This is a genomic window from Paraburkholderia terricola (assembly GCF_900142195.1).
Taxonomy (GTDB): Bacteria; Pseudomonadota; Gammaproteobacteria; order Burkholderiales; family Burkholderiaceae; genus Paraburkholderia; species Paraburkholderia terricola.
Genome location: NZ_FRAB01000016.1, coordinates 1 through 57671 on the forward strand (window position 1 = coordinate 1; position 57671 = coordinate 57671).

The 57671-nt window shown below is 63.1% G+C and carries 48 protein-coding genes and 2 pseudogenes (1 of these 50 running past the window's edge); 20 read left to right on the forward strand and 30 right to left on the reverse strand.

All coding sequences use genetic code 11. The features are described 5' to 3' along the window. Positions 1–91: 91 nt before the first annotated feature. Positions 92–295, reverse strand: coding sequence for a hypothetical protein (locus tag BUE39_RS15725; RefSeq protein WP_073429596.1), 204 nt, complete (start codon positions 293–295; stop codon positions 92–94). A 56-nt stretch (positions 296–351) separates the two neighbouring features. Between BUE39_RS15725 and BUE39_RS34215 the strand changes: the two genes are divergently transcribed. After that, the gene (locus BUE39_RS34215; protein WP_143031937.1) at positions 352–594 is read left to right on the forward strand and encodes a hypothetical protein; all 243 of its coding nucleotides are present in this window, start codon (positions 352–354) and stop codon (positions 592–594) included. Positions 595–804: 210 nt separating this feature from the next. Here the strand turns inward: BUE39_RS34215 and BUE39_RS15730 are convergent, their stop codons facing one another. Together BUE39_RS15730 and BUE39_RS15735 are read right to left on the reverse strand one after the other, a co-directional pair. Further along, the gene (locus BUE39_RS15730) at positions 805–1065 is read right to left on the reverse strand and encodes a YgdI/YgdR family lipoprotein (RefSeq protein WP_073429732.1); all 261 of its coding nucleotides are present in this window, start codon (positions 1063–1065) and stop codon (positions 805–807) included. Between the two features lie 87 nt (positions 1066–1152). Further along, positions 1153–2625 carry a sigma-54 interaction domain-containing protein gene (locus BUE39_RS15735; protein ID WP_073429597.1) on the reverse strand — a complete coding sequence of 491 codons (1473 nt, stop codon included), beginning with the start codon at positions 2623–2625 and terminating at the stop codon, positions 1153–1155. 310 nt (positions 2626–2935) lie between these two features. On the opposite strand from BUE39_RS15735, the gene BUE39_RS15740 reads away from it, so the two are divergent. The 9 genes from BUE39_RS15740 (at position 2936) to BUE39_RS15780 (ending at position 13263) form a co-directional block, all read left to right on the forward strand. Then, on the forward strand, positions 2936–4336 hold the full coding sequence (locus BUE39_RS15740; protein ID WP_073429598.1) for a GntP family permease: 1401 nt from the start codon (positions 2936–2938) through the stop codon (positions 4334–4336). A gap of 107 nt (positions 4337–4443) precedes the next feature. Further along, a complete protein-coding gene (locus tag BUE39_RS15745; RefSeq protein WP_073429599.1) occupies positions 4444–4845 on the forward strand; it encodes a RidA family protein in 402 nt (133 codons plus the stop codon). A 166-nt stretch (positions 4846–5011) separates the two neighbouring features. Beyond that, a complete protein-coding gene (locus tag BUE39_RS15750; RefSeq protein ID WP_073429600.1) occupies positions 5012–6688 on the forward strand; it encodes a methyl-accepting chemotaxis protein in 1677 nt (558 codons plus the stop codon). A 366-nt stretch (positions 6689–7054) separates the two neighbouring features. Then, the gene (locus BUE39_RS15755; protein ID WP_073429601.1) at positions 7055–7636 is read left to right on the forward strand and encodes a DinB family protein; all 582 of its coding nucleotides are present in this window, start codon (positions 7055–7057) and stop codon (positions 7634–7636) included. A gap of 333 nt (positions 7637–7969) precedes the next feature. After that, entirely contained in the window at positions 7970–8221 is a 252-nt protein-coding gene (locus BUE39_RS15760; RefSeq protein WP_035560791.1) for a hypothetical protein, read from the forward strand. A 375-nt stretch (positions 8222–8596) separates the two neighbouring features. Further along, positions 8597–9589 (forward strand): DedA family protein/thiosulfate sulfurtransferase GlpE, encoded by a 993-nt coding sequence (locus tag BUE39_RS15765; RefSeq protein WP_073429602.1) that lies wholly within the window; start codon positions 8597–8599, stop codon positions 9587–9589. 92 nt (positions 9590–9681) lie between these two features. Next, entirely contained in the window at positions 9682–11397 is a 1716-nt protein-coding gene (locus tag BUE39_RS15770; RefSeq protein ID WP_073429603.1) for an FAD-dependent oxidoreductase, read from the forward strand. A 187-nt stretch (positions 11398–11584) separates the two neighbouring features. Beyond that, a complete protein-coding gene (locus BUE39_RS15775; protein ID WP_073429604.1) occupies positions 11585–11890 on the forward strand; it encodes a hypothetical protein in 306 nt (101 codons plus the stop codon). 149 nt (positions 11891–12039) lie between these two features. Next, positions 12040–13263, forward strand: coding sequence for a winged helix-turn-helix domain-containing protein (locus BUE39_RS15780; RefSeq protein WP_073429605.1), 1224 nt, complete (start codon positions 12040–12042; stop codon positions 13261–13263). A 21-nt stretch (positions 13264–13284) separates the two neighbouring features. On the opposite strand, the gene BUE39_RS15785 is transcribed toward BUE39_RS15780, so the two are convergent. The 8 genes from BUE39_RS15785 to BUE39_RS15820 form a co-directional block, all read right to left on the reverse strand. Continuing rightward, positions 13285–13884: a LysE family translocator gene (locus BUE39_RS15785; protein ID WP_073429606.1), complete on the reverse strand. Its 600-nt coding sequence runs from the start codon at positions 13882–13884 to the stop codon at positions 13285–13287. Positions 13885–14006: 122 nt separating this feature from the next. Then, positions 14007–14264: a hypothetical protein gene (locus BUE39_RS15790; protein WP_073429607.1), complete on the reverse strand. Its 258-nt coding sequence runs from the start codon at positions 14262–14264 to the stop codon at positions 14007–14009. A 110-nt stretch (positions 14265–14374) separates the two neighbouring features. Beyond that, positions 14375–16558 carry an NHL repeat-containing protein gene (locus BUE39_RS15795; protein WP_073429608.1) on the reverse strand — a complete coding sequence of 728 codons (2184 nt, stop codon included), beginning with the start codon at positions 16556–16558 and terminating at the stop codon, positions 14375–14377. A 477-nt stretch (positions 16559–17035) separates the two neighbouring features. Then, a complete protein-coding gene (locus BUE39_RS15800) occupies positions 17036–18241 on the reverse strand; it encodes an osmoprotectant ABC transporter ATP-binding protein OsmV (RefSeq protein ID WP_073429609.1) in 1206 nt (401 codons plus the stop codon). Beyond that, positions 18238–18891: an ABC transporter permease gene (locus BUE39_RS15805; protein ID WP_073429610.1), complete on the reverse strand. Its 654-nt coding sequence runs from the start codon at positions 18889–18891 to the stop codon at positions 18238–18240. Before BUE39_RS15805 ends, BUE39_RS15800 begins: the two co-directional genes overlap by 4 nt. A 13-nt stretch (positions 18892–18904) precedes the next feature. Beyond that, the gene (locus BUE39_RS15810) at positions 18905–19801 is read right to left on the reverse strand and encodes a glycine betaine ABC transporter substrate-binding protein (RefSeq protein ID WP_084561420.1); all 897 of its coding nucleotides are present in this window, start codon (positions 19799–19801) and stop codon (positions 18905–18907) included. Continuing rightward, positions 19798–20514, reverse strand: a complete 717-nt coding sequence (locus BUE39_RS15815; protein ID WP_073429612.1) for an ABC transporter permease — start codon at positions 20512–20514, stop codon at positions 19798–19800. Before BUE39_RS15815 ends, BUE39_RS15810 begins: the two co-directional genes overlap by 4 nt. A gap of 494 nt (positions 20515–21008) precedes the next feature. After that, positions 21009–21908, reverse strand: coding sequence for a DMT family transporter (locus BUE39_RS15820; protein WP_073429613.1), 900 nt, complete (start codon positions 21906–21908; stop codon positions 21009–21011). A 198-nt stretch (positions 21909–22106) separates the two neighbouring features. Here BUE39_RS15820 and BUE39_RS15825 point away from each other — a divergent pair, with 198 nt between their 5' ends. Then, entirely contained in the window at positions 22107–22982 is an 876-nt protein-coding gene (locus tag BUE39_RS15825; RefSeq protein WP_073429614.1) for a helix-turn-helix domain-containing protein, read from the forward strand. 24 nt (positions 22983–23006) lie between these two features. Here the strand turns inward: BUE39_RS15825 and BUE39_RS15830 are convergent, their stop codons facing one another. From BUE39_RS15830 to BUE39_RS15845, 4 genes are all read right to left on the reverse strand, one after another. Then, positions 23007–26057 carry an FAD-binding and (Fe-S)-binding domain-containing protein gene (locus BUE39_RS15830; RefSeq protein ID WP_073429615.1) on the reverse strand — a complete coding sequence of 1017 codons (3051 nt, stop codon included), beginning with the start codon at positions 26055–26057 and terminating at the stop codon, positions 23007–23009. Between the two features lie 23 nt (positions 26058–26080). Beyond that, positions 26081–26830 carry a 2-keto-4-pentenoate hydratase gene (locus BUE39_RS15835; protein WP_073429616.1) on the reverse strand — a complete coding sequence of 250 codons (750 nt, stop codon included), beginning with the start codon at positions 26828–26830 and terminating at the stop codon, positions 26081–26083. Positions 26831–26865: 35 nt separating this feature from the next. Beyond that, entirely contained in the window at positions 26866–28152 is a 1287-nt protein-coding gene (locus BUE39_RS15840; RefSeq protein WP_073429617.1) for an MFS transporter, read from the reverse strand. A 261-nt stretch (positions 28153–28413) separates the two neighbouring features. Further along, the gene (locus BUE39_RS15845) at positions 28414–29634 is read right to left on the reverse strand and encodes a pyridoxal-phosphate-dependent aminotransferase family protein (RefSeq protein WP_073429618.1); all 1221 of its coding nucleotides are present in this window, start codon (positions 29632–29634) and stop codon (positions 28414–28416) included. 162 nt (positions 29635–29796) lie between these two features. Here BUE39_RS15845 and BUE39_RS15850 point away from each other — a divergent pair, with 162 nt between their 5' ends. Beyond that, on the forward strand, positions 29797–30522 hold the full coding sequence (locus tag BUE39_RS15850; protein ID WP_073429619.1) for a GntR family transcriptional regulator: 726 nt from the start codon (positions 29797–29799) through the stop codon (positions 30520–30522). Between the two features lie 453 nt (positions 30523–30975). Here BUE39_RS15850 and BUE39_RS15855 read toward each other — a convergent pair whose 3' ends face one another. The 4 genes from BUE39_RS15855 to BUE39_RS15870 form a co-directional block, all read right to left on the reverse strand. Further along, complete coding sequence (locus BUE39_RS15855) at positions 30976–32307, reverse strand: MFS transporter (RefSeq protein ID WP_073429620.1); 1332 nt, start codon at positions 32305–32307, stop codon at positions 30976–30978. Between the two features lie 58 nt (positions 32308–32365). Then, entirely contained in the window at positions 32366–33340 is a 975-nt protein-coding gene (locus BUE39_RS15860) for a hydroxymethylglutaryl-CoA lyase (RefSeq protein WP_073429621.1), read from the reverse strand. Continuing rightward, positions 33337–34530, reverse strand: a complete 1194-nt coding sequence (locus BUE39_RS15865) for a CaiB/BaiF CoA transferase family protein (protein ID WP_073429622.1) — start codon at positions 34528–34530, stop codon at positions 33337–33339. Before BUE39_RS15865 ends, BUE39_RS15860 begins: the two co-directional genes overlap by 4 nt. Positions 34531–34635: 105 nt before the next feature. Further along, positions 34636–35586: a LysR family transcriptional regulator gene (locus tag BUE39_RS15870; RefSeq protein WP_073429623.1), complete on the reverse strand. Its 951-nt coding sequence runs from the start codon at positions 35584–35586 to the stop codon at positions 34636–34638. A gap of 204 nt (positions 35587–35790) precedes the next feature. Between BUE39_RS15870 and BUE39_RS15875 the strand changes: the two genes are divergently transcribed. After that, positions 35791–36549 (forward strand): SDR family oxidoreductase, encoded by a 759-nt coding sequence (locus tag BUE39_RS15875; protein WP_073429624.1) that lies wholly within the window; start codon positions 35791–35793, stop codon positions 36547–36549. 632 nt (positions 36550–37181) lie between these two features. Here BUE39_RS15875 and BUE39_RS15880 read toward each other — a convergent pair. Genes BUE39_RS15880 through BUE39_RS15895 form a run of 4 tightly spaced genes read right to left on the reverse strand, consistent with a single transcriptional unit; the run spans position 37182 to position 41283 of the window. Beyond that, complete coding sequence (locus tag BUE39_RS15880) at positions 37182–37547, reverse strand: response regulator (RefSeq protein WP_073429625.1); 366 nt, start codon at positions 37545–37547, stop codon at positions 37182–37184. Between the two features lie 20 nt (positions 37548–37567). Continuing rightward, the gene (locus tag BUE39_RS15885) at positions 37568–38116 is read right to left on the reverse strand and encodes a hypothetical protein (protein ID WP_073429626.1); all 549 of its coding nucleotides are present in this window, start codon (positions 38114–38116) and stop codon (positions 37568–37570) included. 8 nt (positions 38117–38124) lie between these two features. After that, positions 38125–38847, reverse strand: coding sequence for a methyl-accepting chemotaxis protein (locus BUE39_RS15890; protein ID WP_073429627.1), 723 nt, complete (start codon positions 38845–38847; stop codon positions 38125–38127). A gap of 45 nt (positions 38848–38892) precedes the next feature. Further along, the gene (locus BUE39_RS15895; RefSeq protein ID WP_073429628.1) at positions 38893–41283 is read right to left on the reverse strand and encodes a HAMP domain-containing protein; all 2391 of its coding nucleotides are present in this window, start codon (positions 41281–41283) and stop codon (positions 38893–38895) included. Between the two features lie 277 nt (positions 41284–41560). Between BUE39_RS15895 and BUE39_RS15900 the strand changes: the two genes are divergently transcribed. Then, the gene (locus tag BUE39_RS15900; RefSeq protein WP_073429733.1) at positions 41561–43333 is read left to right on the forward strand and encodes a phospholipase D-like domain-containing protein; all 1773 of its coding nucleotides are present in this window, start codon (positions 41561–41563) and stop codon (positions 43331–43333) included. A gap of 21 nt (positions 43334–43354) precedes the next feature. Here the strand turns inward: BUE39_RS15900 and BUE39_RS15905 are convergent, their stop codons facing one another. Then, positions 43355–44050 (reverse strand): DNA alkylation repair protein, encoded by a 696-nt coding sequence (locus BUE39_RS15905; protein ID WP_073429629.1) that lies wholly within the window; start codon positions 44048–44050, stop codon positions 43355–43357. 1015 nt (positions 44051–45065) lie between these two features. On the opposite strand from BUE39_RS15905, the pseudogene BUE39_RS15915 reads away from it, so the two are divergent. Then, positions 45066–45537, forward strand: a pseudogene (locus BUE39_RS15915) (BCCT family transporter); the annotation flags it as partial. Positions 45538–45661: 124 nt separating this feature from the next. Here the strand turns inward: BUE39_RS15915 and BUE39_RS15920 are convergent. The 3 genes and pseudogenes from BUE39_RS15920 to BUE39_RS15930 form a co-directional block, all read right to left on the reverse strand. Continuing rightward, entirely contained in the window at positions 45662–46180 is a 519-nt protein-coding gene (locus BUE39_RS15920; RefSeq protein ID WP_073429631.1) for a hypothetical protein, read from the reverse strand. 225 nt (positions 46181–46405) lie between these two features. Continuing rightward, the gene (locus tag BUE39_RS15925; protein WP_073429632.1) at positions 46406–46885 is read right to left on the reverse strand and encodes a nuclear transport factor 2 family protein; all 480 of its coding nucleotides are present in this window, start codon (positions 46883–46885) and stop codon (positions 46406–46408) included. 16 nt (positions 46886–46901) lie between these two features. Then, positions 46902–47575: pseudogene (locus BUE39_RS15930) on the reverse strand (TetR/AcrR family transcriptional regulator); the annotation flags it as partial. A 114-nt stretch (positions 47576–47689) separates the two neighbouring features. Between BUE39_RS15930 and BUE39_RS15935 the strand changes: the two are divergent. Next, the gene (locus BUE39_RS15935) at positions 47690–48340 is read left to right on the forward strand and encodes a YceI family protein (RefSeq protein ID WP_073429633.1); all 651 of its coding nucleotides are present in this window, start codon (positions 47690–47692) and stop codon (positions 48338–48340) included. Between the two features lie 46 nt (positions 48341–48386). On the opposite strand, the gene tdh is transcribed toward BUE39_RS15935, so the two are convergent. Both tdh and BUE39_RS15945 read right to left on the reverse strand, forming a co-directional pair. Further along, complete coding sequence (gene tdh, locus BUE39_RS15940) at positions 48387–49418, reverse strand: L-threonine 3-dehydrogenase (RefSeq protein WP_073429634.1); 1032 nt, start codon at positions 49416–49418, stop codon at positions 48387–48389. A gap of 13 nt (positions 49419–49431) precedes the next feature. Beyond that, positions 49432–50631, reverse strand: a complete 1200-nt coding sequence (locus BUE39_RS15945; RefSeq protein ID WP_073429635.1) for a glycine C-acetyltransferase — start codon at positions 50629–50631, stop codon at positions 49432–49434. Between the two features lie 146 nt (positions 50632–50777). Here BUE39_RS15945 and BUE39_RS15950 point away from each other — a divergent pair, with 146 nt between their 5' ends. From BUE39_RS15950 to BUE39_RS15960, 3 genes are all read left to right on the forward strand, one after another. Further along, positions 50778–51416, forward strand: coding sequence for a helix-turn-helix domain-containing protein (locus BUE39_RS15950; RefSeq protein WP_073429636.1), 639 nt, complete (start codon positions 50778–50780; stop codon positions 51414–51416). Positions 51417–51505: 89 nt separating this feature from the next. Further along, the gene (locus BUE39_RS15955) at positions 51506–51904 is read left to right on the forward strand and encodes a DUF2471 family protein (RefSeq protein WP_073429637.1); all 399 of its coding nucleotides are present in this window, start codon (positions 51506–51508) and stop codon (positions 51902–51904) included. 55 nt (positions 51905–51959) lie between these two features. Further along, entirely contained in the window at positions 51960–53042 is a 1083-nt protein-coding gene (locus BUE39_RS15960; protein ID WP_073429638.1) for a tyrosine-type recombinase/integrase, read from the forward strand. A gap of 70 nt (positions 53043–53112) precedes the next feature. Here BUE39_RS15960 and BUE39_RS15965 read toward each other — a convergent pair whose 3' ends face one another. Beyond that, on the reverse strand, positions 53113–54318 hold the full coding sequence (locus BUE39_RS15965; RefSeq protein ID WP_073429639.1) for a DNA-binding protein: 1206 nt from the start codon (positions 54316–54318) through the stop codon (positions 53113–53115). Positions 54319–56413: 2095 nt separating this feature from the next. Here BUE39_RS15965 and BUE39_RS15970 point away from each other — a divergent pair. Further along, positions 56414–57671, forward strand: partial view of a replication initiation protein gene (locus BUE39_RS15970; protein WP_073429640.1) — the 5' portion only. Its footprint extends 89 nt past the window's final position; the window shows 1258 of its 1347 coding nt (coding positions 1–1258); it begins with the start codon at positions 56414–56416; its stop codon lies beyond the right edge, outside the window.

Sequence of the window (57671 nt, forward strand, 5' to 3'; positions counted from 1 at the left end):
GCGCATGATCTCCAAGGGGCAAGTGGGGGTCTTCCATCAACGCTTCAGGGGCCTTCAGCGATGACATTACCGCCGATACTTCAGCAGCCTGCTAGGCTTTTTGCCGCGCCTCCAGCGCCGAAAGGGCGGCGTTCAGACGCTTGAGCCGGCTGGCCTGCGCCGGCACGCGAACCGCGCCGGAAACCGAGTCGATCCGGTTACGCCAATACGAAAGCGGGATGCGGTCTTCAGCCGAAAGATGCGAGATGACATGCTCAAGGTGTTCAATATCTTTTTCGAGTTGGTGGTGATTCATTGCTTTCCCCGGGATTCAGATCGAACTGATACAAAGCGTGAATCGGAGCATAAACCATGCCGCTGGTTATTTCGGCGACACGAAAATATTTCTTAAATGCTATTTGCGGCGATGCTCAATCGGCAAATCTGTCCGACGCTAAAATCGCGAGCCGGCTGAAACAGAATACAGCGGCTAATCGCACGCTTCCGTTGGCTGCCGCACCGACTTGCGCACGGCCCATTCGAGCGTGCACGCAGGCGCCGGAGGAAAGAAGGATAAACGAAAAGTTCTACTTTGAAATAATGCCCACTGCATGAATTGCCCGTCGACGGCATACATTGGCGTCCGTTTTATGACGGCCGCGCGTTTATGCCTGAAACAGAATTCATACCTTGCTCCAAACAGGGACAACATTTGTTTGGTTGAGAATAATCTCGGCAATGGAAATGCCGCCGTCGCGGCTAGGCCGCGAACCAACGAAAGGCAATCTGCGAAAGCCGCCGTGCCGGCATGAAGCCGGCGTGCAGTCATTTCGCGCGACAGGCGTAAATCAGGCTAAGCGTGCCATTCTCGGTGGATTGACGCACGACGTCGAATGCGCCGCCGCAACTGGCGGTGGCCTGCTGCGCGCACGAGTCGGAGCGGGCCGGACATTGAACCAGCGTGGTGGCGCGGCCATCGGACAAAAACAGCGGCGTGGGGCTGCTGCAACCGTTCAGCGCGGCGAGCGCGCTCACTGCCAACGTCGCGCAGGCCAGGCGCGCGAATGAGGAAGGACTGCGTTTCATTGGAAACCCCGAAACATCTTGTTTTTCGATCACGCGATTGTGCCATGTGGCCATTACGCTGCGCTGACTCGATGTCGCGGGACTTCGTCACACCTCGATGCCGTATGCCGCGATCTTCTTGTAGAGGGTCGCGCGGCCCATGCCGATCTGCGTTGCCGTGTTGATCACGCGTCCGCCGTTGGCGCGCAAGGCTTCGCTCAGGAAGCGTTTCTCGAACGCCGCCATTGCGTCGCTCCACGACGCCGGTTCGGGCGCGCCCGTGGCCTCGTTCGCGGCGCGTGCAACAGAGACCGCCTCGGGCACGTAAGGACGGTGGCCGCCGCCCTGCGCGGAACCGACAAACGGCGCGAGCGCGCGCGCGTCGATCCGCTCGCTGTCGGCAAGCATCACGGCTCGCTCCAGCGTATTGCGCAATTCGCGCACGTTGCCGGGCCATGCGTACGAACACAGCAGCCGCAGCGCATCGTCCTGCAATTCGAAGTGACGGCCGCCGCGCGCCTGCGTCGACAGCTCTTCGAGCATCGCGTAAGCCAGCGCCTCAATATCGGCGAGACGCTCGCGCAATGCGGGCGCGTGGATCGTCAGCACATTGAGCCGGTAGAACAGGTCCGCGCGAAAGCGCCCCGCCGCGACCAACGCCAGCAGATCAGCCGACGTCGCGGCGATGATTCGCACGTCCGCGCGCACGATCCGGTTCGAGCCGAGCGGCTCGAACTCCTTGTCCTGCAACACGCGCAACAGCTTGCCCTGCAAAGGCAGGGGCATGTCGCCGATCTCGTCGAGAAACAGCGTGCCGCCGTTCGCCAGCTCGAACTTGCCGACGCGCCCTTTACGGTCCGCGCCGGTGTAGGCGCCGGGCGCGGCGCCGAAGAATTCGACTTCGAGCAGGCTATCCGGAATCGCCGCGACGTTGACGGTCACGAGCGGCTGATTGGCCCGCGCCGAGCCGCCGTGAATCGCATGCGCGAGCAACTCCTTGCCGGTGCCGGTTTCGCCCAGCAGCAGCACGGGCGATTCGAGTTGCGCCGCGCGGCGCGCCTGGCGCTTCACTTCGAGGCTCGCCGGGCTCGTGCCGACGAAACTGCCGAACGTATATTTGGCGCGCCGCGCCTGCGCGAGCGACTGACGCGTCGCGATCAGTTCCTGCTGCACGCGCGAGTAGTGGGAAAAGAGCGGTGTCAGCGCCTTGAGTTCGTCGAACAGCGCGAAGCCGACCGCGCCGACGGTTTGTCCCGCATCGTCCTTCAGCGGCAGACGCGTGACGACGAGCGGCTCGCGGTCGGTTTCGAGAATATCGAGCAGGATCGGCTTGCCGGTGGTCACGACTTCGCGCATCAGGCTGTTCGGAATCACCGCTTCGCAATCGCGGCCAATGGCCTGCTCGGGGTCCGCAAAACCGAAGCGCGCCGCATAGCGCTTGTTGATCCAGACCACGCGCGCGTCCGCATCAACGATGAACGTGCCTTCGCTGAAATTTTCGAACGTGCGGAACAGCGAATCCATCGCGCGGCGCAGTACGTCGCCATAGGCGGCGGGAAGGCCCGCCCAGTCGTTCATCATCGTGTCGCTGTCTCCAGGTATCGTTCTATTGTGGCTGTCTCAATTCGGAGACGAGCTTATCTCATCCACGAGATCGTCAGCAAGCTTCCTGCATAAGGGTTTAACCTGTAACGCGCGTATGTTCAGCTGATTTACGTCCCGATTTGGAGACGTTTGGGTACAATCGCCCGCAGCGCGTTTCGAACTTCGGCCGGCGGAATCAGCAGGCGGCCCGCTGCGGCGTGTGTGGCATGGAACCTGCGTTCCCACGCCGCCATGCCGTCGCCATCGGGACGGCGTACACGTAGAACAACCAAGCTTTGGAGACTCAATGTCCTTTGTTATCGTCCTCGCCGCGCTGGCGTTTCTGATGTTTGCCGCCTATCGCGGCTACAGCGTCATTCTGTTCGCGCCGGTCGCCGCGCTCGGCGCCGTTCTGCTGACCGACCCTTCCGCCGTCGCTCCGGTGTTCTCCGGCATCTTCATGGAGAAAATGGTCGGCTTCGTGAAGCTGTACTTCCCCGTGTTTCTGTTGGGCGCCGTGTTCGGCAAGGTCATCGAACTGTCGGGGTTCTCGGAGTCGATCGTGGCCGCCGCGATCCGCTATATCGGCCGCTCGCGCGCCAATGCGGTGATCGTCGCGGTGTGCGCGCTGCTCACCTACGGCGGCGTCTCGCTGTTCGTGGTGGTGTTCGCGGTGTATCCGTTCGCCGCCGAACTCTACCGTCAGAGCAACATTCCGAAGCGCCTGATGCCTGGCGCGATCGCGCTCGGCGCGTTCTCGTTCACGATGGATTCGCTGCCGGGCACGCCGCAGATCCAGAACATCATCCCGACCACGTTCTTCAAGACCACCTCGTGGGCCGCGCCCGCGCTCGGCGTGATCGGTTCGCTGTTCATCATCGTGGTGGGCCTTTCGTATCTGGAGTGGCGCCGCCGCGCGGCGATGGCGGCCGGCGAAGGTTACGGCACGGAACTCGTCAACGAGCCGGAGCGCGTCGAATCGAAGCAATTGCCGCATCCGTTGCTGGCGCTCGCGCCGCTGGTGCTGGTCGGCGTCGCGAACTTCCTGCTGACCCGCTGGATTCCGAACTGGTACGGCGCGTCGTACACGGTTCCGCCGGAAATCCTGCCGGGCGTGCATGCACCCATCACGACGACGATCAAGAGCGTGGTCGCGATCTGGGCCGTCGAAGGCGCGCTGCTGCTCGGCATCGTCATGGTCGTGGCGACGGCGTTCGGCCGCGTGCGCGAGCGTTTCGCGATCGGCACCAAGGCCGCGGTGGCGGGCGCGCTGCTGGCTTCGTTGAATACCGCGTCGGAGTACGGCTTCGGCGGGGTGATCGCGGCCTTGCCGGGCTTTCTGGTGGTCAGCGACGCATTGAAGAGCATTCCCAATCCGCTCGTCAACGCAGCGGTGTCGGTGAGTTCGCTGGCGGGTATCACGGGTTCGGCGTCAGGCGGCATGAGCATCGCGCTCGCGGCCATGTCCGACGTGTTCATCAAGGGCGCGGAAGCCGCGCATATCCCGATGGAAGTGCTGCACCGGGTCGTCGCAATGGCGAGCGGCGGCATGGACACGCTGCCGCACAACGGCGCGGTCATCACGCTGCTGGCGGTGACGGGCTTGACGCACCGTCAGTCGTATCGCGACATCTTCGCGGTGACGGTGATCAAGACGCTGGCGGTGTTCTTCGTGATCGCGGTTTATTACCTGACCGGACTGGTTTGAGCGGACATGCGTGGCCGCGGCGTGAAGGCGGGGCAAAGTAACGGCGTCAGGAGTTTTGATCGGTTACTTTGTCACCCTGCTTTCTCAACCCAACCGGCGCGCATTGCATGAGCTCAACCCCCGCTTTCTGGATGATCCCCGCGGCACCGGCTCCGGTCGGTCCGTTTTCCCATGCCACCGAAGCCGACGGCTGGGTATTCCTCACCGGCCAGATGCCGACCTGGCCGACCGACGACACCGCCCCGCTGCCCGAGGGCGTCGTCGCCCAGACCCGGCGCGTGATGGACAACCTCGTGCTGGTCCTCGAAGGACTCGGCCTCGGTCTGCCGAACGTGGTTGCCGCGCGCATCTTTCTGACCGAGTTCAAGCGCGACTACGCGGCCATGAACGACACCTACCGCGCCTATTTCCCCGCCGACGCGCTGCCCGCGCGAACCTGCATCGGCGTCACGGCGTTGGCGCGCGACGCGCTGGTCGAGATCGACTTCATCGCCAGGCGACCGGCGTGATCGACCATTCGTCCCGCATAAAACAACCCTGCGTTAACGGCGCACGGCGGTATAAACCTGAGTGGTTTACTGGGAAACCCTCAAGCGCGCGAGGTTAATTGTCGTTATTGCTGGCAAGACGTAAGCACCACGCTCACCTCCTCGGTGAGCACCAGCAAGGAAAGCCATGCGCAATAACCAGCCTGTCACCGGGCACGAGTACGAATACCCCTCGTCGCAAATGCTCGTTTCCGCGACCGACCTCACCGGCCGCATCCAGTATTGCAATCCCGCCTTCATGGCCGTCTCGGGCTTCACGCGCGACGAGCTGATCGGTCAACCGCATAACCTGATCCGTCATCCGGACATGCCGCGCGAAGCCTTCGCCGACCTGTGGACGACGATCCGCGACGGCCGTCCGTGGACCGCCCTCGTCAAGAACCGCCGCAAGAACGGCGACCATTACTGGGTCAAGGCAAACGTCACGCCGGTCGTGGAGAAAGGCGCCGTGGTCGGCTATCTCAGCGTGCGCGTGAAGCCGGAGCGCGACGCGGTGCGCGCCGCCGAGGCGCTGTATGCGCGCATGCGCGGCGGCGAGTCGCGTGGCGTGAAGTTGCGTCGCGGCGTGGTGGTGCGCACCGGCCTGGCCGGACGTTTACAGGCGCTGATGCGTCTGCCGGTCGCCACGCGCGCGGCGGCCGGCTATGCGGTCACGCCGCTGGCGCTGCTGCTGACCGGCCTCGCGGCCTGGCAAGGCGCGCCGCCCGCGCCGTTCTGGCTCGCGTTCGGCGTCACGACGGCGCTCAGTATCGTGTCGTGGCGGTTGCTGGACCGGCAACTCGCCGCGCCGATCCGCGACGTGTCCGGTTTCGCGACCCGTATCGCCGCCGGCGATCTGACGGCCGATCTGGAGATCGAGCGTCATGACGACCTCGGCGAGGTGATGCAGGCCTTGAACCAGTTGAAGGCGAATCTCGCGGCGATCGTCTACGACGTGCGCGCGCAGATCACCGGCATGCTCGAGAACGCGCGCGAGATTTCCAGCGGCAATGTCGATCTCGCGCGCCGCACCGAATTGCAGGCGGCCTCGCTGGAGGAAACCGCCGCCACCATGGAAGAGTTGACCACCACCGTGCAGGCCAATGCCGACGCCAGCGTGCGCGCGCTCGATCTGGCAAAGGAGGCGCAAGCGGCGGCCGCCGTCGGCGGCAAGATCGCGGGCCAGGTCGAGCAGACGATGGCCGGCATCACCGCGGCGTCGAGGCGCATTGCGGACATCACGGGCGTAATCGACGGCATCGCGTTCCAGACTAATATTCTGGCGCTGAATGCTGCCGTCGAAGCCGCGCGCGCGGGCGAGGCGGGCCGCTCGTTCGCGGTCGTCGCGGGCGAGGTGCGCACGCTCGCGCAACGTTGCGCGGCGTCGTCGAAGGAAATCAAATCGGTGGTCGAGGCAAGCGCGACCGAAATGGCGGCGGGCACCGAACTGGTTGCTCGCACCACGTCGCAAATGCGTGTGATCGACGAGGCGGTAAGCCGCGTGTCGTCGATCATCGTGGAAGTGGCGAATGCGAGTAGCGAACAGGCTGAGGGCATTCGCCAGGTGAATCAGGCGGTCTCGCATCTGGACGGCGCCACGCAGCAGAATGCGGCGCTCGTCGAGCAGGCCGCGGCCACCGCGCAGCGCCTCGCGGAACAGGCCGACGTGCTCGATGAAGCGGTGCGTCTATTCACCGTCGCCGAGGCAGCGCCCGCGCAACGCGCCGCCACGCCGAAGCGTCAAGCGCTCGCGTCGAACGGGACACACAAGCCCGCGCCCGGAATCGCACGCGATGCGGAGCGAGCCGAAGCCACATTGGTCTGATAGATCGGCATTAGTCCCATCTCGACAGGGGGGTAGCGACGCCTCAGGATTGACCCGTCAGCGCCCAATTTGCAACGGGCCGGCTGACCCGAGTAACAACGGCGTTTAACGGCCCGTCCCATTCCGGACGGGCTATTTTTTTGCCACGTCGCGGCGCCTGCCGTAATCGTTGAAGTTCGGCTTTGCCGGCAGGCCAGGCGGCGAGGCTAGTGGTGAGGGAATACGGGAGCCGTCGGCCGCGGATCGCCGCGCGATGCTACGCTACGCAGGCAGCGCTTCGAGCCACCTTCGAGCCACATGCGCCACGCGCGCACAGGGTTGCACGGAGCGCGAACCTTCCACCGATCCCCGTAACAGGAGGCCGACGTGCCCCCATCCGACGCTCCGGCAACCAACCTGCTGTCCGCGCACTTCGCCGACATGGCGCGCAACAACGCGTGGTCGAATTTGCGCCTTTACCGCGCTTGTCTCACCTTGACCGACCAGGCGTTCGCCGAACACCGGGTGAGTTTCTTCCCGTCGCTGCAACTCACGTTGAATCACATTCTTCTGGTGGACCGGTATTACTTCGATGCGCTCGTCGACGGCGGCGAGGGCCTCACCATTTTCGACAACGAACTGCCCTATCCTCGCGCAGCCGAGCTGTGGGATGCACAAGCGCGAAGCGACCAGCAACTGCTGGCTTTTTGCGAATCGCTTCGCGACGAGGATTTGCACCGCGAAGTGCGCATCGATCGCGGACCAGCGGTCGGCGTGCAGCGCGAGAAAATCGGCGGCGTGCTGCCGCATGTTTTCGTCCACCAGATTCATCATCGCGGGCAAGTCCACGCGATGTTGAGCGGCACGACGGCCGCGCCGCCGCAACTCGACGAGTTTTTCCTCGCTGCCGACGCGCCGTTGCGCGTCGCCGAATTGCGCGATCTGAACAGCATGCGTGAGTCTGCATGAGTCGCAACGCATACCCCGATAGACCCGCCTGCGCCTAACCGAAGCGCGCGTCATGCGCATGACAGCCGGGCAGAACGATTGCACCGCCGAGGGGCACGAAAAATGCGTCCGCCTCTCGCGGGAGTCGCGTTAAACTGGTTGTCACAGCCGCATGTCACCTCTCCCGCTGCCCGGCGAGCCGCGCCAGCCAACGCGCTGCGCACGGCGCAAGGGCGGCGTCACGGCAAGCGGCAAATGAACGGGCGCACGAGCAAGCGTGAACATGGCGCGACAGACGGCGCGCTATCCTGCCCGTACAATGATTCGATCAACAACGGAACAAGGACAACTTCGATGCGCACTACCGGGTCCTCCGGGTCAATGGCCCTGCTCACCGAATACGACGACGCAACGGCGCGCGAACTCCGCTCGCTGCGCCTCGAATCGACAGAAGACGGCAAAGGCATTCTTCTGGTCGAAGTCGACGAGCGCAAGCCTGGCATTCATCGTGAAGTGCGCTATGAAATCACGCCCGCCGAGTTGATTGCCGCGATTCGCGCGCATGGCGCCGAATTACCCGGCGAACAGCATAATCATCGTCAATGAGTTTGGGAGCGCGCGGCGTTCGCGCGCGAGCGCCTCATGGCCTGATGCCGTATGTCGTGCGTTGCAGGCAGTACGCCGCATGCGGCATGAGTGTCGCCGCCCGAGTCGAGCGCGGTAACAAGTCGTCAACGCACTCGTGCTTTTATTTCCGCCACTTGCATCGCGCGCCGGCGTCAATCCTTTTACTTGTTTTGCTCGCGCTTCGAATCCACGCTTCTAGTTGCTTCGGCAACACCGCGATAGCGCTTTCACCCCACGAATAACGGGCATCGTTTCAGAGCGTTTGCACGCCTTGAAAATGCGTCCATAATTCCTGAATTCTCCCTTTGCATTCCCTACCTGCGCCGCTCCCGAAAGGGCTGCGGATGTAAGCCGATGCTACATGACCTCGTCGAGCAATACGGGCCGGCGCTCATTTTCGTCAACGTGCTGGCCGCCTCCCTCGGGTTGCCGGTGCCGGCGATGCCGTCGCTCGTGCTGTTCGGCGCGATGGCGGCCATGCATCCCGGCTCGGTGGGCACGCAGTTGATGCCGGTCCTCATCCTGTCGATCTTCGCCACGCTGATCGGCGACAGCGCGTGGTATCTCGCCGGCCGCGTGTACGGCGGCAACACGCTGAAGGCGATCTGCCGCCTGTCGCTCTCGCGTGACACCTGCGTGAAGAAGACCGAGCGCTTTTTCGGCCGCTGGGGTGTGCGCGTGCTGGCCGTGGCGAAGTTCGTCCCCGGCCTCGCGATCGTGTCGATTCCGATGGCCGGCGCAATGGGCACCCGCTATCGCACGTTTCTCACTTACGACAGCATCGGCGCCGCGCTGTGGTCCGGCACGGGTCTGATCATCGGCGCATTGTTCGCCGAGCAGATCGACATGCTGTTCGCCGCCGCCGGGCGCCTCGGCCGAACGGCGGGCCTCGTGGCCGTCGCGTTGCTGCTGCTGTACGGGACTTATCGGTGGGTGCGCCGGCGTCAGTTGATTTCGAAGCTCGCGTCCGCACGCATGGAAATCGACGAGCTGGCCTCGCTGGTTGCGGCGGGCAACACGCCGGTGCTGTTCGACATCCGTTCGCACGAAAAGCGCAAACTCGATCCGTTCGTGATTCCGGGCTCGCAATTCGCCGACGAACGGCAGCTCGAAGCGATCATCGCGGCCTATCCGCGCGATCAGAAGATGGTGATCTACTGTTCGTGCCCGAACGAGATTTCTGCGGCATGGATGGCCAAGCAGTTGAACGGAGCCGGCTTCTCCGACGTGCTGCCGCTGCGCGGCGGCATGGAAGCCTGGCGCGACTCGGGCAAGCCGGTTGAAGCGCTGGCCCACGTGCCGCCGCCCGAAGTGGCGGTCGAGGACGTCGCGCCCAAGGCCGTGTAGCGCGGCGGCGCATCCGCATTTTCGCGCGCTCGGCGCGCCGCGCCGCTTGATCCCGTTCGACCAATCAAATGAACTCCCGTAGGAGCGGTTCAATGCTTTCGACTCAAGAAGCTGAAGGGCAACAGCAGGCGGTCGTCGCCGATGCGCCGTTTTCGTCGCTCTCCACCCGCACGCACCAGATGTATCCCACGCTCACGGCCGCGGAAATCGATCGCCTGCGCCGGTTCGGCGAAGTGGGTCACTGGGAAACCGGTGAACTGCTGTTCGAAACGGGCCGGCCCGGTCCCGGCATGTTCGTGCTGCTGGAAGGACGCGTGAAGATCTATCAGCGCGACGGCATCGGGCGCGAACTGCTGATCGGCGAGCATGGCGCCGGGCGTTTTCTTGCCGAGGTCGGCCAGTTGTCGGGGCGGCCCGCGCTGGTCAACGCCATGGCGCTTTCCGCGGTGGACGCGCTGCTGATTCCGCCGGAAGGGCTGCGCGCGCTGATCGTCGCCGAAGCGGAACTCGGCGAGCGCATCATGCGCGCGCTGATCCTGCGGCGCGTGGGGCTGATCGAAAAAGGCGCGGGCGGCCCGATCCTGATCGGCAACAGCACCGACCCGCGGCTCGTCATGCTGCAAGGCTTCCTGTCGCGCAACGGGCATCCCCATTCCGTCATCGACGAGCGCGATGAAGACGCGCTGCATCTGATCGAGCAATTCGCCGCGCGCAAGGAAGACATGCCGCTGGCGATTTGCCCGGACGGCTCGGTGCTGCATCATCCGAGCATGCCGGAACTCGCCACCTGCCTGGGCTTGCTGCCCGATCTCGACGATTCTCACGTGTACGACGTCGCGATCGTCGGCGCCGGACCGGCCGGCCTCGCCACCGCCGTGTACGCCGCGTCCGAGGGACTGTCGGTGATCGTGCTAGACAGCCGCGCGCCGGGCGGCCAGGCGGGCGCCAGTTCGCGGATCGAAAACTACCTCGGCTTTCCGACCGGCATCTCCGGCCAGGCGTTGGCGGGCCGCGCGTTCGTGCAGGCGCAGAAGTTCGGCGCGCATGTCGCGATTCCGGTTCACGTGAAGGCGCTGCGCTGCGAGCAGTCGCCGTATCAGCTCGAACTGAAGTGCGGCGGCCATATCACGGCCCGCGCCATCGTGATCGCAAGCGGCGCGGTCTATCGGCGGCCCACGCTCGAGGGGCTCGACCGCTTCGAAGGGCGCGGCGTCTATTACTGGGCGTCGCCGGTCGAAGCCAAGCTGTGCAAGCGCCAGGACGTCGTGCTGGTGGGCGGCGGCAATTCGGCCGGCCAGGCGATCGTCTATCTGGCGACGCACGCGGCCAATGTGCACGTGCTGATTCGCCGGAGCGGCTTTGAGGCCACCATGTCGCGCTATCTGATCGACCGCATCCGCTCGCTGCCGAATGTGTTCGTGCATCCGAACTCGGAGATCGGCCGGCTGGCGGCGGACGACAGCGGGCTCGCGTCGGTGAGTCTGAAACGGCCTTTGCCGGACGGCACCGATCATTTCGACACGCGGCATCTGTTCCTCTTCACCGGCGCGGACCCGAATACCGACTGGCTGCGCACCTGCGGCGTGAAGCTGGATGAAAAGGGCTTCGTGATCACGGGCACCGGCCGGGACGGCGCGTCCGTCTGCGATCTCGCCACGACGGTCGACGGTGTGTACGCGATCGGCGACGCGCGCGCGGGGTCGACGAAGCGTGTGGCGGCCGCCGTCGGAGAAGGGGCGGCCGTGGTTGCGCAGATCCATCAGATGCTGGCGGCGTCGGCCGGGGAAGCGGTGGCCTTGGGGGCCTGAGCGGCACGCCGCGGGTAAGGCAATGAACTGGCGGGTAACGGCCCGGTTATCGACGGGGTTACTGCCTGGGTTACTGCCTGTTACACACGCGTTCAACTGGTAGCACCTGCTTCTCTTTCTGCTTCGTAAGATTGTCGTTAGCCATTCGACAGCGAATGGCCCGCTCTTTCGGAACAGGAGACAAGCCATGCTCAAACGCGCAATCGTATTTGCCGCCCTCGGCCTCGCGGCCGCCGGCGCGTCGACTGCCGCCCTGGCCGGCGTGGACGTGGGCGTGTTCGTCAATACGCCCGGACCCATGTATGCGCCGCCGCCGGTGATCTACGCGCCGCCGCCGCCGGTGGTCTACTCGCCGCCCGTCGTCTACGCGCCTCAGCCGGTTTATAGCTACGGCGACGGCCACGGGTATCGGGGCGATTACTACCGCGAGCGCCGCTGGCATCATGACCACGGTCATCATCGCGGCTGGGATAAGCATGGGCGGGGCTGGTAACGCGTCTATCGCGTTGCCCCGCGGTTGGCCGGGTTTGCTTGATCCTCGCGCCGGTTCATCTGCGGTAATTCACGCTAAAGTAGCGGCTGCCGACCCATGCCGGACCCTGTGTCCGCTCCCCTCGCCGTCACTCACTGACCACAATCCGCGTGAAGATGCTTCCGCTATCCGCAGCACGCACCCTGCATCTGGCCGCGCAAGGCTTGCTGACGCCGCCGCGCCGCAAGGCCGCCAAGGCCGATGTGCTCGACGCCATCCGCCGCATGACGCAACTGCAGATCGACACGATTCACGTCGTCGCGCGCAGTCCCTACCTCGTGCTGTTCAGCCGGCTCGGCGCGTATCCGCAGCAATGGCTCGACGAGCATCTCGCCGAGGGCAAGCTGTTCGAATACTGGTCGCACGAAGCCTGTTTCGTGCCGGTCGAGGATTACGGCCTGCTGCGTCACCGCATGCTCGACCCGAGCGGCATGGGCTGGAAATACGCGGCCGAGTGGCACAAGAAGCATCGCAAGGACATCGAGAAGCTGCTCGCGCATATCCGCGCGACCGGTCCCGTGCGTTCGGCGGATTTCGCCCGCGAAGCCGGCAAGAGCAACGGCTGGTGGGACTGGAAACCGGAAAAGCGTCACCTGGAAGTGCTGTTCGCGATCGGACAATTGATGGTCGCGGAGCGGCGCAATTTTCATCGCGTCTACGATCTGACCGAGCGCGTGTTGCCGGACTGGGACGACGCGCGCGATCTGCCGCCGGCGCACACCGTGACCGAGGAAGCGCTACGCCGCACCTGCCGCGCGCTCGGCGTCGCGCGCGCCGATTGGGTCGCCGATTACTACCGGCTGCCGCGCCGCCCGTATCGGGACGAACTGCATGCGCTCGCCGACGCCGGCGAGTTGATCCCGGTGAAAGTGGACGGCTGGAAGCAGGACACGTTCGTCCATCACGAGTTCGCCGCGATGCTCGACGATGCCGCGAGCGGCAAGCTCGCTTCCACGGTCACCACGGTGCTGTCGCCCTTCGATCCGGTGGTGTGGGACCGCAAGCGCGCCGCCGCGCTGTTCGACTTCGACTACGCGATCGAATGCTATACGCCCGCCGCGAAGCGCAAATACGGTTACTTCGTATTGCCGCTGCTGAGCCGGGGACGCCTGGTCGGCCGCGTGGATGCGAAGGCGCATCGCACGCAAGGCGTGTTCGAACTGAAGTCGCTGCACCTCGAACCGGGCGTGCGCGCGAGTGCGCGTCTCGCCGCCGATCTGCGCCGCGCGTTGCAGCGTTGCGCCGACTGGCACGGCACGCCGCAACTTCGAATCACGTCCGCGCCGCCGGAGTGGCTAGCGGCGCTAAGCGCGGACAGCGGCGTGCCAGCCTGAGCGGACGGCAACGGCACGCGCTCAATGCAGCGCCGTCCACGCGAGCGACAAGGAAAACACGCCCAGCACGATCGACGCGCCGCGCTGCATCTTCACCGGATTGAGCCAGCCGAGCTTGCCGCTGCCGAGCGCCGCGCCGAACGCGATCCAGGCGAGCGCGATCGGCACCAGCAGGCACGCAAACATCAGCATCGAGAAGACATAAGCCGGCAGATGCGCGAAGGCGATCGCCGGAAAGATCGTGCCGGCGAACAGCAGGCCTTTCGGATTCAGCAGCGTCGCGACGAATAGCGTGCGCATGCCGTTCGCCCGCTGCGTGGAGTCGGGCAAGGCGACCGCCGCGCGCCACATGTCGACGGCAAGATAGGCGACGTACAGGCCGGCCGCCACGCGCAGCAGCGAGGGCAACCAGGGCAGCGCGTGCGCGGCTTGCGCGAGAAACCGCCCCCACACGGAGATCGACACGAAATAGCCACCCAGCTCGGCGGCGATCAGCGGCAACGAGCGCCGCACGCCCTGGCGCAAGCCGGCCGCGGCAAGCAGCGTGTTGGTGGGCCCCGGCGTCATCAGCACGACGACGATACCGATGGCCAGCAATGCGATAGCGGAGGCGGAAAGCATAGAAAAAAGGCGCAATGTTGGAAACAGTGCGCCTTTTTATCACACGGAGCGAGTGCGCCGAAATTCAGCGCTCATGCCCGCTCCTGAACCCGGGAACCGCGAGTCGCCGACAGGCGCCGCGTTCAGCGATCGAGCTTCGCGCGTAATTCGCGAGCGGCTTCCAGCAGCCCTTCATAGCCGGAACGCGCATGCTCCGGCAGATCGGGATCGCCGACCAACGTGCCGAGCGTCTCGATCAGGCTATACAGAATGCCTCTTGCAGCACCCGAAGCAATGCCGCCTGACGATACCTGCTGATTCACGTGGCTCAGCGCTGCGTCGAGGTGTTCCAGGTCGGGCCGGTCGTCCGGGGGCGGCTTAGGCGATACGTCTTGCGTCATGATGAAACATCTCTCCTGTTGAAGCATCGATGAACCCGTCATCCTTTCACGTTGTTATATACCGATCGTGCGTTGCCGTCCATTCGTGATGGGCATGAGCGCGATCCACGTCAAGGCGTCCATCGATACATCAGGATTTTTGCGCGGGCGTCGTCTTCGAGCAGCACGACGTACTCGCCGTTGCCGCGCTGCACGGCGCTGATGCCGAGATACACGTCCACCCAGCCGCTGGTGTTGCCGACACTCGCGCCCGGCGTCATGTAGCCGACCGCCTGGCCGGTACGCGCGTCGTACACGTCCACCTTTGCCGTGTACAACTCCGCGACGAAAATGTAATTGCCCGCCACCGCGACGCCCACCGTAGTCGTCTGCGGCGTGCTCTGCGTGTTCCACGGCAGCGAAACCGTGTACTGCTGCGACGGCGTGCCGGAACTCCAGTTGTCGTAACGCGCGAGCACCGGACCGGCCTCCTTCCAGTGCGTCGAATCCCACGGGATCGCGCTCGTGAAGCCGGAGATGTACATGGTGTCGGTCTCCGCGATGTAGACCATTCGCGCGATCCGCGTGAACGGCTGCGGCATCGCGAACATCTTCGAACTCGCATACGTGTAGATCGGATTGCCGGCGGAATCGAGACCTTGCAACGGCATCTCGCGGATGCCGCTCGTCGGCGTGGCGAGCCACACGTTGCCCGGCGTATCGACCCACCAGAAGCCGTTGCCGACCGTGCTGCCCGTCGACGGATTGCTGCTGATCTCGCTGGCGTCGACCGTGCCGTTGCCATTGCCGTCGCGCCACAACCATTCGCCATACGTCGGCTGCCCCGAGGGCCACGTGCCCGGCAGCGGATTCTGCGCGAGCAGACCGGAGGGAATCGCCATCTCCCCATGCGCGGAGTCGAACCGGTAGACGTTCAGATAATGCGCGCCCGGATCGAGCGTATAGAGAAACGGCTGCCCGTTGATTCGCCGCACCATCGGCTCGCCGCGCACGCCGCGCGGCTGGTGAAACGTGGGGTCGCCGGGATAATCGAAGCGATTGAGCGTAAATGCCGCATACGACCATTCGCGGCCGGGCGGCTGACTGTAGTCGAGCGTGAAACGCTTGGAGCCGGTGTACACCGAGCCGGGGTTGGCCGGATCGAAGGCTGCGCTATCGAGGAAGGTCAGGCCGTACAGACGCCAGTTGAGCGTGCGCGAACTCGACACATAGCTTTCGAGCACCGCGCCCTGACCGACCGACGCCGAGCCGATCGGCCTCGGCCCTTCGCCGTTCTGCGCCACATAGAGATTGCCCGCCGGATCGACGCCGATGCCCGTCACGCCATTGAAGCGCCCGTTGCCGGGCACGCCCTTGATCACATGGAAGATGCCATTGCGAGTGCCGAGCGGCGCGGCGGCTTGCGGCTTGCCGTTGGCGTCCTTGGTGAAGACGAGAATCTGCTGCGATGGCCCGATGTCGGCCACGAGAATCTGCCCGGACGGCGTGACCGTGATGTCGGCCGGCACCGCGCCCGCCGGCAACGTCAAGGTGCCTGAAAGCGGAGCGCCGTTGGCGGCGTAGTGCGAAATGACCGGCGTTCCCGATGAAACGCCGCCGATCACCCAGAGCGTCGAATCGGTGTCCACCGCGATACGTCCCGGCGAGTTCGCGCTCCACGAGCGCAAGCGCTGCATCGAGACCGCATCGAATACGACGATCCGGTTCGCGTAGGTATCCGCCACGTACAACTCGCTCTCGGTGGCGGCCAGGCCGCGAATGCCGGCGTCGGTGCCGGTCGTCACCGTGTCGAGCAGCAGAAAACTGTTCTTCGTCGCATTGGCGCTGTTGCCGATGCCGCCGGTGAACGGCGCGCCGACCGCGATATTGCCCAGCGTGCGGCGCGTGATGCCGAACCATGTCTGTCCCGCCGGCGGATAGTCGGCGCCGACCAGCCTGTTGTTTTCGCTGCCGATCGACATCGCCGCGTACAGGTACGTACGATTCACCGCGACCGCATCGCCGCCCGCGGCGCCCCAGCCATGCGTCGAGCCGGCCACGGCGATCTTGTCGCCGGCGCGATAAGCGGCGATTTCACTGCCGCTTTCGTCCCACGGCGCATTGGTGTAAACGGTGCCGTCGGCACCCACGCTAATGGCCTGAATATCCTGCTGCACCCATTTGCCGTCGCCAAAGCCGAAACTATTGCCGATCCATGAAGTGGTGTAATTCAGTTGCGATTGGGCAAATGCACCAAGGGGAAGCAGGCCGAGTAAAAAAAAGACAACTCCGCCTAAGCGAGTGAATAATTTCACGACGATATTCCTTGCGAAGTGCGAAAGCGCACAGCCAGCGTATCCGGCGCGCTTTCGCGTGTATGCGGATAGCTTGGCGTGTCGCAACTATCGTGCACGGTAGACGTTGGCGTTGATCGTCGCATAGAAAACGCGGAAATTTATTGGTAAAAAAATTCGGGTAATTTTTTAAGCGGCCGAATGGGTATTTGATCGGCATACCACTTGTGCGGCAATTCGGCGCGGCAATTCGAGCGTTATTGGCTTTTCAATTAGCGTGAGCGAATTCCTCGGCCGCCGCCGCAATCAGCACTTGCCTACGCGTGGTCTGGTAGCGATCAGCGGGCTCAACGAGCCGATGGCGGTGTGGCGGACGGCCGCGCTGGCCTGCGTGATGTATGCGAGCGCGGCGGAGGCTGGCCGCGTTCGCGGCCCTCGCTCCACTCCATTGCGCGGCGAAAACCGCGGTGCGGCTCGACGCTCGCGCCGCCGCGAACTTCAGGCTTGAACGGCAACCGCGGCTTGCGCGGCAGCGGCACTTTCCGCAGCCGTGACGGCCGGCGACACGATCGCCGGCTGCCCCGTCTGCCGGCGCGAACGGCCTGAACTCAGATAATCGGCAATCGAATCCTGCGTGACTTCGCCGACGTAACGTCCGTCGCCGTCCATTACCGGCATCCATGACGAGTTGAACTGGTACATCTTCGATAGCACGATGCGCAAATGCTCGTCGGCGCTGACCGTCGCCTTGAACGCGCTCAGATGATCGCCGCACACGCCCTGCCCCGCGCGCGCCGCGCGGCGCGTCACATAACCCAATGCCTGGCGGTTTTGGTCGACGATGGTCAGATAGCGGCTGTCGCTGTCGTCCATCATCTGGAACGCGCGCGCGATCGGCGTATCCGCACGCGCGGTTTCCGGTTGCGTGGCCGCGTCGCCGGCCTTCACCAGCAAGAGACGCTTCAACGTGCTGTCCTGCCCGACGAACGCGCCGACGAATTCGTCGCGCGGGTGCGCGAGCAGCGTATCGGGATGATCGTATTGCACCAGTTGACCACGACGGAACACGGCCACGCGATCGCCCAACTTGATCGCCTCGTCGATATCGTGGCTCACCATGATCACCGTCTTGTTCAACTGACGTTGCATCTGGAAGAACTCGTTCTGGATCGACTCGCGATTGATCGGATCGACCGCGCCGAACGGCTCGTCCATCAGCAACACCGGCGGGTCGGCGGCCAATGCGCGGATCACGCCGATACGCTGTTGCTGGCCGCCCGACAACTCGCGCGGATAGCGCTTCAAATACTGCTTCGGATCGAGTGCGACCATCGACATCAACTCCGTTGCGCGCTCGCGGCAACGCTTCTTGTCCCAGCCGAGCAGACGCGGCACGACCGTGATGTTCTCCTCGATCGTCATGTTCGGGAACAGGCCGATCTGCTGGATCACATAGCCGATGTGACGCCGCAGTTCGACTTCGTTCAGGCCCGACGTGTCCTCGCCGTCGATCAGCACGCGGCCCGAAGTCGGCGTGATCAGGCGATTGATCATCTTCAGCGTGGTGGTTTTGCCGCAGCCCGAGGGGCCGAGAAACACGCAGATTTCGCCCGCGCCCACCGTGAGGCTCACCGAGTCGACGGCGCGTACCTGCTGGCCGTCCTTCTGCGTAAACGTCTTGGTCAGTTTGTCGAGTTCGATCATGTCTTTTGCACTCCCTTCGGTGTCAGCAAGCGTTGCAGCGCTTGCAGCAGCAGGTCGGCTACGATCGCGAGCACGCTCACGAGCACCGCGCCCACCAACAGTTTCATCATGTTGCTCTGGCCGATCGCGCGAACGATCAGCGTACCGAGGCCGCCCGCGCCGATCACCGCGGCAATCGTCATCACGCCGATGTTCATCACCACCGCGGTACGCACGCCGCCCAGAATCACGGGCACCGCGAGCGGCAAGTCGACGAGGCGCAGCCGTTGCCAGATCGTCATGCCGATACCGATGCCGGCTTCCTTGATGCCGGCGTCGACGTTGCGCAGCGCGAGGTAGGTGTTGCGCATGATCGGCAGCAGCGAATAGAGAAACACGGCGGTGATCGCGGGCACCGAGCCGATGCCCTGGCCGAAGCGCGAGAACACCGGGATCATCAAACCGAACAGCGCGATGGACGGCAAGGTCAGCACCACCGTCGCAATGCTCAATAGCGGCGCGGCAAGCCACTCGTGGCGGTTGATCACGATACCCAAGGGCACGCCGACGACGATCGCGCAGCCCACGGCGATCCCCACCAGCCACACGTGCTGGGCGGTGAGTTGCAGCAGTTCAGGCCAGTTGGCCGACAGATAGTCGAATACAGTCATAAAAGGTCTCCGCTCAGGGCAACTCGTGCGTGCGCAGGAATTGCGCCGCGACTTCGCGCACCGGCTTGCCGTCGATGTCGACCTGCTTGTTCATGTCGAGCATGGTGTCGTTGTTCAGCGCGTCGGAGAGTGCGTTCAATTGCGTCGCGAGTTGCGGGTTCTGGTCGAGCGTCGACTTGCGCACCACCGGCGTCGCGTTGTATGCGGGGAAGTAGTGGCGGTCGTCTTCGAGCGGCACGATGTTGAAGCCCTTCACGCGGCCGTCCGTCGTGTAGATCAGACCGATCGGCACCTGGTTGTTATGCAGCGCGGTGTAGACGAGCCCCGGATCCATCTGACGCGTTTCCGCGCGGCTGAACGCCATGCCGTACGCCGCTTCGAGCGGCTTCAAACCATCGGGACGATTGGCGAACTCCGCGTCCATCGCGAACACGTGCTTCTTTTTCGGCTCCGCCGCGATCTTCGCCGCGAGCTGCGAAATCGTGCGGATGCCGGTCTGCTGCGCCAGTTGCTGCGGCAAGCCGAGTGCGTACGTATTATTCAGCGGCGACGCATGCAGCCATACGAGACCGCGCTTCGCATCGAGCGCTTTCACGCGTTCGTACATCGTCTTCGGGTCGAGCTTCTCGGCGATCTTGTTGTAGACGATGGCCGCGGTGCCGGTGTATTCCCACACCACGTCGACCTGGCCGTTCTCCTGCGCGCTGCGCAACAGCGTGCTGCCGAGGCCGGTGCGTGCGTCGATCGTGTAGCCCTTCGAGCGCAGATATTGCGACGTGATTTCCGTCAGCACGTATTGCTCGGTGAAGTTCTTGCCGCCGAGCACGAGCGTCGCCGCGCCCGCGTGCAGACTCGCTAGAAGCAATGCGCCGGCTGCGATCCAGCGGCTGCGTTTGAACCGATTCATCATGCCGTCACCCCGCGTCGCGCGAGCAGATAGCGGCTGCCGGCGGAAACGATGCCGTCGAGCACCAGCGCGAGCATCGCGGTAGCCGCCGCGCCAAGCAGAAGCTGCTGCTGATTGTCCAGGTAGATGCCGGGGAAAATCAGCGTGCCGAGGCTGTCCGCGCCGATCAGATAGGCGAGCGGCGCGCTGCCCACGTTGATCGCGAGCGCGGTACGCACGCCGCCGATGATGATCGGCATCGCGTTGGGCAACTCGGCGCGCACCAGCGACTGCCAGGGCGTCATGCCGAGACCGCGCGCCGCTTCGCGCAGCGCGGGCGAGACGTTTTTCATGCCTTCGTAGGCATTGCGCGTGATCGGCAGCAACGACGCAAGAAACAGCGCGACGAGCGCCGGAATGTCGCCGATACCGAAGATGCCGAGCGCGATCGCCAGCACGGCCAGCGACGGAATCGTATTGCCGATGTTGAAGATCTGCATGAAGCGTTCGGCATGCCGCGCGAACGACGGGCGGCTCAGCAGCACGCCGGCCGGAATGCCGACCAGCAACGCGAGAGCCATCGAATAACCGACCAGCAGCAGGTGCCGTTTCGTGTAGTAGACGAGATCGGGCGCGTACTGATGCAGTGCGCCGGGGTCGATCGCGCGCCACAGTAATGCGACGACGATACCGATGGCGACAAGACTGCCGATCAGCCTGGCAGGACGTTGAATCATGAAGATGCGCCTCCTTGTTCGAGCGGCGCGCGCAAATAGCCACGCCGCACAGGCGTCGTGACGACGCTGCGAATGGGAAGTTCGGGACGCGGCAGGTGCCGCGAGGTGAACCGAGTGGTGCCGGGGTTTTGTCTTGCCCGGCGCGAGGGCGGTGGTTTGCTTTCGCCTTCGGTGGCGTGCCAGTGATTAGAACTGGACGCCAGATCCATCGATGATGTTTGGATAGCTGCGCGAGGCCGCTTTCCGACGGGGCTTGAGGGCCCCTCTTGAATACCGGTCTTTCCACCGGCGAAGGGATGAATGCGCAATGCTGCCAGCTTGCATTCAACCCCTTCTAACTTGGGCTATCTAGCTGCGATGTCGCGGTTAGGGTGTAGGGATTATACGGATGCGAGTGTGGTACGTCTACCCAAGTGGTTAATCCACGGGTTGACCGGCCGCATGCGCGGCCCCCGAAAACCCTCACCTTGAACGCTCGCCGGCGAGCCGCGTGCTCACGAAACCTTCACGCGCCGCACGAAGATTCGCCGCGTCAAATCGAACGCCACCAGGTTGCCGGCCACGACCAGCAGCAGCCCGACCACCGCCAATCCGGACCACTGATAGCCTTCGAATATCGTCGACGCGGCCAGCGCCACGATCGGAAACAGCACCGTGCTGTAAGCAGCCCGTTCCGGGCCGATGCGTCCGACCAGCATCAGGTACGCCGTGAAGCCGATCACCGAGCCGAACACCGCCAGATAAGCGAGCGCGCCGAGATAACGCGCCGACGGCTCGACCGCGAACGAAAAGCCGGCCAGCAGGCTGCCCACCGTCAATACGCTCGCGCCGATCAGCATCGCCCAGCTATTCGTGGCGAAGGGGTGCAAGCCCATCGATTGCATGCGGCTCGACAGCAGATTGCCGGCCGAAAAGCACAGCGTGCCGAGGAACGCGATCGCCAATCCCAACCATGCGGCGTGGTCGCCCAGGTGCCCCGCCATCTGCTGGACGAACAGACACACGATGCCGACGAGGCCCAGCAGCGCGCCCGCAATCGCCGACGGCTGCAACGGCCGGCCCATGAAAAGCCGGCCGTTGATGGAATTCAGCAGCGGCGCGGTGGAAAACACCACGGCCACGAGACCGCTCGGCACGACCTGTTCGGCGTAGTAGAAACACAGAAAATTGACGCAGAAAAGCGCCAGCCCCTGCGCGGCGAGAAATCGCCATGCGGCGCGCGGCGGCATGATCGGCCGGCGCATGATGCGCAGCAAAGCGAACAGGACCAGTGCCGCGATCCAGAAGCGCCACGCAATCGAGACGGGCGGCGGCACCACGCCCAATTGCCACTTGATCGCGATCCAGGTGGTGCCCCAAATGAGCACGGTGACGGCATAGAGCGAAAGATTCATGGCAAGCGCACGGCAGCGAAAACGGGAACTCGACTATGCCGGAGGCCCGCGCGCCGCACTTGTCCAGGATTGCGCACTTTTTCGCGGCGGCAAGCAGCCGCGAATGACGCACCGTATACTGGCGCCTGTTCAGTCGTCGAAAGATTCGCTCGTTCCGTGGACCCCACACCGCCCGCCCTCGCGTTGAATTCCACTGAAATGCCGTTCGGCCTTCAGTCGGTTTGTCACACGCTGAGCAGCGCCAACGCGAATCTCGAGCGCTTCGCGTGGCTTGGCGACCGGCTCGCCATTGCCGTCTGGACACGCGACATAGAAGAAGCCGAAACCGCCTATGAGCGGCCCGGCCATCACACGCTGTCATGCTACCTGGACGGCGGCTATCGCACCGAGCGTCAGAAAATGCCCGGACGCTACGGTGCGCCGTCCCGGCTCTGCGCGTTGCCCGGCGATCACGAATCGCGCTGGTGGGTGCGCGGGCATATGCACTTCATGCATCTGTATTTCCTGCCGGAACACTTCACGCAGCGCGCCGTTCAGGAACTCGACCGCGAGCCGCGCGAACTCACGCTCGCCGATCGCACCTATTTCGAAGACGCCCGCATCGCGAGCCTGTGCCAATCGCTCGCCAATGAGAACTGGCAAGACCCGGACGGCCTGCTGCGCACCAATGAGACCGCGCATCAGGTGCTGAGTCTGCTGTTGCGTGCGCAAGGCGTGCGCCGCACCGACGCGGTACTCAAGGGCGGCCTGTCGGTCGCGACGCGCCGGCGCTTGCGCGACTACATCGAGAGCCATCTTGCGCAGACGCTCACGCTTGGCGAACTCGCCGGCGTCGCGGCGTTGTCGGAGTTTCATCTTGCGCGCATGTTCCGCACGTCGTTCGGGCTGCCGCCCGCTGCGTGGATCGCGCAGCAGCGGCTCGACCGCGCCCGCACGCTGTTGCGCACCACCGCACTGCCGCTCGCGCAAATCGCGGAGCAATGCGGCTATGCGAACGCCAGCCATTTCAGCCACCGTTTTCGCGAAAGCGTCGGCGTCGCGCCGACCGCGTTTCGGCAGGCGGTCGGCGTTTAACCGGGTGGGCTGGCGCGCCTGGCTTTACTGCAACGCCATTGCCAGCACGCGCGCTACGTGGATCGCGTCGACGCCCGCGCCGTCGTGAATCTGATGCCGGCAGCTCGTGCCGTCGGCCACCATCACCGTGTTGCTGTCGATCTTGCGCACCGCCGGCAGCAGCGACAATTCCGCCATGGCTTGCGAGCTCGCGTAATGCTCGGCCTCGTAGCCGAAACTACCGGCCATGCCGCAGCACGACGATTCGACCGTCGACACCTTCAACCCGGGAATCCACTTCAGCACGGTTTGGACGGGCATGAACGCATCGAAAGCCTTCTGATGGCAATGACCATGCACCAGCGCCTGCTGTTTGGCCAACGGCTTTAGCGCAAGCTGCAAGCGCCCGGCCTGTTCCTCGCGCACCAGAAACTCTTCGAATAGAAACGCCTGTTTCGAAAGCCGCTGTGCTTCCTCGCCGAAGCCGTAGTGCAGGAACTCGTCGCGCAACGACAGCAAACAGGAAGGCTCCAGACCGACGATCGGCACGCCCCGCTCCACGAACGGCCTGAACAGATCCAGCATGCGCCGCGCTTCCTGCTTCGCTTCGTCGACGAGGCCGGCCGCGAGAAACGTGCGGCCGCAGCACACCGGCCGCTCGCCCTGGCGCGTGTTGAAGTGCACGGCGTAACCGGCGGCCTCGAACACCTGCTGCGCGGCACGCGCGTTCTCCGGCTCCATGTTGTTGTTGAACGTATCGACGAACAACAGCACTTCTTTCAGCGCACCGGTTTTAGCGGGTTTCGCAGCCGCAGCCGCAGCCGCAGTTGTTGCCGTTGTCGTCACGCCGGATAAAAACGACTTTCTGAACCGCGGCAAGCGCCGTTCCGGCGCGAAGCCCACGGTCCGCTTGAACCATGCCGACAACACCGGCACGTTATCGGCCAGGGCCATCAAGCCCGGCATGCGGCTCGCCGTTGCCGCATAGCGCGGGATGAAGGCGACCAGCCTGTCACGCAGACGCAGATTATGCCGCTTCACGCGCGCCGCCCGCGCTTCGATCTTGAACTTCGCCATGTCGATGCCGGTCGGGCAATCGCGCTTGCAGCCCTTGCACGACACGCAGAGATCGAGCGTGTCCTTCACGTCGTCGCTGGCAAGGCCCGCCTCGCCCAGTTGACCCGAGATCGCGAGGCGCAAGGTATTCGCGCGTCCGCGCGTGACGTGCTGCTCGTCCTTCGTCACGCGATAGCTCGGGCACATCGTGCCCGCGTCGAATTTGCGGCAATGGCCGTTGTTGTTGCACATCTCCACGGCTTTCGCGAGTCCGCCGGACAGATCGTTGCCGCTGCCCGGCGCCGTCTCCTGCCCGGTCAGCGGATCGCGCTCGACGTTCCATGCGGACCAGTCGAGCGCCGTGTCGATCTTCCGAGCCTCGTAACCGGGTGCGAAACGAAAATTGCGCGCGTCGTCCATTTTCGGCGGACGCACTATCTTGTCGGGATTGAAGCGGTTGTCGGGATCGAACAGCGCCTTGATCTCGCCGAACGCCTGGTTCAGGCGCGGCCCGTATTGCCACGCGACCCATTCGCCGCGGCACAGGCCGTCGCCGTGTTCGCCCGAAAACGCGCCCTTGTATTCGCGCACCAGGGCCGCCGCTTCCTCGGCGATCGCCCGCATCTTCACCGCGCCGTCGCGCCGCATGTCGAGAATCGGCCGCACGTGCAGCGTGCCGACGCTCGCATGGGCGTACCACGTGCCTTCTGTGCCGTTGCGGTGGAACACGTCGGTCAGACGGCTCGTGTATTCGGCCAGATGTTCGGGCGGCACGGCGCAATCTTCGATGAAGGAGACCGGCTTGCCGTCGCCCTTCATGCTCATCATGATGTTCAGCCCGGCCTTGCGGACTTCCCACAACGCTTTCTGTTCGTTTGCATCGGGCATCTCGACGACCGAATCGGGCAAGCCGAGATCAGCCATCAATTCGCCGAGCTGCCTGAGCGACGCGAGTTGCGCGTCGCGCTCCTCGCCCGCGAACTCCACCAGCAGGATCGCTTGCGGCTGACCGACCAGCGCCTTTTCGATCACCGGACGAAACGCCGGATTGCTCATCGCCAGGTCGATCATCGTGCGATCGACCAGTTCCACCGCCACGGGTTTCAGCCTGACGATGTGCTGCGTCAGATCCATCGCCTGCCAGAAGGTCGGAAAGTTGACCATGCCGAGCGTTTTATGCGCGGGCAGCGGCGCGAGCTTGAGCGTCAATTGCCGGCTGAACGCGAGCGTGCCTTCCGAGCCGACCAGCAGATGCGCGAGATTCGCGAAGCCGTCATCGGTATAGGCGCGCGGATTCTGGCAATCGAACAGGTCGATGTTGTAGCCCGCCACGCGGCGCAAAACCTTCGGCACGCGCGCGACGATTTCATCGCGCTCGCGTTGCGCGATCTGCGTCACGCCGGCGAGTATCTGCTGCAAACGCGCGCCTTGCGGCGGCTCGCGCAACGACGCGAAACGCGCTTCGCCGCCGTCGGCGAGAATCGCGTCGATCGCCTCGACGTTGTGCACCATGTTGCCGTATTCGATCGAACGCGAGCCGCACGAGTTGTTGCCGGCCATGCCGCCGATCGTGCATTGCGCGGCCGTCGAGACGTCGACTGGAAACCATAGTCCGTGCGGCTTGAGCCATGCGTTCAGATGATCCAGCACGACGCCGGGCTCGACCGTCACCGTGCGCGCCTCCGCATCGAACGCGACGACGCTGTTCAGCCACTTGCTCGTGTCGATCACCAGCGCTTCGCCGACCGTCTGACCGCATTGGCTCGTGCCCGCGCCGCGCGCGAGCAGCGGCACTTTCTCGCTGCGGGCAATGTCGAGCGCGATGCGCAGATCGTCCTGATCGCGCGGCACGACCACGCCGATCGGCGTGATCTGATAGATCGACGCATCGGTGGCGTAGCGACCGCGGCTCGCCGCATCGAACAGCACGTCGCCGCGCAACGATTTGCGCAGATGTTGCGCGAGCGGACTCGACGGACGCGCGGCGCTGGGAACCAGATGGATCGGCTTGACGAGCAAGGCGGAAGTGGGATTCGTCATATCGTCGGCCTATCGAAAACCGGCTAGTACAGCGTGACGCTGACGGGCGCAAGCCCTTCGATGCGCCCGCTCGCGGTGCCCGCGCTGCGCGGAAAGAACATGCCGGTGTAGGAACCGGTCGTGACGATCATCTCCGGCGTCACCGCAATGCCGCGCGAGGTGGCGTGATTGACGAGCCATGTCAGCAAGCGCCGCGGATCGCCGGCCGGATTGGCGGGCGCCATTTCCAGCACGTCGTGCCCGTCGAAACTGAAACGCAGCGACGGCGCGACGAACGGAAAGTCCTCGCGATACGGCGTGAATTCGCCGACGATCAGCGCGCCGTGGTTCTGCAAGTCCGCGAGTTGCGCCAGCTTGTCGACGTCGGGCCACGCGGCATAACGGCTCGCGACGATTTCGATGGTCGCGCCGATCGAGCCGATGCCCGCGCGCACTTCGGCTTCGCCATAGGGCGTGGCCGAAGGATCGAAGCGGCGCCCGAAGCGAAACGCAATCTCCAGTTCGAGTCCCAACGGCGCGAAGGCTTTGCGCCGCAGCCGCGCGCCATCGGCATGCAAATCGACGTGAGGCAAGGGCGCGCCCTGAACCGGTCCGCTGTCGGACTTCGCGCCGATTTTCCAGCCGCCGATGCGCGCGCCGAACAGGTTGAGGATTTCGTGCTGGATCGCATAGGCCGCGTCGGCGCTGGCGGGTATTTGCGCCGGCGTCAACGCGTCGAGCGTCGTATGATCGCGGCGGGCATCGGCGAGACGCCGGCTCAGTGATGTGGTCATGTCTTTAAGGGCGAGAGTAAAACCACGCATGGCGCTTACGCACCCACGCTCGTGGTCGCATGTGTCGTGTCCGCCGCGCCGAGCGCGAACCGGCTTTCCGGCTGCATGCGGAACGCGAGCACCACGCCGATCGCCATCAACAGCATGCTGCCGACGAACGGCAATTCCCAGCTGCCGGAATAGTCGATCAGGAAACCGCCGACCACAGGCGAGATGATCGCGGCCAGGGCCGAGCCGGTATTCATCATGCCGCTCGCGGTGCCGGAGCATTCCGGTGCGATGTCCATCGGAATCGCCCACATCGGGCCGATCGTCATTTCGGCGAAGAAGAAGCCGGATGCGAGGCACGCCATCGACAGATACACGCTGTGCGTGAACATCAGCGGAATGAGCGAGAGCAGGCAGAACAGCATGCAGACCGACACCATCCAGCTACGCGCGCGCTTCAGGCTGCCGGTGCGCGTGAAGATCCAGTCGGTCACGATGCCGCCGAGCGTGTCGCCGATCACGCCGGCGAGGAACACCACCGACGCGAAGATCGCCGACTTCTTCAGATCCAGGTGATAGCTGTGCAGGAAGTACTGCGGAATCCAGCTCAGGAACAGCCACAGGGTCCAGCCATAGCAAAAGTAGACGACCGTGACCGGCGCCATGCGGCGAAACAGTTTTCCCCACGGCACGCCGGCCGCTTTGGGCTTCGGCGTCGGCAACACCGCGAGTTCCTCGCTCGTGATACGCGGATGATCTTTCGGATGTTCGGTGAAGGTGAACGCCCACACGACGACCCACAGCAAGCTGAAGACGCCGCAGATATAGAACGACTCACGCCAGCCCCACGTCGCCATCACGAGCACGATCAGGCCCGGCGCAACCGCGTTGCCGATACGTGACGCCGCATGGGTGATGCCCTGCGCGAAGCCGCGCTTCTCCTTCGCGACCCAGCGCGCCATCGCGGACGTGGCGGCGGGAAACGTGGCGCCCTCGCCGAAGCCGAGCAACACGCGCGCGGCCAGCAACGAGATCAGGCCGCCGGCGAAACCGGTCAGCAAGGTTGCAACGCCCCACACCGCGCCGCAAAAGAGCAGCGTGCGCCTCGCGCCGAAGCGGTCGCTCACCCAGCCGCCGATGATCTGAAACAGCAGATACGGATACGCGAACGCCGAGAACACCAGGCCCACTTCCGTATGCGAGAGATGAAATTCCTTGCCGAAACCCGCGGCCGCGGTACTGACGTTGACGCGGTCGAGGTAGGTGATGAAGTACATGATGCATAGCATCACTAGAACGATACTGGTCGCACTGGTCACACGAAACCGCTTCATCGTCTCTCTCCGTTGCAGTCTGTCGACGGCACGCCCGGAATGGCGCGCTGCGTCGTCGCCCATCGGCGGCACGCGCCGCGGGCACATCGCATGTTTGTTGTTCGAGCCGCGTTCTGTGCGCGGCTTTCGTGAGGGAAGTGCCCCCCGCCTTCCCTTGCTGCGAATCGCTTGCTGCCTGCTGTTTGTTTGTCTGCTGCTTGTTGCTGTTTGTTGCTCAACGCTGTCGCTGATTGCTTTTTCGAGCGTCGATGCGTGTGGTGATCAGGCCGCGGCTTTCAGACCCGACGCGTGCGTCGGCTCGCTCAACCACTCCATAGCGGCAGGCAAACCGCTTTCCTTGAGCGATACGCCCGCGAGCCGCAGACCCATTTCGCAACCGGCGAGCGTGGCGAGCAGCGTCAGGTCGTTGCAATCGCCCAGATGACCGATGCGGAACATGCGGCCTTTCATCTTGCCGAGCCCCGTGCCGAGCGACATGTCGAAGCGTTCGTAGATGAGCTTGCGCACGCTGTCCGCATCGACGCCGTCGGGCATCATCACGCCGGTGAGCACCGGGCTGTACACGGCCGGATCGGCGCATTGAATTTCCAGACCCCACGCGCGCACCGCGCGGCGGGTCGCCTCGGCGAGACGCTCGTGACGGGCGAACACGTTGTCGAGCCCTTCGCCGAGAATCATCTCGAGCGCTTCGTGGAGCCCGTAAAGCAGGTTCGTGTTCGGCGTGTACGGCCAGTAGCCGGTCTTGTTCATCTCGACGATTTCCGTCCAGTCCCAGAAGCTGCGCGGCAGTTTCGCCTGCTTGCCGGCGGCAAGGGCTTTCGGCGAGATCGCGTTGAAGCTGATGCCGGGCGGCAGCATCAAACCTTTTTGCGAGCCCGACACCGTGACGTCCACGCCCCATTCGTCGTGGCGATAGTCGGCGCAGGCGAGACCCGAGATCGTGTCGACGAGGAACAGCGCCGGGTGACCGGCGGCGTCGATTGCGCGACGCACGGCGGCGATGTCGGAGGTGACGCCCGTGGAGGTTTCATTGTGGACGACGCACACCGCCTTGATCGCGTGTTGGGTGTCGGCGTGCAGGCGTTCCTCGATCATCTGCGGCTGCACTCCGCGCCGCCAGCCTTCGATGCCCGGCAGGCCGAGGAATTCAGGCTTGAGGCCAAGGCTTTCCGCCATCTTTTTCCACAGCGTGGCGAAGTGGCCGGTCTCGAACATCAATACGTGATCGCCGGGGCTCAGCGTGTTGGACAGCGCCGCTTCCCATGCACCCGTGCCCGAAGCCGGGTAGATCACCACCGGTTGCTGCGTCTTGAAGATTTTCTTGATGCCTTCGAGCACTTCCAGGCCGAGTTCGCCGAACTCCGGGCCGCGGTGGTCGATGGTGGGATAGCTCATCGCGCGGAGGATGCGATCCGGCACCGGGCTCGGCCCCGGAATCTGCAGGAAGTGGCGGCCAGCGGGATGAAAGTCTAGTTTGAGCATTGGGCTCCTCCGATTGAATTTTGCATTCAAAAAACTATATCAGACGAACTTTGACAATCCCAAGGCGAAATTCGCTTGCCGGCACCGGTGTTTACCCGCGTGCTTACCTATTCCGCGTGCTTCCGATAAAATTGCATGCAGTGCGATGTTGAGGATTTTTGTATGCAAAATTCGGATTTTGATGCCGGTGTGACGGCTTCGCAGCTCATGCCGAAGGTCGAGCGGCAACGCCTGCACGACACGGTGGTGGAGCATATTCGGCGCTTTATCGTCGAAGGCGTACTCGAGCCGGGCAAGAAACTGAACGAGCGCGAACTGTGCGAAACGCTCGGGATTTCACGCACGCCGCTGCGTGAGGCGCTGAAGGTGCTGGCCGCCGAAGGGCTGATCGAGATTTCGCCGAACCGGGGCGCCTCGGTGTCGAAGATGTCGGAAGCGGAGTTGCGCGAGACCTTCGAATTGATGAGCGGACTCGAAGCGTTTTCCGGCGAGCTGGCGGCCGAGCGGATGACGGCGGCGGAGCTGGCCGAGATCAAGGCGCTGCACTATGCGATGCTCGCCTGCCGCACGCAGAACGATCTGCCGGGGTATTACAGCCGCAATCAGGCGATTCACGACAAGATCAATGAAGCGGCCAGGAATTCGGCGTTGCGGCAAACGTATATCGCGGTGAATCGGCGCTTGCAGGCGCTGAGGTTCCGGTCGAATTTCCAGATTCCCAAGTGGGATCGCGCGATTCACGATCACGACGAGATGTTGAAGGCGCTAGAGGCGCGAGATGGCAAGAAGTTGAGCGCGATTCTTCGGCAGCATTTGCTCGACAAGCGGGATGCGGTTTTGCAGGTGCAGTCGCAGGAAGAGGTGGCGGGGGGCGGGTTGAAGGCCTAGATTGGGAGTAACTGGACGGCCTGACCGATCCTGCATAAAAGTAATCGGGTACGGGCCGGCCTTGGTACAGTCGGAGCGCGCAGCGCTCAAGTGAAACGCAATTGAACGATGACGACCCGACCGGGCTAACCTTCGTAAGGCCCAGCCGCTCTCCGAAAGTTGTCCCCCGTTTCTGTTTGCAAGCCTGTGGACAACGTTCGCATAGGCCAGCCAAGTGATTGATGCGTCAGCGGTATCGCCTTGCGGTTCATGAGTAGGCATCGCGTGTCGCTAGCGACCCCGGAACACGCCAGCCCCCGCCGGAAGGCCGCCGCTCCAACCGGCGCGCGCTCCCGGCTCCAGTTGTCCACACAAACTGGGAACAAGCTTGTGGACAACCTGCGCACAGCGATGCCAGGTGATTGATGCGGCAGGCCTATTGCCCCCCGGCTCAACAGCAGGCAGAGGGCCGCTTCAATGCCGCGCATCCTTCTGACGCAGCGACTCCGGCAAGCCACACAACACAATCAGCGCGCAAACCAGGCTCATCGCGCCGATCACATACAAAGCCGGCGTCGTACTCCCCGTCAGATCCCTCACGCGTCCCACCATGATCGGACTCACGATCCCGCCCAACTGCCCGAGCGTATTGATCAAAGCAATTCCGCCGGCCGCGCCGGCGCCCGTCACGAGCTTGGGCGGCAGGGCCCAGAACGCGGGGATCGAAGCCACCACCCCCGCTCCCATCACGGCCAGCGCGACGATCAGCAACGCAGTCTGCTTGTCGAAGAAGCCCGCGGCAAAGAACCCGATCGCCGACATCACCAGCAAGCCGAACACAAACTTGCGCCGCTCGCCGCTCGCGTCGGATAAGCGCCCCACCACCACCATGCAAATCGCGCCGCACACATACGGCACCGCCGTCAGCAGGCCGATCACAGTCGGATTGTGGGTTCCCGCCACGCGAATCAGATGCGGCGCCCAGAAATTCAAGCCATACGAACCCACCTGGATCAGAAAGTACACGAGGCCCAGCGTCAGGAATCCCGGTGTCCTGATCGCGCCCAACAATGAATGCCCCGTCTCGGGATGACGGCTTTGCTGAGCAATCTGCGCCGTCAGAAAAGACTTCTCTTTCGGCGACAGCCAGCCCGCTTCGTCGATACGATCCTTCAGCAGCTTCAACACCAGGAATCCCAGCACGACGCACGGCAGGCCGCCGAGCAGAAACAGCCAGTGCCAACCCGGCATGCCCAGCACGCCGTTCATATGGCCGATCACGAGACCCGCCGCCGGCGCGCCGACCAGCCCGGAAAACGCAGACGCCAGAAACAGCATCGACGTAATACGCCCGCGATAGCTCGGCGGAAACCACAGCGTCAGGTAATACAGCACGCCGGGCGCGAAGCCCGCTTCCATTGCGCCGATCAGAAAACGCAGCCCGTAGAACTGCCATTCGTTGCTGACGAACACCATCGCCGCCGTCGCCAGTCCCCAGGAAATCATGATCCGCGCGATCCAGCGCCGCGCGCCGACCTTGTAGAGAAACAGGTTGCTCGGTACTTCAAAGAGGACATAGCCGATCACGAACAGGCTCGCGCCAAGACCATAGGCGGTGTCCGACAGCCCGAGGTCGCTCTGCAACTGGAACTTCGCGAAGCTGATGTTGATGCGGTCGAAGAATGCGAACAGATAGCAGATCATGATCAGCGGCATGAGCCGCCACGCGACTTTGCGGATGATGGCCGCGGCATCGTCCGCGTTGCGCTCACGATTGCCGGATGCGACTGCGCCAAGGTCACTCATGTTTGTCTCCAATGCCGGATTCGGCGATGCCGTCCGGTCGTGTAATCGGTTAGGGGGTTTAGATCTGTAGAACGTATTCGGGCACTGCATGCAGGTCGCGGTTGCGGCCGGCCTTCGCCAGTTGCCCGGGCACGTCGTGGCCGAGCAAGGCAGGCAATGCGCGCGACAACACGAGCAGCTTTTCCAGGTCAATCGCCGTGGGAATGCCCATTTCATCGCACAGGTTCACGAGGTCTTCCGTGCAGATGTTGCCCGACGCGCCCGGCGCGAACGGACATCCACCGAGACCGCCGAGCGCCGCGTCGAAACGGCGCGCGCCCGCGTCATACGCGGCCAGCACATTGGCGAGACCCAGGCCGCGCGTGTTGTGAAAGTGCAGCGTGAGCGCCGAGGCAGGCAGCCGTTCGAGCACGCGCGCGACGAGCCGCGCCACCTGGCGCGGGTTCGCCATGCCGGTCGTATCGGCCAGCGTGACGCTCTCGATGCCCATCTCGCGATAGGCATCGACAATGCCGATCACCCGGTCTTCGTCGATCCTGCCTTCGAACGGACAGCCGAACGCGGTCGCCACCGTTGCGTTCAGCAGCACGCCGGAACCCTGAACGTGCCGCACGATATCGCCGAACGCAATCAGCGACGACTCGCAGCTCATCCGCATGTTCGCGCGGTTGTGCGCCTGGCTCGCCGACATCACGAGGTTGAGTTCGTCGGCGCGCGATGCGAGCGCGCGTTCCGCGCCCTTCAGGTTCGGCACCAGCGCGACATAGATCACGCCCGGATGCCGCCCGATCTGCTGGAACACGGCCTCGCCGTCGCGCAAAGCGGGAATCGCTTTCGGCGAGACGAACGAGCCCGCCTCGATACGCGTGAAGCCCGCGGTGGAAAGCGCGTTGATCAGTGCGATCTTGTCGGCGGTGTCGACCCAGGTGGGCTCGATTTGCAAGCCGTCGCGCGGCGCCACTTCCTGCACGATCAGCTTGTCGAAATGCGGGGCGCTCATTGCATGGCTCATTGCATGGCTTGCGTCGTTCATTGCACGGCTCCTTCGCGGCGCAGCCGCTCGATGTCATCGCTGGCGAAACCCAGTTCGCTCAGCACGCTGCCGGTATGTTCGCCGAGCGCCGGGCCCGACCAGCGCACTTCGCCGGGTGTGTCCGAGAGCTTTGGCACGATGCCCGGCATCTTCACGGATGCGCCACCGGGCAATTGCGCTTGCAACAACATGTCGCGCGCCTGGTAATGCGGGTCGGCCACGATGTCGGCCACCGAGTAGATGCGCCCCGCCGGCACTTCCGCGCGTTCGAGCGCGGCCAGCACGTCGTCGGTGGCGTGGTGCGAGGTCCATGCGGTGATCGCCTGATCGAGCATCGCGCATTGCTTCGCGCGGCCGTCGTTATGCGCCAGTGCGGGATCGTCGGCGAGATCGGCGCGGCCGATCACATGCATCAGGCGTTTGAAAATCGGATCGCTGTTGCCGGCGATCACGACGAAGCCCTCGTCTTCCGTGCGATACGTGTTCGACGGCGCGATGCCCGGCAATGCGCCGCCGCTGCGTTCCCGCACGTGACCGAGCAGATCGTATTCGGGCACGAGGCTTTCCATCAGATTGAACACGCTTTCGACGAGCGAGACGTCCACCACCTGGCCTTCGCCCTGCCCTGTCTTCACGCGCAGCAGCGACATCAACGCGCCGATCACGCCATGCAGCGACGCGAGCGAATCACCGAGACTCACGCCGACGCGCGCCGGCGCGCCATCCATTTCGCCGGTCGTATAGCGGATGCCGCCCATCGCTTCGCCGATCGCGCCGAAGCCCGGCCGGTCGCGATACGGGCCGGACTGGCCGTAGCCGGAGATGCGGACCATCGTCAGTTTCGGGTTGATCGCGTGCAGCACGTCCCAGCCGAGGCCGAGCTTTTCGAGCGCGCCGGGGCGCAGGTTTTCGATCACGACGTCAGCATCGGCGGCGAGCCGTTTGACGATATCGACGCCGTCGGCCGACTTCAGGTTCACGCACACGGACTTCTTGTTGCGCGACTGCAGATACCACCAGAGCGAGGTGCCCTCGTGCAGCTTGCGCCATTTGCGAAGGGGGTCGCCGGTTTGCGGGGCTTCGATCTTGATGACGTCGGCGCCGAACTCGGCCATGAGACGCGCGGCAAACGGCGCGGCGATGAGGGTTCCGATCTCGACAACGCGGATACCCTGGAGGGGTCCACCCATTGTGCTGTCTCCCAAGCTGATTTCGTGTTGAGAGACAGCTTAGAAGCGACGCCGCGGCGGCGTCCAACCGCAATTCGCCAACGACCGTTCGCGAACGGCGAACGCTCAGCTTGCAGCGTCGGCGGGTGGGGCTTCAGTGGCTTCCGAGGCTTCGATCGAGCGCAGATGCTCGAACAGCAGGCGGCTCACCGGCGAAAGCGCCTCGACGTCGCGCACCACCAGCACGAGGCTGCGTTCGGACCAGTCGTCCTCGAGCGGCACCCCGACCAGTCCTAGCGAACGCCCCATCAGTTGATACACCTTCAGCGGCAACACGCCGACGCCCATGCCGGCCTGCACCATCCGGCAGACCGCGTCGAAACCCGGCACGTGGATACGTAGCCGCAACGGCTTGCCGGCCTGGCGCGCGGCCATGTGAGTGCGGGCATTGATCGAACTGGCCGCGTGCAGGCCGACGTGATCGCCGTCCAGCGTTTCGGCGAACGCGACGCTGGCGCGCGCGGCCAGCGGATGGTCGTCGCGCGTCACGAGCACCAGCGAATCGCGCCGATAGTGCACGACGTGCAGATCGCGCGTGTCGGCGTCGCCGGAACAGATGCCGAGGTCCGCGAGGCTGTCGTCGACCGCTTCGAGGACGCCGCCGCTCGGCCGCTCTTCGAGGTCGAGCTTGACGCGCTCGTGCTGCAACTGGAACGCGCGCAAGTCCTCGGGCAGAAATTCGACGATCGCCGACAGATTGGCCATCATCCGCACATAGCCTCGCACGCCGCTCGCATGGCCGGCCAGTTCGATGCCGATATTTTCGATGTCGCGCATGACGCGGCGCGCATGATGCAGCAGCGTTTCGCCGGCCGGCGTGAGCGTCATGCCGCGCGCGTTGCGCTTGAACAATGTGGCGCCCACGGCCTGTTCGAGCTCGAGCAGGCGCTTGCTCGCGGCGGAGACGGCAATCGCTTCGCGCTCGGCGGCACGCGTGAGCGTGCCTTCCTCATAGACGGCAAGGAAGAGTTGCAGCGTGGTGAGGTCGAGCTTTCGTAGAAGGTTTTTGATGACCATGGCGAAGCGCCGGGCGGTTGTGCGATCCGTCTATTTTGACATCGGGGTAACGCCGCGGGGTAACGCCAATGCAGTATCGCGAGCGCTTCCGCTCTCAATGAATGCCGCATGAACGCGCGGATCGATGCGCAGCGCCGCCGCACGCATCCCGATGTTGCATGAGAAAATCACAGGCTCCTCATGCCATCGATCACAAGGAACGCCATGACTGCCTCTTTTCCGATTCGCGCGATTGTCACCGGCCACACGCGTGGTCTGGGCGCGGCGCTTGCCGAACAACTGCTCGCGCGCGATGTCACGGTACTGGGCCTGTCGCGCTCGCGTCACGCGGCACTCAAGGCGCGCTTTCCGGCACAACTCGAGGAAATCGAACTGGAACTGGCCGACCCGGTCCGCGTCGCGCAATGGGTCGCAACCGATGCGCTACGTGCATTCGTGAGCGGCGCGCAATCCATCTTGCTGATCAACAACGCGGGCATGGTGCAGCCGATCGGTCCGCTCGAAGGGCAGGACGCAGCGGTCATCGCAAGCGCGGTGAGCCTGAACGTGGCTACGCCGCTGATCCTCGCGAGCGCGCTGGCCGCGGCGAGCGTCGACGCGAATGATCGGCGCATCGTGCATATCTCCAGCGGCGCGGCCCGCAACGCGTATGCCGGCTGGAGCATCTACTGCGCGACCAAGGCCGCGCTCGATCACCACGCGCGCGCTGTTGCACTCGACAGGAATCGCGCGCTGCGTATTTGCAGTCTCGCGCCGGGTGTGATCGATACGAACATGCAGGCGCAGATTCGCGATAGCGGCACCGAGCAGTTCCCCATGCGCGAAAAATTCGAAGACCTCAAGCGCAACGGTCAACTGTCGACGCCCGAGCAATGCGCGATGCAATTGCTCGATTACGCATTCAGCGATGCATTCGGGCAAACGCCGGTGGCCGACATTCGCGAGCTCGCGAAGCAGGCTTGAAGAGCGCAAGCAGCGCTCCCGAAAATCCTCACCTTCCGGCTGACATGCCGACAACCAAACACGCCGGGCGCACTATTCGCGTCGCGCCTGGCGGCTTCCGAAGTTCGAAACCGATCGCCGAACGTGCTCCCGAAAACCCTCACCTTTGGCACGCGGCGATTGGGGTCCGACGCAAGCCACGCATCGGACCGCTCCCGAAAACCCTCACCTTTCGAACTTGGTGGCAGGCCGCAAAGGCATGCTGGGCTGGGCACCGATGGTTCCAAACGGGCCACTCCCGCAAACCCTCACCTTTAAGGCCGCGTGAGTAATCTGCATCCCCAGGTAAGCGGCGGCTCGTCGAACGATGAATCGGACGATGTGTCAGCCGGCGCTGTTCACATCTGGAAGGTGAGGATGAATGGCGCGCGCGGCTCACGGATTGGCCGATCACTCGCAGGTCCCGAATATCCTCACCTTTGAGCGAGCGGACGCAATACAAAGGCCGGCCATGACGATCGCGTGAGCCGGTTTATCCACGCAATCAGCGTGTTTTAGCGGCTATCGTCACCGGGAACCGCGTGTTGCAGACCCCTCGGCGCACGGCTCCCGAAAACTCTCACCTTTGCGCCGCGTCGCCGCGCCAGCGGCGTTTAGCTCGCCAGTTTGCGGAACGTTTCCAACACCGCATCGCCCTTGAACGGCTTCACGATCCAGCCTTTCACACCGGCCGCCTTGCCGCGCTCTTTCATCGCCGGGCTGCTTTCGGTAGTCAGCATGATGACGTTGACGGTCTTGTTCGCGAGCTCGCCGCGAATCTTCTCGACCATCGTCAGGCCGTCCATGTTCGGCATGTTGACGTCGCTGATCACCAGCTTGATGCCGGGGCTCGCCTTGAGTTTGGCGAGGCCGTCCTTGCCGTCCACCGCCGTGTCGGCGTCCAGACCGTTCTTCTTCAGGAAGCCGGCCACTTCATCGCGCACCGTGCTCGAATCATCCACCACCAGAATTTTCGACATGTTTTTTCCTATGACTACACCTAGAACAACTCCAGCTCGCCGCTGGTTTCTTCCATCGCACTCGTATCCGCGACGAAGTCGACCGGCGCATCGGCGCACACGCAGATCGTCGCGGCGAGTTGCATGGAGCCGTTGAGCGTGACCGAATACGCCGACACGAAGTCCGGGTTCAATTCCCGCAGATACGGCAAGCAGTGCGCGCTGAGCACATAGGGCGTGGACATGCCGAGGTCGGGGAAATAGCGCAGCAGTTCCTGATTCATCGCGCCACAACATAGATTGCAGATTTCCAGAAAGACTTCCTGGAAAGGCCGCTCGACGTCGTCTTTCAGGTAATAGCCGCGCGTGGCGTCGTTTTCGTCGAAGTGCAGGATCAGCAGCAGCCGGAACACGATCGACGAGATGGTCAGCACGACCACCTGAGCGCCCTTCATCGCATCCGTGCGCGTGGCGTCGCCGGCGCCGACCGGCGCGATCTCGCACGTATCGCCCGGCTCGATCGGCAAGCGGGCCTGCGCGGCCTTGCGGAAAATGCGCTCGAAGCTGTCCCTGGCTTGTGCCGTAATCACATCCGCCCCTAATGCAAGGTCGAGCTAAACCGGTTGGCCAGCGACTCGACGCTGGCCAGCGACGCCGCGATCATCTTGCCGCCCGCCTGAATGTCCTGAAACGTCGACGTGATGGTCAAATCGTTGCGATGCAGGCTGTCGCGATAGCTCTTTGAAAGTTCTTCGGAGCGTGCAGCCAGCGCCCGCACCTCACTCGCCACCACCGCGAAGCCACGGCCGGCCGGCCCCGCGCGCGCGGCTTCGATCGACGCGTTCAGCGACACGATCACCACATGCCGAACGATCGACGACAGCTCCTGGTTCTTCGCGTGCATGTCGTGGTTCTGCGTCATCAGCGAGATCATCTGTTCGTGCCAGCGCTCGAACGTCGCGCCGAGATGCTTCAGTCGCGCCGCTTCGCCCGCGATCCGTTGCGCCTGACCGGCCCACTGGTCCTTATCGTCGGTGGCGGCTTTCAGCGCCGCGCGCAGTTCGTCCGCGCTTGCGGACTGCTGCGCAAGCTCGTCGCGCAATTGCGCGGCCAACGCTTCCAGGTGTTGCGCGGCCTGCTCGGGTTCGCGGATCGCTTCGGCGCGGTCCGACTGTTCGGCCTTGAGCGTATCGGCGCTGGCTTGCGCTTCGGCGCGCAGGCGGGCTATCAGCCGCGCGGATTGCAGCTTGTGCGCGGCCAACGCCAACAGCGCGGTCACCGCGCTGCCTGCCACGGTCGCCAATACATACTGTTGAATCACCGCTCATCCTTTTGTAGTTCGTCGCGACGCAATCGCATTGGGCGCTCAGCCGGCGATCGCACCGAGTCGCAGTTCGCTGGCGGCGCCGCGCGCGTCCGCGCCGAGCGTATCGACGGCGACGCTATCCGGCAGGCACACGATCGTCTGGAATTGGCGGAACGCTGCGCCCTTTCGATCGTCGGTGAAACGCAATTCGATGCGGCCGTTTTCGCGCTCGAGGAAATCGCGGACCGCGTCCATGCCGACGCCGCGGCCCGAAACCTCCGTGATCGTTTCCGCAGTCGAGAAGCCGGGCCGGAAAATGAATTCGGCGATTGCTTCGTCGCCCAGCGGTTCGTCCGCGCGAATCCAGCCGCGCTCGAGTGCGATGCCGCGAATGCGTTCCAGCGCGAGGCCGCGGCCGTCGTCGCTAAGTGTGATCTGTAGGGCGCCGCGGTCCACGCCCACGTCGATGCCGATCGTGCCGGCCGGTGTCTTGCCTTGAGCGCTGCGAGTCTCGGCGGTTTCGATGCCGTGGTCCATCGAATTGCGCAGCAGGTGCATGAACACGTCGTTCAGCGTGCGGCCCGCCGCGCCGCGCAGACGATACCCGTTGTCGTCGATGTGCACGACCGGCGCCGGCTTGCCCAGTTCGCTCGCGAGCGACGGCAGCGAATCCAGCACGCCGGACAGCGCGTCACGCACGCTTTCGCTGCCTAGCGCGAGCAAGGTCTTGCGCATCGCGTCGCGCATCGATTGCAATTCCTGAAGCTCGTTCGCGTCGGTTCGATCCAGCATGCCCAGCGTGCGCTGGATGTGCTCCTTCTCGACCATCACATAGCGTCCGGCGTGACCGGCATCGTTCACGCCGGTTTTGCCCTTGCGGCCGAGACTCTGTTCGTTGATCCTCGCGTAGCTCTCGATGGCCTCGCGCACGCGCGTCAACTCCCGCATCAAATGCTCCTGGTCCCACGGGCGGTCCGCATCCGGCTGGCGCAGTTCGTGATAGCTCTGCTCCGTTTCATGAACGACGTTGGTCAGATGCTGCAGGTTGTAGATGCGTGCGTTGCCCTTGATCGTGTGCATGTTGCGGAACAGTTCGGCAATCGCCGCGTGGTCCGCCTCGGAATGCTTGCGGATGATCCGCTCGTTCTCGCTAATGAAGCCTGCGGAGCTTTCAATGAAGTGATGGAACTTCTCTTCGCTCACCGCGAGAATCTCGCCGATCATGTCGAGACGGCGGCGCTGTTCGCTCGCTTCAGCCGCGAGCTTGCGCAGTTCGGTGACGTCGCGCACGCAGAGCATCAGGCGCACGATGACGTCGTTTTCGTCGGTGATCGCCGACCAGCTCAGGTCGAGAATCTTCACGCGGCCGTCGGGCATGCGCTTCGAAATCTCGCCTACCAGCAAATGCTGATTGAACGTGAAGTTGATGCAATCCTCGCCAAGGCACGCATGCACCGCGGCATCGATTCGCGAAAGCGCGTCCAGGCCGATATCGGTCTCCGAGAACGCCAGATCCATGAGGCCACGGCCGGCGATCTCCTTCGTTTCGAAGATGTCTTCCAGATACGCGGAGTACTCCGCGTGGATCACGGCGCCGTCGATCACCGTCAGAATGCCCTGCTGCATGTTCTGCAACATCGCCTGAATGTCGGCAGTTTTCTGCTTGAGTTGCGCGGAGCTTTCCCGGATCTTTTCGATCATTCCATTGAAGGCGACGATCGAATGGCCGATCTCGTCGAGCCGGCCTACCGGCACGCGCCGCGTGAAATCCTGGCTCGATGCGATCTCGCTCATCATTGCCTGCATGCGGCTGAGCGGGCGCGTGATCTGACGGTAAAGCAGCGAGCCGATCGAAGTCAGCAGAATGATCGCGATGCCGGTAACGATCGCGATGGCCGTCGTGGTGGTCGCGAGCGTGGCGTTCAGCGCGGTGATCGCTTCGTCTTTCTCGCGGTTTTTCTCGACCCGCAACGTTTCGACAATGCCTTCAAGCTCATCGCGATACTGCGCGACGTTCGCGAACAGATACGCCTGTGCGAGTTCGTTCTTGCCGGCGGCCTTCATTTTCGCCGTCTCGGCGATGGCGGAAAAGTAATTCCGCAGGCTGTCGTTGGCCTGGTCGACGAGACCCTTTTGCGCGTGGCTCGCGGCGTCCCTGGCCTGGAGCGCGAGCGCCTGTTGCAGCGAGACTCTTTTCTTGCTGAGTTCGTCCCGAGCCTGCGCAACCACGTCGCCGTCGGGCGCATACACGAGCGTCATCGTGGCCAGTTGCACGTCCTTGACCTGCGATACCAGGTCGGCGGAGGCAAGCGCGCTGGGCACCACGCCTTCAGTTACCTTGCGCACTTCTGCTGCGCTGCCGCGCGTCTGATAGACGGCGTAAGCGCCGATCGCGGACAACGCGACGAACATCAACAGCACCAATAGCGTGATGCGATGACGGATAGTCATGTGAAACCCCCGGGGTGTGGCCTTTGCGTCGGCTCTCGTCGGAGCAGCGCGTTTTTTACGAAATGGATCGTACTTGCAGCGTCGCCGAGTATTGCTGACGCATGTTACTAAGCGATGACTACGGAGTTTTGCGCGCGGTCGAAAGCGCCGAATAAATTTCTAAAGTTTTCGCATGCCGCGCCGTTAATGGATGCCGCTTTATTCGTGTCTCTCACCGTTCCAACAAAATGCGCGCCCAGACTGAAAGCTTCACCATCCGTCACCGAGGAGCCTAATGATGAGCGTCAGCGTTCGCAGCTATCTATCTCCGACACTCGTGCTGCTTGCCTTCGACTGGCCGGAAGGCGGCACGCGTGAAGACTTCCTCGGCTTCGCAATCAAACGGAGCCCGGGTTTTTTCGCGGCCGACGGACAGGAGCGCGAAGCCAGCAGTTGGTTGCCGAACCGCCTGACGTTCCAGGGCGCCGTGCCGGACACGCAGAAAGACGCGCCTTCGAACGAGGCGCCGATTCAGAAATTCATGTGGTGGGACGCGCGCATCGACGAGCCCGATCGGGAAACGTCATTCACTTATCTCGTCTATCCGTTTGTCGGCACGCCCGATGCGCCGCAATTGCTCGACACGCAAAAGGGCGAATGCAGGTTAACGCTGCCCGCGCATATCGAATCGAAGGTCGGCACCTGGTTCAACCGCGCCGTGGTCAGTTCGCAGGCGTTCGCGCGCAAAGTCGCGGCGCTGCATCTTGCGCCGCATGCGGCTCCCACGACGGACCAGGCGTTGCGCCTGCGCACGTGGCTCGCGAACGATTTGCAGGACGTTTTCGACCTGACGCTCGCTCACGCGCGGCGTGCGGCTTCGGCCGTGTATCACCTCACCGATCCGCTATGGGCGATTCCTGCTTTCGAAGCGTTCGGCAAGCAGCAGGGCAAGGCGTCGCTCGCGATCGTCTACGATTCGCATGAAGTGGCGCGCAAGGGCAAGCCGCCCGCGCCTTCGCCGAATCAGCCAGCGGTCGATCAGCTCGCCGACCTCGCCACCTTCGCGCCGCGCGACAAGACGCACATCATGCACGACAAGTTCGTCGCCGTGGACGACGGCAACGGCGAGGCAACGCCGGCGCGCGTGCTGACGGGGTCGGCGAACTTCACCACCGAAGGCATCACCGAGCAGGCCAACGTGCTTCATCTGTTCGATTCGCCGCAACTCGCCGCGCTTTACAGCGATCGTGCGAAGAGCCTCGCCGCCAACCCGAGTATCGCCGCCACGGCGAAGCTCGCGCCGGGCTGGTCCGATTCGATCGAAATCGGCACCGCGAAGGTCCGCGTCTGTTTTTCGCCGGAACCGAAGGACTCGCGTTTGCAGATCGACACCATCGTCGACGCAATCAGCAAGGCGAAGCACTCCGTGTTGTTTTGTCTCTTCATGCCGACCGACGCGCCGCTGCGCGATGCCTGTTTCGCGGCAGGCGACAAAGGGCGAATGATGTTCGGCCTCGTAAATCACATCAGCGCGCAATCCGCCGAAGCGGCGGAAAAGGCTCAGCAGAACGGGCAGATCGTCACGAGCACGGCATTGGCCAACATGGAGCTTTATCACCGCGGCCGCGATAAGCGCGATGTGATCGATGCCGAATACTTTTCGCCGGCCACCGTGCCCGCTGGATTCGAACCCGAACTGCGGCTCTTTCCCGGCGAGAGCGCGCCGGGCTACGCGCCCGTGATCATCCACCACAAGTTTCTCGTGATCGACGCCGAAGGCGCGAATCCGGTCGTCTACACGGGTTCCGCCAATATGAGCAACAACTCGGAACACTTCAACGACGAAAACCTGCTGGAAATTCGCGACCGCCGCCTTGCCGGCACCTATCTCGCCGAATTCCTGCGGCTCTACGAGCACTATCGGGCGCGCGCGTTGGCGATACGTGAAAAGAACAGCGGCACCCATCAGCGCTTGATGCTGGCGCCGAACGGCTCATGGGCGAAGAAGTACTTCGTCGCGGATAGCCCGGAGGCGAAGGCGCGCGTCGCGTTGGCGCACGGCGCGGATTGAGTTGGTTCAGCACGCGAGGCGTCAGCGGATTGATGGCAGATGCTTTGACGCCTCGCGCACAGTGAGCGGTGAGATGAGGTCGCGCGAAGCGGACAGAAAGCCGCTCACCGCCTCCGGAGCGTGCCGCGCGTAATCGCGCAAAGCCCAACCGATCGCCTTGCGGATGAAGAAGTCGCTTTCCGATGCCAACGAACGGGCGTAGCCGAACAGACGTGCTTCGTCGGTATGCTCGCGCCAGCCGAGTTGATGAAGCATCGCGATGCGCCGAACCCACAGGAATTCATGCTCGAGCGCCGCGTCCATCGCGGCCTGCGCCTGCGGGGTCTGTGCTCGCGCCGCTTTCAACACGTCGCCGACCACGCCCGCGAGCGGATCGATCGAATCCCACCAGGCGTTTCGTTGAGCGATTGCCAGTAGATGCGCGATATCCGCAATTCCGAGCGCCTGCCATTTGCGCGCCAACAGGTCGGTGGCAACGTATTGGTATTCGCGTTGCGGCATGGACCATAAGACATTGGCGCAGGCCAGCAAGTGCCCGGCATTGTCCGCGGGAAGCCGCTTGAACACCGGCGATACCGCTTGCCGCCGCAACGGCGCCGGCACGCCGATGAACGCGAACTGGTTTCGCATGCAGGCGCGCATCGCGAGCGAGCGCTGCGCGTCGGCGTGCGGGGCGAGCGCCGCCTTGATTTCCTTGCCCAAAGCGTGGGGTGTCATTGCGCGATGACTGCCCGATCTGAACCGCGTTGGATCGCATGGTCTATCTGTTTGCGGTTAACGATCGCCGATTTGATCGAGACGGGCAAGTGCTCCCGGATTCCCTCACCTTTGACTTCAAAGTGCGCAGACAGGTAGCGTTATTCTCACCGCGCGGACTCCCGAACCTTCTCACCTTTGAGCTTCCGTTTGAACCGGAACACCCCTCGCTATCGGTTACCGACTGGCTAGCCCTGAGCGACGTTGCCAACTCTGTCAGGAATAACGATCGCGCCATGCGGCCCATCGCCGCGGCCGCCGCCCGGGCCACCGCCGCCAGGCCCACCGCCGCCACCACCCGGCGGCGGTCCCCACCAACATCCACTCAAGGTTGCGCTCAACACGGCCAGGGCCGCAATTGCCAACAGCTTCTTCATGCTTTGCTCCTTCGCTATATCTATAGTCACGCGAACCCGTCTCCCGATTGGCGGCGGCACGTGTCACCCGCAACGTATCAATCCGCGAAAGATCATGTTTTACGGAGCCGTTACAACCTCGGTGTGAAAAACGATCGTTGTGGCAACCGGCTGCGGCAAGCGTCGGCGTCCAGCAAAGCGCAGGCGGTATGGGTGCGCCTTTCGGCGCGGTGCGGCGCGCTCACGCTTTGTTTGCATATGGAAGAGGATGTAAGGGGAACAACGATATCGGCGGTGCACCGGGACGCGCTCGAGTGCGTTTTTGAACGCGCGGCGAATCACCCTCAGCGGCTGGGAGGCGCACTCCCTGGAGATCTTCACCTTATCGAAGGTGCGCGCCGATCGCGGCGATTCTTCACCTCCTGGAATGGCTCACCTTTGGGAAGCCGAGGGGGGCGCAACGAGTCCCGTATACCTCAAATTAATATCGTCGCTTGCCATGCTTTTTACGTAGTGCAGAAGCACTATCATCCAAGATTATTTGGACTGCCTTGAACTCGCTGGTGCTGTCTGTCCGAAACGGCATCATACGGAGATCGCTCATCGTGCAGAATCAGGGCATCAAAAATGCGCGTATCACGACTACGCTGTCCGCACCCGTCGTCGTTCCCTCGCTGCTGGTCATCGGCGGATTGCTGTTGCGCTGCGCTGTCTGGCCAGAGGAAGCCAACGTGCTATGGGCGCATGCGCAGGGCCTGGATAAGCCGTCAGTTCGACTGGTTCTATACGCTGGCCGTCACCCTCTTCCTCGTATTCCTGATCGTGGTGCCCGCGAGCCGTTTTGGCGACATCCGCCTCGGCCCCGATGATGCCGGGCCAGAGTTCAGTTTTGAGTCATGGACCGCGATGCTATTTGCGGCAGGTATGGGTATCGGATTGATGTACTTCGGTGTCGGCGAGCCGATGCAGCACTATCTGAAGCCGCCCACCGCACTTGGCGACACGCCCGCGGCGACGCGTGAAGCCATGCTCATCACGTTCTTTCATTGGGGCTTCCACGCGTGGGCCGTCTACGACGTGATTGATGTAGTCGGCGAACAGACTAACCGTTACTCAAAAGATCTACCGCCTGAGCGCATGGGCGATCACAACTGACCACGCCCAGCGCCAGTGTTTTCCAGAACTCGCGACCTGTTTTGCGAATCGGGATCAGCCTTCAGAACTTCACCTTCAACTGAAACCCGATCGTGAACGGAAGGTTGTCCGAGGGGATCGGTGGAATCACGATTAAGTTAGCCCCGACGCGCTTGTATTCCACCATCACGAGTGGCGCGAGCACCGGTCCGACCGTATGGTCGCGGCCGAGGCCCCAGTCGCCGTAGTTGTAGCCCGAAATGATTCCGCCCATCGCCGCGATTCGCACGATGCCCCAGTGTGCGAACTCCGGCGCCCACACACCGCCGCCATAATAGGAAGGCCGCCGCAGCGAGTTGCGAAAGCCGCCGGCCGTCAGCGCCCATTGATTGTTGAGCCAGCATTCCACGCCGAGGCCCGGATTGAACGGTTCGAAATCGGTGCCTGCGTCGGGCCTGATGTGATACGAGCCGATCATGGCGTCGACCCATACGCCGCCCTCGCACCAGTTGCCTGCATGCGCGGCAGACGCGCCGGCCACGCCTGCGACGAGCGCGAGAGCCGTGCGTCGAATGTGCTTTCTTATTTGCCGGAAATGCATGTTTTCTCCGCCACCGGTCGCGCGCCGGCGTCATCTATGTTACGGGTACGAGTGCGTGCCATCCGTCGCGCACTGTACCTCAAGCCGCATGGGCGAGGTTGAGGACGCGCCCGGAAACGCGGGCACAAGACGTGCCCTCAGTCTGGAAACACAACATTGACGGAGAACCGATGGCAGAGCGATGAACGCGCGGCACGCGTTCACCTCCAATCGTTCAGGAAAGGTTCAAAGACCAAGATCGGTCAGCCCCGGATGATCATCGGGGCGGCGGCCGAGAGGCCAGTGATAGAGACGGTCCGCTTCGCGGATCGGCAGGTCGTTAATGCTCGCGTGGCGGCGCGCCATCAGCCCGTGCCCGTCGAACTCCCAGTTCTCGTTGCCGTAGGAGCGAAACCAGTTGTTCGAATCGTCGTGCCATTCGTAGGCAAAACGCACGGCGATGCGGTTATCAGTGAACGCCCACAATTCCTTGATGAGGCGATAGTCGAGTTCCTTTGCCCATTTGCGGCGCAACAGTCCGACGATCTCCGCGCGGCCGTGCGTGAATTCGGCACGGTTGCGCCACACGCTGTCCGGTGTGTAGGCGAGCGACACGCGCTCGGGGTCGCGGGTGTTCCAGCCGTCTTCAGCGGCGCGCACTTTCTGGATCGCGGTTTCGCGCGTGAACGGCGGCAGCGGCGGGCGGGTGTCGATTGGATCGGCCATGATGGTTCCTCAGTCTGGTTGCGGTTCGCCGTGATGGCGGTGGTTTCCTCGGGACTTGCTTATGGATCGGCGTGACTCGCCGGGACACCCGGCGTCGAGCAGAACCTCGGCGGTAGCGCGCGCGTCGAGCGCGGCGTCGGCCTCGCCGCTTACCAGCGCGACGGCGATAGCGCCGTCGAGCAGGATCAACCACTGGCGCGACACACGCGCGGCGCGGCGGGCGTCCATTTGCGACTCCGCAGCGTATGCATCGCATTGAGTTCGCACGAAAGCAAGCAAGCGCTCCTTGTGGTCGCGCGCAACGATCCGGATCGGATCGTCGGCGGAAGCGGTTTCACCGGCGGCGTTCAGAAACGCGCAGCCATGAAAGTCCGCTGACGCAAACCACTCGCGCAGCACATCGAACATGCCGAGCAGGCGTTTTCGCGCACGCTTGCCCTGCCGCTCGGTGCCCGCGATGAACCAGTTCATCCAGCGTTCGTCGCGCCGCTCAAGTGCCGCTGCGATGAGCGCGTCTTTCGATCCGAAATGCGTGTAAAAGCTCTTGCGCGCGGTGCCGGACTGCTTGACGATCGCATCCACGCCGGTTGCGTGGATGCCGCCGGTGTAGATCAGCGCTTCGGCAGCGTCCAGCAGACGATCACGCGCACTGCCGGGCGCCACGGGATCAGGATGAGATTCGGTAGGCATGCCCGAAGGGTAGAACGATCATTCTCCTTCGTCAAGTTTTTCCGCGGGTTTTGCGGATCGAGTACGTGAACTGCTATCGTGAGCAGGATCGGTCAACCGGAACGGATTTCATTCATGAGCCTCCTTATCCTTCGCGCCACGCTCGTGCGCGCGCTGCTGGGCGCAGCGTTGCTGACGGCGATGGCCTGTACTCCCGTGCAAGTGCTCACGCACTCGGTCAGCCAGAACGAAACGCGCGTGCCGGCCGGGCGCTACGATCTGGACCATGATCATTGCAGCATCACCTTCGACGTCGATCACTTCAAGTACTCGCGCTTTACGATGCGCTTCGATCGCAAGCAAGGTCAGCTCGACTGGAACGAAGGCGGTTTGGAGAAGAGCACCGCGGCGATAACGATCGACGCCGCGAGCATCGATACGAACGTGCCGCTGCTCGACAAAATGGTGAAAAGCGCCAGCATGCTCGACGTAGTGCGTTATCCGGAGATCCGTTTTGTCAGCACGCGGTTCGAGCGCACCGGCGAATCGCGCGGCACATTGACCGGCGATCTGACGATTCACGGCGTCACGCAGCCGGTCACGCTCGATGTCACTTTCAACGGCTTCGCGCGCGATCCGCTCACGAAAAAAGACACGCTCGGTTTTTCGGCAGACGGTCGCTTCAGCCGCGCGAAGTTTGGTTTATCGACGTGGTATCCGGCCGTCGGCGACGATATCCACGTGCGGATTCAGGCCGAGTTCGGAAGAACGCCCGCAGGCGGGTGAGCGCGGTGCGGGCGTTTGATCGCTAGCCGTTCGTGGCCGTTTCGTTCTATGCGGCCGTCCAGTCGAGAATCACCTTGCCGCTCTCGCCCGAGAGCATCGTGGCGAATGCCTGCTGATAGTCGTCGACCTTGAAATGGTGTGTGAGGATCGGCGACAGATCGAGACCGCTTTGCAACATCGCCACCATCTTGTACCAGGTCTCGAACATCTCGCGGCCGTAAATGCCCTTGATTTCGAGGCCCTTGAAGATCACCTGGGTCCAGTCGATCGCGGTCTGCGCGGGCGGAATGCCGAGCAACGCGATCTTGCCGCCGTGGTTCATCGCTTCGAGCATGCTCGTGAACGCGCTCGGTACGCCCGACATTTCCAGCCCGACATCGAATCCTTCGGCCATGTGCAGATCGGCCATGACGTCGCGCAACGATTCGCGCGACACATTCACCGCACGTGTCGCGCCCATCTTGCGCGCGAGTTCGAGGCGATAGTCGTTGACATCGGTGATCACCACGTTACGCGCGCCCACATGTTTGGCGATCGCCACCGCCATGATGCCGATCGGTCCGGCGCCGGTAATCAGCACGTCTTCGCCGACCAGATTGAACGACAGCGCCGTATGCGTGGCGTTGCCGAACGGGTCGAAAATCGCGGCGAGGTCGTCGGAGATTTCCGGCGGAATCTTGAATGCGTTGAACGCCGGTATCACCAGATATTCGGCAAACGCGCCTTCGCGATTCACGCCGACGCCCACCGTATTGCGGCACAGATGCCGGCGTCCCGCGCGACAGTTACGGCAGAAGCCGCATGTGATATGTCCTTCTCCCGACACCCGATCGCCGATCGCAAAGCCCCGTACTTCCTGGCCCATTTCGACGATTTCACCCACGTATTCGTGCCCGACGTGCATCGGCACGGGAATCGTTTTTTCCGCCCAGTCGTCCCATTTCCAGATGTGAATATCGGTGCCGCAAATCGCCGTGCGCGTGATGCGGATCATCACGTCGTTATGGCCGACTTCGGGTTTCTCGACGTCCGTGAGCGTAAGGCCCGGTGCGCGTTCGAGTTTCGCCAATGCTTTCATATGCGCCTCTGCTTCAGATCACGCCGAGTTGACGGCCGACGCGCGCAAATGCATTCACGGCGCGGTCGATCTGTTCCGACGTGTGCGCTGCGCTCATCTGCGTGCGGATGCGTGCGCGGCCTTTGGGCACCACCGGGAACGAGAAGCCGATCACGTAGACGCCTTCCTTCAGCAGCGCATCGGCCATGTTCGACGCGAGTTGCGCGTCGCCGAGCATCACGGGAATGATCGGGTGTTCGCCGGGCACGAGCGTGAAGCCGAGCGCGTTCATCGCGCTACGAAAATGCGCGCCGTTTTCCCGCACGCGGGCGCGCAGTTGCGCGCCTTCTTCGCTTGCCAGCAGTTCGAGTACTTTCAGCGACGCGGCGGCAATGCTCGGCGTGAGCGTGTTTGAAAACAGATACGGACGCGAACGCTGCCGCAGCAATTCCACGATCTCCCTGCGCGCCGCGACGTAGCCGCCCGATGCCCCGCCCAGCGCTTTGCCGAGCGTGCCGGTGAGGATGTCCACGCGCGACAGCACCCCGCAATGTTCCGGCGTGCCGCGCCCGTGTTCGCCGACGAAGCCCACCGCGTGCGAGTCGTCGACCATCACCAGTGCGCCGTAGCGGCCGGCGAGATCGCAAATCCCGGCGAGGTTGGCGATGATGCCGTCCATCGAGAACACGCCGTCGGTCGCGATCAGTTTGAAGCGTGCACCGGCGGCGTCGGCTTCTTTCAGACGGGCTTCGAGATCGGCGAGGTTGTTGTTTTTGTAGCGGAAGCGCTTTGCCTTTGAAAGCCGTACGCCGTCGATGATGCTCGCGTGATTCAGCTCGTCGCTGATGATCGCGTCGTTGTCGTCGAGCAGCGTTTCGAACAGGCCGCCGTTCGCATCGAAACAGCTCGAGTAGAGGATGCAGTCGTCGGTTTGCAGGAACGCGGCGAGCGCGGCTTCGAGTTCCTTGTGCACGGTCTGCGTGCCGCAGATGAAACGCACCGAGGCCATGCCGAAGCCGTCGTTATCCAGACCCTGTTTCGCGGCTTCGATCAGGCGTGCGTCGTCGGCCAGGCCCAGATAGTTGTTCGCGCAGAAATTCAGCACGTCGCGGCCGTTGGCGAGCCGCACGTCCGCCGATTGCGGGCTGGCGATCACGCGCTCGTTCTTGTAGAAGCCGTCGGCGCGGATCTGCTCGAGAGTGCCACGCAGATGAGCGAGGTAAAGGTCACGCATGAACCAGACTCCTGAGAAGTGGAGGCGCCCGCGTCGACGTATCGTGCAGGTTCGGCACGGGGCGGCCTGTTATAGTCGGCTATCAGTTTTACCGGATATTTTCGTTTTTTCGAACTAAAATCCGGTATATCGAACAACTCTAAACGATGGGTCAGCAAATGGCAAGTTCGGGTATCCGCCGTGCCGCGGCCAACGCGGCGCCTACCGCCGGTGCAACGTCCGTCGCGGCGACCGCGGCGCCGCCGCGCGTCGGCGAGCAGATTCAGCGTCTGCGCGCCGAACGGCGCATGACGCTCGACGATTTGTCGCGCGCGGCCGGTGTGTCCAAATCGATGCTCTCCGAGATCGAACGTGACAAGGCTAATCCAACCATCGCGGTTGCGTGGCGTCTGACCAATGCGCTCGGCGTCAGTCTCGATTCCCTGTTCGCGCCACAAAAGGCGCCCGAAGCGATCGCCGTCTCCGGTCCGCATGACATTCCCACCTTGAGCGGGCACGACGCCAAATATCAGTTACGTGTGTGGGGGCCGATCGAACTGGCCGGCAAGTTCGAGTGGTACGAGCTGACGCTGCAGGCGGGCGGAGCGCTAGTGTCGAATGCGCACGAGCCTGGCACGCGCGAGCATCTGACCGTGCTGCAAGGATCGATCGAGATCGAGGCCGCGGGCACGACGAAGCGGCTCAAGTCAGCGGACACCGCGCGCTATGTCGCGGACGAGCCGCACGCCATCCGCAATGCAGGAAAGGGCGAGGCGAAAGCGCTGCTGGTGGTGATTCACGGCTGACTCGCCGACGCGCGATTGGCGGGCGTCGGTCGGAGGTTGCGTCCGCCACTGTATATTTGTACAGTACAGGGTATCGACTGGAGCCGACAATGAACGACCTGACAACCGACCATGCCGACCACGCTCTGGCCGCGCTGCGCTATCAAACCGCGGCGCGGGATCTCGAACGCATCGTGCGCAATATCGCCGCGCGCTACATCGTGCAGCAGGTGCCGCTCACCTGGCGCTTGCTGCATGCAGTCGAAGCCGAGGCGCTGGCGGATCTCGGCTTTGCAAGCCGGCACGACGCGCTGATGCTGGGTCTCTTTCAACGGCCATCGGCTCTGCCTTACCCGGAGACGGACGAGGCGGTGGACTTCGGCACATCCACCGCCTTGCCCGCGGTATTCGCGTTCGCCGTCTCCGCTTATGAAGAAGCAGCGCGTCGCGCAGCGCAACCGCCTGCCAAAGACGCGCCTCTGAAACGCGCGCGGGCTTGGGGCGACTGAATGCTGCGTTTTTGACCGGTTGCCACCTACCCGAGCAACGACGGAAGAGCAGCTCATGTCGCCTCCCCATCTGTCTGATCCGGTTCCGCGCCCCGCGCCTTCCACCGATCTTTTCGATCAGAAGCGAGAGGACTGGCGTCGTGACCCGCAAATCGCTTTCGACGCGTGGCTCGCCAAACAGCATTTCAGACGCTCTTCCGCTGAGGTCTATCAGGCTCAATGGGGGCTTTTTCTCGACTGGTTGAGCGTGCGGCAAAAGAATTTGACTAGCGTCGATACGCAGACCATTGCGGACTTCGTCGCCAGCCTCGACATCCGCAAACCGCAGCGCGTCCGGTATTTGCGGCTGATCGAGCGAGTGCTCGATCACGTGAGCGAAATCGAAACCGCGTCGACCAATCCGGCGCGCTTCATTGCTCAGGATGGCGAAGCGGCATGGCGAAATGCCCGGGACAATGAACCCACCGGTTTTCTGAATCATGCCGAACGGGCCGCGCTCGTCGCGCATCTGTTTTCGCCGTTGCCGGCTTTGTCCGCGACGCAGCGCCGGAGAGCGCGGCGTGACCGCGCATTGATTGCCGTGTTTCTCGGCGGTGGGCTCAAGACGGGCGAAGCTGCGGCGCTAACGATGAGTTGCGTGAGGGGCGGGTCGCCCTGGGTGACAATCGAGTCGGTGAATCCCATGCTGATGCGGCGCACTCGCCTCGCGCCGTTTGCGGTGGCCATTCTGGACGCATGGCTCGCCGAGCGGCGTTTATCCGAATTAGCCGGGAACCTGGTTTTTCCAGCGTCGTCGTGTGGGCGGCCCATGCATAAAGCCACCATGCTGCGCGCGGTCGACGCATTGATCGACGCGGCCGGAATCGCGGAATCGCGGGTGTCACGAGCGAGTCCGCAGACCCTGCGCAATACTTTTGCCGCGGATCTGTTTGAGAGCGGTGTGGAGGCTGAACTGGTCGGGCAATGGCTGGGCTTTGTACAGGCGGTTTCGGCGAACCGCTTGTATCGCGCTTGGGAAATATGGACGGATCAGCAGGATTCGTTAAACGTGAATGAGCCGGATCCTGCATCCTCGCCATTACCGGCACCCAGGCGCGATGGGCGTTTGACGAGGAAAGCGGCAGCGCGCAAGGCCTGAAAGCCCCACGCTTTGGCTCCCGAATCTCCTCACCTTTGACGGGTTGTCCGCGATTGCATCGAATGAATCGTCACGCGGATGCTGCGATGGAATCGTTCGACAGGAATCGGCTAACCGCCTCCAGCCTGGAATCGCCCGGTCCGGACGAGTGATCGCATTCCGGACACTGCAATTCAAACTGGCGATCCACTTGCGACAACTCCGGCTCGCCTTCCACACACTTCGGGCATCGCAGGGGCAATCTGACATGGCCGTCCGCTGCCGTGCCGATTGCCTTCAATTCGTCGTGTGTGAGCCGGCCCGCTTCGACAAGCGAACAAAGCAGGGTTGCAATTGCCGGATCGACGCCTTGCTGGCCGCGCAGCACGGCGACTTCTTTTGTCAATGCATCCACTTCGTCGGATTGCTCGCGCAATTGGGCATCGAGCCGGTCGCCGCGCGCCTTGGCCGCGGCGAGTTGTTGAATGAACTCGAACTCCTTGCGGCTCGCGTCACGTACCCCGGACTGATACGTCGCCGCCATGCTTCGCAATGAATCGAGTTCGACCAGCATCGGTTTCACGCGCCGCTCGGCTTCGGTCACCGCGTCTTTGATCTGTTGCGCATAGTGTTCCGTGCTTTGCCGCAGTTCCATGTGCAATGCGTCGATCCGGTCACGCAGCGTCGCATTGGTCGCCAATTCATTATCAAGGCGTTGACGAAGCGTCTCGTTTTCCTGATCGAGTCGCCGCACCGTTGCCTGCAAACCTTCCTGGTGGGCGTTGCCATGCGTCGTCGCGCTGGATAGCTCGGCCTCGAGCGCGCGGACACGTTCCCATGCGGCCTCTGCCCGCATTTCGCTGCGCTGGATCGCTTCCTCAGACGCATGTTGTCGAATTTCCGCATCTCGCGCACGCTGGTCGGCGGCGGAGAGTTGAGCGCGAATTTCCTCGCGTTCGTCGTTGAGCGTCGCGCGTGCATGGACAACAGCTTCTTCGAAGAGCGTGCCTAGCAGTTCACCAGCACGATCTTCCAGCGCTTTCGGGATGGCGCCGGCGCCGACCCTGACACGCGATACGTTGCGCAGGCGCTCCCAGAAATGGTCGATGTCTTTGGGAATATCGCTTGCGCTGCCGGTCTGGGTCAGATCGCGGACCGCGGCCATCGACGGACGGATGCCCAGATCGAAGAAGAGTCGCTTGCATGCATGCAGCGAAAGTTCTTGCCGTCGAGCCCCGGTATTTCGCATCACTTCAAGCTCATTGCGGATGGCCTGCTTTTCCTCGTCCAGATTCATATGTGCCCCCGATCTTGCGTAAATTGGATGAATCATAACAATTTACGTAATGCTTGCTACGTATTTAGCGCTAACCAACGCTGTGAGGCGAATTGCCCGGCTTTTGGGGTGAAGGTGGATTGATAGACTAGGTCTAACGGGATTTTTCCGTGAAACAAAACGAAGAATAGCCGATAAGTCCTTGTTGTAGAAAAGAATTGATCCGTTTCCAAACGATTGTGCACTGTTTCACGGATCCAGCGCCGGGGTGGTGGCCAGGGTCGATCTGTTTTGTCCATGGACACGCGGGGTAAAGCTAGAGAGTAATAAAAGTAAACACCCTTGAACCCTAGTTAAAGACGTTAACGCCACGGCAAACCCTTGCGGGACGGGCGTTCGCGCCCGATGAGGTGAAGCTTTTCGGGAGCCAGGGTGAGGTATCTCGGGACCGTTGAGTGATGAGGTTCGGGGGACTCGGTGAGCAGGTGCGGGACAGAACGTGAGCGAGTTCAGGAACCGCCTAAAAATGCCGGCCTTCCAAAGGTGAGGTTTTGCGGGAGCTGGATCTGGGAGACTGCCCGCCAGGGCTCGACGCTCGCGTGGAAGGGAGGAATGCCGAAGGTGAGCGCTTTCGGGACAGCCTTGTACGCCGGTTTTTACCCTCATTTCGATCCTGGCAGTGCGATTGGTGAGTCAAGACGGGAGAAAACGCGAGCCGGAGGTGAGACTTTACGGGGCTTGCGTGGTTTTTTTGCCCAGATTAAGGGCATCCAGGGCTTAAGGTGAGCGTTTGCGGGAGTCGGGCGGCGTATCGGTGATGCGGTTCGAATGGGAACATCGATGTCGCTACTGTTGTCGTCGCCAGAGGTGAGGAAATTCGGGAGGCAGCAAATCGCGTCGATTATCGGTCGGCGAAATCCTCTGGCTCGAGGCAAAAGGTGAGGTTTTTCGGGATCTGTTGCGTAGCATTGTGATCGATCAGGTGAGTCAATACGGGAAGAAACTAGCTGCGATAGCTCGGAAAGGCGCGACGGAGGCCGTCGGAGAGTCCGGTCTTTATTGTCTGCCGGATTGCAATGGTGAGGTTTTTCGGGACTCTGGGGACAGCGGTTGATATTCAGAATTTCATGGAAAGGCTGCTTGAGGTGAGGATCTACGGGAGCGCCAGGCGAGATCTACGCCAATGCGGTTGATCTAAACCCATGAAATCATTGAGAAATTGTAGCGATGTTCGTTGAGGTGAGGTTTTTCAGGAGCGTATCATTGCGCCCGGTTGGAACTTCAAGCGAAGGAAAGGTGAGGCTTTTCGGGAGGGTTTCTCGGCGGTTCACTTGCAACGACGGTCGGAAGGCCGCGCCGTTGCAAGGGCTGGCTGTGGATTAAGGTGAGCCTTTTCGGGAGCTGCTTTGACGGCTGACTTGATGCAATCGCCTGGGCGCCCCGGTCAGTCCTTGTGGCGACTTCCGCGCAAAGGATTTCAGGACCATTCATGCGAGCACGGTTTTCGTGGCCGCGCGGCTGGCGAGCGGCATTCGCGCTCTTTTATCGCCTGTGCATTCTGATATGCCCATCTTGTCGAGCAGGCCGCAGTTGCAGGCGTGTCGCCCCTGCGTGCGATCTGCTGCCCATTGTTCAAAGCGGCAGTGGGCGTTCCCGCCGGCTCGGCACACGCGTTCCTTGCTCGGCGCACGAATTCGGACGCTGCTTGTCAGCGCGGTGGCGGTTCGACAGTGCGTTTTGCCACGCTGCCGGTTTGCCCGTGCTCTCGTTCGGTTTGCAGACAATCCGAGCGGTTCTCTCCCTCCGGGCGGCGTGAATCAATCGGACTTTCACGTCAGGGTCGCGAAATATCCAAAATTTTTTAAGGTGAGAAGATTCGGGATTGGTTGGCTCCGGTTCGTTTCCCCGCCAAAATAGCGCCTATTTTCTCCAGGCCGCAGCCTGCAAGGATGGCCCGAACCTGGCGCCAGACGGTTGAGGTGAGGGTTTTCGGGAGCTACTCGAGGTGAGTTTCGCCTCGTAAACTTGCTTCACCCCGAACGGTGAGATTGACGCTATAGACGCGTATCACCACAGTCGGTATGCTCTCGCCAAATCCCCTCCTCGATTCAGACGCATGGCCACGAAGCGCGCGAAGAAGACCGACGTTGTCAGCCCGAGCTCCGCCGAATTGCGCAAGGCCGTCGAGGCGATAGCGATTCAGCCCAAAAGCGGCAAAATCACGCTGCTTACCCGCAAGCTGTTCAACGTGCTGCTCGCCGTGGCGCAGCAAGCCGACGAATCTGGCGACACTTACCGGGCATTGCTGTCCGACATCGTCGCGAATTCCGCATTCGACTCGAACGATACCGCGCTCGTCAAGGAGCACCTGCGGCGCATGGTGTCGGTACAGGTCGAATGGAGCACCGGCACGTCGAGTCAGAAGCCGGGCCGGAAATGGGGCATCTCCACGCTGATCGCCGACGCGGAAATTCTCGAAGATCCCACCACCCGCCGCGTTTGGGTGGAGTTTTCCTTCGCGCCGAAGATCAAGAAGAAACTGCTTGATCCCGTTCAATACGCGCGTCTGAGTCTCCAGTTTCAGAGCCAGTTGCGCAGTAGCGCGGGGCTTGCGCTGTATGAGATTTGCGTGCGCTACCTGACCAACCCGAGTCATCTGACCATGCGGGAATCGTGGGAATGGTGGCGCCCTATCCTGTCCGGCACGCCGGATACGGAGGCCGGTGACGAGGCGAAGCGCGAATACAAGTACTTCAAACGTGATTACTTGCGCCCGGCTATCGCGGAAGTCAATGCGGTTACCAATATCTTCGTCGAATTGATCGAGCACCGGGAAGGACGGCGCGTTGCCGAGATCCAGTTCCGCGTGACCGAGCGCAAGCAGCCCATGCTTGCACTCGATGAGCATCCGAATGTGTTCGACAGCACACTGGTCGACCGGATGGTGAAGATCGGCATCCCGCTGAAGGAAGCGCAAACGCTGTATGCCGATAGCGAGGAAAACCGTATTCGCGCGGCTTTGCAAATGACCGAACAGCGCATGCGCAGCACATCCTTGCCGCCTGTGCGCAGTGCGCCCGCACTGTTCAAGGACGCATTGAAAAAAGGCTACGCGCCGCCGGTCGAGGCACTGCCGTCGGGTGGCGGCAAGGCCGCGATGACTGCGCCGGCCGACGACCTCAAAGCCCGGCTGCTTGGTGAATACTCGGCATACCGTCGCAAGGAAGCACGCGAGCTGTACGACGAGCAGGGTGAGTCTGAGCGGGAGATCGCGCGACAGTCGTTTGAAGAAGACGAGCTGCCGGGGCTCGGCACGCACATGCGCGACGACTGGCGCCGTCGCGGCCTGGACTCGAAGATTGTCGAGACGGCAT

What these genes read in the sequence shown, in the direction of transcription:
- BUE39_RS15770 (WP_073429603.1), top strand. Translation starts at nt 9,682, where the DNA reads ATGCTTTCGACTCAAGAAGCTGAAGGGCAACAGCAGGCGGTCGTCGCC.
- BUE39_RS15830 (WP_073429615.1), bottom strand. Translation starts at nt 26,057, where the DNA reads ATGACGAATCCCACTTCCGCCTTGCTCGTCAAGCCGATCCATCTGGTT.
- BUE39_RS15905 (WP_073429629.1), bottom strand. Translation starts at nt 44,050, where the DNA reads ATGACACCCCACGCTTTGGGCAAGGAAATCAAGGCGGCGCTCGCCCCG.
- BUE39_RS15765 (WP_073429602.1), top strand. Translation starts at nt 8,597, where the DNA reads ATGCTACATGACCTCGTCGAGCAATACGGGCCGGCGCTCATTTTCGTC.
- BUE39_RS15850 (WP_073429619.1), top strand. Translation starts at nt 29,797, where the DNA reads ATGCAAAATTCGGATTTTGATGCCGGTGTGACGGCTTCGCAGCTCATG.
- BUE39_RS15875 (WP_073429624.1), top strand. Translation starts at nt 35,791, where the DNA reads ATGACTGCCTCTTTTCCGATTCGCGCGATTGTCACCGGCCACACGCGT.
- BUE39_RS34215 (WP_143031937.1), top strand. Translation starts at nt 352, where the DNA reads ATGCCGCTGGTTATTTCGGCGACACGAAAATATTTCTTAAATGCTATT.
- BUE39_RS15845 (WP_073429618.1), bottom strand. Translation starts at nt 29,634, where the DNA reads ATGCTCAAACTAGACTTTCATCCCGCTGGCCGCCACTTCCTGCAGATT.
- BUE39_RS15860 (WP_073429621.1), bottom strand. Translation starts at nt 33,340, where the DNA reads ATGAACGACGCAAGCCATGCAATGAGCCATGCAATGAGCGCCCCGCAT.
- BUE39_RS15820 (WP_073429613.1), bottom strand. Translation starts at nt 21,908, where the DNA reads ATGAATCTTTCGCTCTATGCCGTCACCGTGCTCATTTGGGGCACCACC.
- BUE39_RS15865 (WP_073429622.1), bottom strand. Translation starts at nt 34,530, where the DNA reads ATGGGTGGACCCCTCCAGGGTATCCGCGTTGTCGAGATCGGAACCCTC.
- BUE39_RS15725 (WP_073429596.1), bottom strand. Translation starts at nt 295, where the DNA reads ATGAATCACCACCAACTCGAAAAAGATATTGAACACCTTGAGCATGTC.
- BUE39_RS15855 (WP_073429620.1), bottom strand. Translation starts at nt 32,307, where the DNA reads ATGAGTGACCTTGGCGCAGTCGCATCCGGCAATCGTGAGCGCAACGCG.
- BUE39_RS15895 (WP_073429628.1), bottom strand. Translation starts at nt 41,283, where the DNA reads ATGACTATCCGTCATCGCATCACGCTATTGGTGCTGTTGATGTTCGTC.
- BUE39_RS15735 (WP_073429597.1), bottom strand. Translation starts at nt 2,625, where the DNA reads ATGATGAACGACTGGGCGGGCCTTCCCGCCGCCTATGGCGACGTACTG.
- BUE39_RS15935 (WP_073429633.1), top strand. Translation starts at nt 47,690, where the DNA reads ATGAGCCTCCTTATCCTTCGCGCCACGCTCGTGCGCGCGCTGCTGGGC.
- BUE39_RS15745 (WP_073429599.1), top strand. Translation starts at nt 4,444, where the DNA reads ATGAGCTCAACCCCCGCTTTCTGGATGATCCCCGCGGCACCGGCTCCG.
- BUE39_RS15750 (WP_073429600.1), top strand. Translation starts at nt 5,012, where the DNA reads ATGCGCAATAACCAGCCTGTCACCGGGCACGAGTACGAATACCCCTCG.
- BUE39_RS15790 (WP_073429607.1), bottom strand. Translation starts at nt 14,264, where the DNA reads ATGACGCAAGACGTATCGCCTAAGCCGCCCCCGGACGACCGGCCCGAC.
- BUE39_RS15900 (WP_073429733.1), top strand. Translation starts at nt 41,561, where the DNA reads ATGAGCGTCAGCGTTCGCAGCTATCTATCTCCGACACTCGTGCTGCTT.
- BUE39_RS15815 (WP_073429612.1), bottom strand. Translation starts at nt 20,514, where the DNA reads ATGATTCAACGTCCTGCCAGGCTGATCGGCAGTCTTGTCGCCATCGGT.
- BUE39_RS15835 (WP_073429616.1), bottom strand. Translation starts at nt 26,830, where the DNA reads ATGACCACATCACTGAGCCGGCGTCTCGCCGATGCCCGCCGCGATCAT.
- BUE39_RS15760 (WP_035560791.1), top strand. Translation starts at nt 7,970, where the DNA reads ATGCGCACTACCGGGTCCTCCGGGTCAATGGCCCTGCTCACCGAATAC.
- BUE39_RS15955 (WP_073429637.1), top strand. Translation starts at nt 51,506, where the DNA reads ATGAACGACCTGACAACCGACCATGCCGACCACGCTCTGGCCGCGCTG.
- BUE39_RS15775 (WP_073429604.1), top strand. Translation starts at nt 11,585, where the DNA reads ATGCTCAAACGCGCAATCGTATTTGCCGCCCTCGGCCTCGCGGCCGCC.
- BUE39_RS15800 (WP_073429609.1), bottom strand. Translation starts at nt 18,241, where the DNA reads ATGATCGAACTCGACAAACTGACCAAGACGTTTACGCAGAAGGACGGC.
- BUE39_RS15810 (WP_084561420.1), bottom strand. Translation starts at nt 19,801, where the DNA reads ATGATGAATCGGTTCAAACGCAGCCGCTGGATCGCAGCCGGCGCATTG.
- BUE39_RS15880 (WP_073429625.1), bottom strand. Translation starts at nt 37,547, where the DNA reads ATGTCGAAAATTCTGGTGGTGGATGATTCGAGCACGGTGCGCGATGAA.
- tdh (WP_073429634.1), bottom strand. Translation starts at nt 49,418, where the DNA reads ATGAAAGCATTGGCGAAACTCGAACGCGCACCGGGCCTTACGCTCACG.
- BUE39_RS15925 (WP_073429632.1), bottom strand. Translation starts at nt 46,885, where the DNA reads ATGGCCGATCCAATCGACACCCGCCCGCCGCTGCCGCCGTTCACGCGC.
- BUE39_RS15965 (WP_073429639.1), bottom strand. Translation starts at nt 54,318, where the DNA reads ATGAATCTGGACGAGGAAAAGCAGGCCATCCGCAATGAGCTTGAAGTG.
- BUE39_RS15960 (WP_073429638.1), top strand. Translation starts at nt 51,960, where the DNA reads ATGTCGCCTCCCCATCTGTCTGATCCGGTTCCGCGCCCCGCGCCTTCC.
- BUE39_RS15730 (WP_073429732.1), bottom strand. Translation starts at nt 1,065, where the DNA reads ATGAAACGCAGTCCTTCCTCATTCGCGCGCCTGGCCTGCGCGACGTTG.
- BUE39_RS15870 (WP_073429623.1), bottom strand. Translation starts at nt 35,586, where the DNA reads ATGGTCATCAAAAACCTTCTACGAAAGCTCGACCTCACCACGCTGCAA.
- BUE39_RS15825 (WP_073429614.1), top strand. Translation starts at nt 22,107, where the DNA reads ATGCCGTTCGGCCTTCAGTCGGTTTGTCACACGCTGAGCAGCGCCAAC.
- BUE39_RS15945 (WP_073429635.1), bottom strand. Translation starts at nt 50,631, where the DNA reads ATGCGTGACCTTTACCTCGCTCATCTGCGTGGCACTCTCGAGCAGATC.
- BUE39_RS15785 (WP_073429606.1), bottom strand. Translation starts at nt 13,884, where the DNA reads ATGCTTTCCGCCTCCGCTATCGCATTGCTGGCCATCGGTATCGTCGTC.
- BUE39_RS15840 (WP_073429617.1), bottom strand. Translation starts at nt 28,152, where the DNA reads ATGAAGCGGTTTCGTGTGACCAGTGCGACCAGTATCGTTCTAGTGATG.
- BUE39_RS15950 (WP_073429636.1), top strand. Translation starts at nt 50,778, where the DNA reads ATGGGTCAGCAAATGGCAAGTTCGGGTATCCGCCGTGCCGCGGCCAAC.
- BUE39_RS15805 (WP_073429610.1), bottom strand. Translation starts at nt 18,891, where the DNA reads ATGACTGTATTCGACTATCTGTCGGCCAACTGGCCTGAACTGCTGCAA.
- BUE39_RS15920 (WP_073429631.1), bottom strand. Translation starts at nt 46,180, where the DNA reads ATGCATTTCCGGCAAATAAGAAAGCACATTCGACGCACGGCTCTCGCG.
- BUE39_RS15740 (WP_073429598.1), top strand. Translation starts at nt 2,936, where the DNA reads ATGTCCTTTGTTATCGTCCTCGCCGCGCTGGCGTTTCTGATGTTTGCC.